Origin of the sequence: Ruegeria arenilitoris (assembly GCF_013035425.1) — a bacterium.
Taxonomy (GTDB): domain Bacteria; phylum Pseudomonadota; class Alphaproteobacteria; order Rhodobacterales; family Rhodobacteraceae; genus Ruegeria; species Ruegeria arenilitoris_A.
On the sequence record NZ_WQHX01000006.1, the window covers coordinates 1 to 57,671 of the forward strand.

General features: G+C 51.3%; 45 protein-coding genes and 1 tRNA gene (1 of these 46 running past the window's edge). 28 read left to right on the top strand and 18 right to left on the bottom strand.

The window, feature by feature from the left end; genetic code table 11:
• The 5 genes from GOV45_RS16170 to rfbA all read left to right on the top strand — a co-directional run.
• Window positions 1–3,119, top strand: a 3,119-nt coding sequence (locus GOV45_RS16170; RefSeq protein ID WP_170479707.1) for a G8 domain-containing protein, incomplete at its 5' end; no start/stop codon positions are given.
• Between the two features lie 720 nt (window positions 3,120–3,839).
• Window positions 3,840–4,400 (top strand): dTDP-4-dehydrorhamnose 3,5-epimerase, encoded by a 561-nt coding sequence (rfbC, locus tag GOV45_RS16175; RefSeq protein WP_170479709.1) that lies wholly within the window; start codon window positions 3,840–3,842, stop codon window positions 4,398–4,400.
• Between the two features lie 3 nt (window positions 4,401–4,403).
• Window positions 4,404–5,447, top strand: coding sequence for a dTDP-glucose 4,6-dehydratase (rfbB, locus tag GOV45_RS16180; RefSeq protein ID WP_170479711.1), 1,044 nt, complete (start codon window positions 4,404–4,406; stop codon window positions 5,445–5,447).
• Complete coding sequence (gene rfbD, locus GOV45_RS16185) at window positions 5,444–6,295, top strand: dTDP-4-dehydrorhamnose reductase (protein WP_170479712.1); 852 nt, start codon at window positions 5,444–5,446, stop codon at window positions 6,293–6,295. The genes rfbB and rfbD overlap by 4 nt, the downstream gene beginning before the upstream one ends.
• Complete coding sequence (rfbA, locus tag GOV45_RS16190; RefSeq protein WP_170479714.1) at window positions 6,292–7,167, top strand: glucose-1-phosphate thymidylyltransferase RfbA; 876 nt, start codon at window positions 6,292–6,294, stop codon at window positions 7,165–7,167. The genes rfbD and rfbA overlap by 4 nt, the downstream gene beginning before the upstream one ends.
• 14 nt (window positions 7,168–7,181) lie before the next feature.
• Here the strand turns inward: rfbA and GOV45_RS16195 are convergent, their stop codons facing one another.
• The 11 genes from GOV45_RS16195 to GOV45_RS16245 form a co-directional block, all read right to left on the bottom strand.
• A complete protein-coding gene (locus GOV45_RS16195; RefSeq protein ID WP_170479715.1) occupies window positions 7,182–8,144 on the bottom strand; it encodes a hypothetical protein in 963 nt (320 codons plus the stop codon).
• Between the two features lie 197 nt (window positions 8,145–8,341).
• Window positions 8,342–9,034, bottom strand: coding sequence for a sugar transferase (locus GOV45_RS16200; RefSeq protein WP_170479717.1), 693 nt, complete (start codon window positions 9,032–9,034; stop codon window positions 8,342–8,344).
• A gap of 419 nt (window positions 9,035–9,453) precedes the next feature.
• Window positions 9,454–10,965 (bottom strand): hypothetical protein, encoded by a 1,512-nt coding sequence (locus tag GOV45_RS16205; protein ID WP_170479719.1) that lies wholly within the window; start codon window positions 10,963–10,965, stop codon window positions 9,454–9,456.
• 89 nt (window positions 10,966–11,054) lie between these two features.
• Window positions 11,055–11,792 (bottom strand): SDR family oxidoreductase, encoded by a 738-nt coding sequence (locus GOV45_RS16210; protein WP_170479721.1) that lies wholly within the window; start codon window positions 11,790–11,792, stop codon window positions 11,055–11,057.
• Window positions 11,789–13,114: an FAD-binding oxidoreductase gene (locus GOV45_RS16215; protein WP_170479723.1), complete on the bottom strand. Its 1,326-nt coding sequence runs from the start codon at window positions 13,112–13,114 to the stop codon at window positions 11,789–11,791. The genes GOV45_RS16210 and GOV45_RS16215 overlap by 4 nt, the downstream gene beginning before the upstream one ends.
• Window positions 13,111–13,536, bottom strand: coding sequence for a GtrA family protein (locus GOV45_RS16220; protein WP_170479724.1), 426 nt, complete (start codon window positions 13,534–13,536; stop codon window positions 13,111–13,113). The genes GOV45_RS16215 and GOV45_RS16220 overlap by 4 nt, the downstream gene beginning before the upstream one ends.
• Complete coding sequence (locus GOV45_RS16225) at window positions 13,533–14,996, bottom strand: UbiA family prenyltransferase (RefSeq protein ID WP_367648688.1); 1,464 nt, start codon at window positions 14,994–14,996, stop codon at window positions 13,533–13,535. Before GOV45_RS16225 ends, GOV45_RS16220 begins: the two co-directional genes overlap by 4 nt.
• A 3-nt stretch (window positions 14,997–14,999) precedes the next feature.
• Window positions 15,000–16,019, bottom strand: coding sequence for a UDP-glucose 4-epimerase GalE (gene galE / locus GOV45_RS16230; protein WP_170479726.1), 1,020 nt, complete (start codon window positions 16,017–16,019; stop codon window positions 15,000–15,002).
• Entirely contained in the window at window positions 16,016–16,900 is an 885-nt protein-coding gene (locus tag GOV45_RS16235; RefSeq protein ID WP_170479728.1) for a glycosyltransferase, read from the bottom strand. The genes galE and GOV45_RS16235 overlap by 4 nt, the downstream gene beginning before the upstream one ends.
• Window positions 16,901–16,902: 2 nt before the next feature.
• Complete coding sequence (locus GOV45_RS16240; protein WP_170479730.1) at window positions 16,903–17,709, bottom strand: WecB/TagA/CpsF family glycosyltransferase; 807 nt, start codon at window positions 17,707–17,709, stop codon at window positions 16,903–16,905.
• Window positions 17,710–18,189: 480 nt separating this feature from the next.
• Entirely contained in the window at window positions 18,190–18,402 is a 213-nt protein-coding gene (locus GOV45_RS16245; protein WP_170479732.1) for a hypothetical protein, read from the bottom strand.
• Between the two features lie 305 nt (window positions 18,403–18,707).
• On the opposite strand from GOV45_RS16245, the gene GOV45_RS16250 reads away from it, so the two are divergent.
• From GOV45_RS16250 to GOV45_RS16265, 4 genes are all read left to right on the top strand, one after another.
• Complete coding sequence (locus tag GOV45_RS16250; protein ID WP_170479734.1) at window positions 18,708–19,304, top strand: polysaccharide biosynthesis/export family protein; 597 nt, start codon at window positions 18,708–18,710, stop codon at window positions 19,302–19,304.
• A gap of 87 nt (window positions 19,305–19,391) precedes the next feature.
• Window positions 19,392–20,732: a hypothetical protein gene (locus tag GOV45_RS16255; protein ID WP_170479736.1), complete on the top strand. Its 1,341-nt coding sequence runs from the start codon at window positions 19,392–19,394 to the stop codon at window positions 20,730–20,732.
• Between the two features lie 128 nt (window positions 20,733–20,860).
• Entirely contained in the window at window positions 20,861–22,042 is a 1,182-nt protein-coding gene (gene rffA / locus GOV45_RS16260) for a dTDP-4-amino-4,6-dideoxygalactose transaminase (protein ID WP_170479738.1), read from the top strand.
• 263 nt (window positions 22,043–22,305) lie between these two features.
• Complete coding sequence (locus GOV45_RS16265; RefSeq protein WP_170479740.1) at window positions 22,306–23,427, top strand: glycosyltransferase; 1,122 nt, start codon at window positions 22,306–22,308, stop codon at window positions 23,425–23,427.
• Window positions 23,428–23,471: 44 nt separating this feature from the next.
• On the opposite strand, the gene GOV45_RS16270 is transcribed toward GOV45_RS16265, so the two are convergent.
• Window positions 23,472–23,556: transfer RNA gene (locus GOV45_RS16270), tRNA-Leu, on the bottom strand.
• Between the two features lie 706 nt (window positions 23,557–24,262).
• On the opposite strand from GOV45_RS16270, the gene GOV45_RS16275 reads away from it, so the two are divergent.
• From GOV45_RS16275 to GOV45_RS16330, 12 genes are all read left to right on the top strand, one after another.
• Window positions 24,263–24,679: a hypothetical protein gene (locus tag GOV45_RS16275; RefSeq protein ID WP_170479741.1), complete on the top strand. Its 417-nt coding sequence runs from the start codon at window positions 24,263–24,265 to the stop codon at window positions 24,677–24,679.
• Between the two features lie 2 nt (window positions 24,680–24,681).
• Window positions 24,682–26,694, top strand: coding sequence for a dynamin family protein (locus GOV45_RS16280; protein WP_170479743.1), 2,013 nt, complete (start codon window positions 24,682–24,684; stop codon window positions 26,692–26,694).
• A gap of 44 nt (window positions 26,695–26,738) precedes the next feature.
• Entirely contained in the window at window positions 26,739–28,334 is a 1,596-nt protein-coding gene (locus GOV45_RS16285) for a dynamin family protein (RefSeq protein WP_254448023.1), read from the top strand.
• Between the two features lie 54 nt (window positions 28,335–28,388).
• Entirely contained in the window at window positions 28,389–28,790 is a 402-nt protein-coding gene (locus GOV45_RS16290) for a hypothetical protein (protein ID WP_170479747.1), read from the top strand.
• A gap of 24 nt (window positions 28,791–28,814) precedes the next feature.
• Window positions 28,815–29,675, top strand: coding sequence for a hypothetical protein (locus GOV45_RS16295; RefSeq protein WP_170479749.1), 861 nt, complete (start codon window positions 28,815–28,817; stop codon window positions 29,673–29,675).
• A 68-nt stretch (window positions 29,676–29,743) separates the two neighbouring features.
• On the top strand, window positions 29,744–31,783 hold the full coding sequence (locus GOV45_RS16300) for a dynamin family protein (protein WP_170479750.1): 2,040 nt from the start codon (window positions 29,744–29,746) through the stop codon (window positions 31,781–31,783).
• The gene (locus tag GOV45_RS16305; protein ID WP_170479753.1) at window positions 31,780–33,075 is read left to right on the top strand and encodes a dynamin family protein; all 1,296 of its coding nucleotides are present in this window, start codon (window positions 31,780–31,782) and stop codon (window positions 33,073–33,075) included. The genes GOV45_RS16300 and GOV45_RS16305 overlap by 4 nt, the downstream gene beginning before the upstream one ends.
• Window positions 33,076–33,412: 337 nt before the next feature.
• Window positions 33,413–35,626: a serine/threonine protein kinase gene (locus tag GOV45_RS16310; protein WP_170479754.1), complete on the top strand. Its 2,214-nt coding sequence runs from the start codon at window positions 33,413–33,415 to the stop codon at window positions 35,624–35,626.
• Between the two features lie 196 nt (window positions 35,627–35,822).
• Window positions 35,823–36,866: an FHA domain-containing protein gene (locus tag GOV45_RS16315; RefSeq protein WP_170479756.1), complete on the top strand. Its 1,044-nt coding sequence runs from the start codon at window positions 35,823–35,825 to the stop codon at window positions 36,864–36,866.
• Window positions 36,866–37,645: a PP2C family protein-serine/threonine phosphatase gene (locus GOV45_RS16320; protein WP_170479758.1), complete on the top strand. Its 780-nt coding sequence runs from the start codon at window positions 36,866–36,868 to the stop codon at window positions 37,643–37,645. Before GOV45_RS16315 ends, GOV45_RS16320 begins: the two co-directional genes overlap by 1 nt.
• A gap of 19 nt (window positions 37,646–37,664) precedes the next feature.
• On the top strand, window positions 37,665–38,927 hold the full coding sequence (locus GOV45_RS16325) for a transporter substrate-binding domain-containing protein (protein WP_170479760.1): 1,263 nt from the start codon (window positions 37,665–37,667) through the stop codon (window positions 38,925–38,927).
• Between the two features lie 44 nt (window positions 38,928–38,971).
• Window positions 38,972–40,078 carry a transporter substrate-binding domain-containing protein gene (locus tag GOV45_RS16330; protein ID WP_170479762.1) on the top strand — a complete coding sequence of 369 codons (1,107 nt, stop codon included), beginning with the start codon at window positions 38,972–38,974 and terminating at the stop codon, window positions 40,076–40,078.
• A gap of 395 nt (window positions 40,079–40,473) precedes the next feature.
• Here the strand turns inward: GOV45_RS16330 and GOV45_RS16335 are convergent, their stop codons facing one another.
• On the bottom strand, window positions 40,474–42,687 hold the full coding sequence (locus GOV45_RS16335; protein WP_170479764.1) for an NADP-dependent isocitrate dehydrogenase: 2,214 nt from the start codon (window positions 42,685–42,687) through the stop codon (window positions 40,474–40,476).
• Window positions 42,688–42,914: 227 nt separating this feature from the next.
• Here GOV45_RS16335 and GOV45_RS16340 point away from each other — a divergent pair, with 227 nt between their 5' ends.
• Both GOV45_RS16340 and GOV45_RS16345 read left to right on the top strand, forming a co-directional pair.
• Window positions 42,915–43,100 carry a hypothetical protein gene (locus GOV45_RS16340; protein WP_170479766.1) on the top strand — a complete coding sequence of 62 codons (186 nt, stop codon included), beginning with the start codon at window positions 42,915–42,917 and terminating at the stop codon, window positions 43,098–43,100.
• A gap of 116 nt (window positions 43,101–43,216) precedes the next feature.
• A complete protein-coding gene (locus tag GOV45_RS16345; RefSeq protein WP_170479769.1) occupies window positions 43,217–45,529 on the top strand; it encodes a Tex family protein in 2,313 nt (770 codons plus the stop codon).
• Window positions 45,530–45,564: 35 nt separating this feature from the next.
• On the opposite strand, the gene GOV45_RS16350 is transcribed toward GOV45_RS16345, so the two are convergent.
• Window positions 45,565–46,515 carry a GlxA family transcriptional regulator gene (locus GOV45_RS16350; protein ID WP_170479771.1) on the bottom strand — a complete coding sequence of 317 codons (951 nt, stop codon included), beginning with the start codon at window positions 46,513–46,515 and terminating at the stop codon, window positions 45,565–45,567.
• A 171-nt stretch (window positions 46,516–46,686) separates the two neighbouring features.
• Here GOV45_RS16350 and GOV45_RS16355 point away from each other — a divergent pair, with 171 nt between their 5' ends.
• From GOV45_RS16355 to GOV45_RS16370, 4 genes are read left to right on the top strand one after another with little or no spacing between them, the layout of a single operon-like run.
• Window positions 46,687–47,397, top strand: a complete 711-nt coding sequence (locus tag GOV45_RS16355) for a GntR family transcriptional regulator (RefSeq protein ID WP_170479773.1) — start codon at window positions 46,687–46,689, stop codon at window positions 47,395–47,397.
• 8 nt (window positions 47,398–47,405) lie between these two features.
• Entirely contained in the window at window positions 47,406–48,323 is a 918-nt protein-coding gene (locus tag GOV45_RS16360; protein WP_170479774.1) for a dihydrodipicolinate synthase family protein, read from the top strand.
• Window positions 48,324–48,328: 5 nt separating this feature from the next.
• A complete protein-coding gene (locus GOV45_RS16365) occupies window positions 48,329–49,825 on the top strand; it encodes an aldehyde dehydrogenase (RefSeq protein ID WP_170479776.1) in 1,497 nt (498 codons plus the stop codon).
• Entirely contained in the window at window positions 49,822–51,165 is a 1,344-nt protein-coding gene (locus GOV45_RS16370) for an NAD(P)/FAD-dependent oxidoreductase (protein WP_170479778.1), read from the top strand. The genes GOV45_RS16365 and GOV45_RS16370 overlap by 4 nt, the downstream gene beginning before the upstream one ends.
• 59 nt (window positions 51,166–51,224) lie before the next feature.
• Here GOV45_RS16370 and GOV45_RS16375 read toward each other — a convergent pair whose 3' ends face one another.
• Together GOV45_RS16375 and GOV45_RS16380 are read right to left on the bottom strand one after the other, a co-directional pair.
• Complete coding sequence (locus GOV45_RS16375) at window positions 51,225–52,778, bottom strand: trimethylamine methyltransferase family protein (protein ID WP_170479780.1); 1,554 nt, start codon at window positions 52,776–52,778, stop codon at window positions 51,225–51,227.
• A 194-nt stretch (window positions 52,779–52,972) separates the two neighbouring features.
• Window positions 52,973–53,752, bottom strand: coding sequence for a DeoR/GlpR family DNA-binding transcription regulator (locus tag GOV45_RS16380; RefSeq protein ID WP_170479782.1), 780 nt, complete (start codon window positions 53,750–53,752; stop codon window positions 52,973–52,975).
• A 246-nt stretch (window positions 53,753–53,998) separates the two neighbouring features.
• On the opposite strand from GOV45_RS16380, the gene glpD reads away from it, so the two are divergent.
• Window positions 53,999–55,570 carry a glycerol-3-phosphate dehydrogenase gene (glpD, locus tag GOV45_RS16385; protein ID WP_170479784.1) on the top strand — a complete coding sequence of 524 codons (1,572 nt, stop codon included), beginning with the start codon at window positions 53,999–54,001 and terminating at the stop codon, window positions 55,568–55,570.
• A 77-nt stretch (window positions 55,571–55,647) separates the two neighbouring features.
• On the opposite strand, the gene gap is transcribed toward glpD, so the two are convergent.
• Window positions 55,648–56,649, bottom strand: a complete 1,002-nt coding sequence (gene gap, locus GOV45_RS16390) for a type I glyceraldehyde-3-phosphate dehydrogenase (protein ID WP_170479786.1) — start codon at window positions 56,647–56,649, stop codon at window positions 55,648–55,650.
• Window positions 56,650–56,863: 214 nt separating this feature from the next.
• Window positions 56,864–57,671, bottom strand: partial view of a glycerate kinase type-2 family protein gene (locus GOV45_RS16395; RefSeq protein WP_170479788.1) — the 3' portion only. Its footprint extends 449 nt past the window's final position; 808 of the gene's 1,257 nt are visible here — the last part of the coding sequence; the start codon falls outside the window, past its right edge; the stop codon is at window positions 56,864–56,866.

Below are 57,671 nucleotides of genomic sequence, written 5' to 3' on the forward strand. Positions count from 1 at the left end.
ATTTCGAAGCTTATGGTGACGCGACACTGGCCCTTGAATGGTCCGGTCCGGACAGCGAAGGCCGTCGTGAAGTAATTCAGGGCGACGCCCTGAATCACGTCATCTATGATGATACTGGCACTGGTTCAGGTGATCCTGATTACGGAGACGGAAAGGATCAAGGTTCCGGCGGTGACGATACGTCTGGCGGTGATACTGGCACGGGAGAACCCGACCACGGCGATGGAATGGACAATGGCTCAGGCGGTGATGATACGTCTGGCGGTGATACCGGGACGGGTGATCACGACCACGGTGACGGATCGGACCATGGCTCAGGCGGTGATGATACGTCTGGCGGTGATACTGGCACGGGAGAACCCGATCACGGTGACGGATCGGACCATGGCTCAGGTGGCGACGACACATCCGGTGGTGATACCGGAATGGGCGATCACGACCACGGTTCAGGCGGTGACGATACATCTGGAGGCGATACTGGCACGGGCGCACCCGACCACGGTGATGGCTCGGATCATGGCTCAGGTGATCACGATAGCCACAGCGGCGGCCATGTGCCTCCGCCGACAAGCCCAGCCGAAGTTGACGACTATGTTGCTGCTGTGATGGCACAGCCCGAATCGCACGCGCATGGCGACGATGCGAGTCTTGCGAACGAACACATGGCCGTTCTGGACCTTGTGCCTCGCTCAGAGGCGACGCATGTGGCAGTCCGCGATGGAGACTGGTTCGATCCAAACACCTGGCATGAAGGACGCATTCCCGATGCAGGTGCTCAGGTTGTCATCCCAGAGTCGATTTCAGTGCTGTATTCGGGGCAGAGCGATGCATCGCTGTTCACTGTTCGTGTGGATGGTGAATTGTCATTTGCCCACAACGCGAATTCAAAAATGCTGGTCGATACTATGGTAGTGTCCCCGACCGGCCGTTTGGAAATCGGTACCGAGGAAAACCCGATCGGTGCAAACTATGACGTAGAAATCGTCATAGCGAATAACGGCGACATTGATACAAGCTGGGACCCGATGCTTTTGTCTCGGGGCGTTATTTCGCACGGTGAAGTGGAAATTCACGGGGCGGAGAAAACGAGCTTTTTGGCGGTGTCCGATGCGCCGATGAGGGGCGACACTCAGATTAACCTGAGTGAGATTCCTGAAGGTTGGCAGGTTGGAGACACGATCGTTCTAACTGGTACCCATAAAGAAGGTTGGTACTGGGACAACGATGCCGGGGTAATGCGTCGCCACGACAGTCAGGATGAAGAGGTTGTAATTACCGCTATCAATGGCAACGTAATCACGCTGGATCGAGCCCTGGAATATGATCACGACACGCCACGGGACGATCTTGCCGCTTATGTGGCCAATACATCGCGTAACGTTACATTTTCAAGCGAGGACGGCGAAGACACTGCGGTTCATCACCGTGGGCATACGATGTTTATGCATTCGGACGACGTTGATGTTCGCTATGCTGCATTTGATGATCTAGGGCGGACTGACAAATCTGTACCTGCATTTTCTGTTACCTCGCTTGACAGCGTCCAGTCAGATTCAAATATCCAGTCGCGCTATCCGTTCCACTTCCACAGAACAGGAACAGAAGATCAGGAAAACCCTGCAATCGCAATTGGTAACTCTGTCACCGGCTCCCCGGGCTGGGGTTATGCCCATCATGACAGCCATGCGATATTCACTGATAACGTAGCGTTCGATATCTTTGGTGCAGCATTCGTTGCAGAGGATGGTAATGAAACAGGTGTTTGGTCGCATAACATCGCGATCGATGTCGTTGGTGTTGGCTATACAGATGCGGCAGTTAAGGACGGGCCTGCAGTAGAACGTCATGACAATGGGCGAACCGGTGAGGGGTTCTTCTTTGCAGGACGGTTGGTTGAAGCGTCAGACAATGTTGCTGCAAATACGACCCATGGCTACGTCTGGATGACTCGTCAGCATCCGCGAGATCCCCTAAGCGATAATCTGGACCAACCGGAAATTGCTTATGGCAGCGATAGCATCCGTCTGGATGTTCCTCCAATTCAAGGATTTCACAACAACGAAGCGTTCGGCACTGAGGTTGGCTTGATTGTTATCAAAGCCAACCCCAATCAGGATCACGATGTTCGATCGGTCATGGATGGTTTCCTGAATTGGGAAACCTGGGAGGGCGTGAACCTTTCCTACACCTCGCATTACACATTAATTGACTTCGATATTTTGGCCACACAAAACGAAGAACTGCTCTTTGGCAGCGTCGGTTTTAATCTTGGTGGCAATGCTTTTGATGTCGTAGTTAATGGTATGCGTGTGGAAGGTTTCCGCACAGGCGTCGATCTGGACCAGGAGTTCCACTTTGGCACAGATGGCGCCGATTATGACGACGTGTTCATCGATCTTGTACTTGTTGATAACGACAATAACTTTGTCGGTTTCAACTCATCTCGTCATTCTGTCATATCATCAGACGATCTTGTAGAAGGTCGCCTTGGCTTCGTGTTGGAGTCGGACACTGTACTGTCCGAAGGCGAGAGCCTTTTCCTTCGGGGACTAAAGACTGACTCGATCGGTAGTCGCGACCGCGAGTTTGCCGGTGATAGGCAAATTTTAGACTGGCACGAAGACATAGCGGCAATTATCGCGAACGACGGCTACTATAAAACCGAGTCGGGTCAGAATGTTGTTTTGATCGAAGATTTCGTCGCTGATCGTGCTACTGGGCAATTAATGAAGATGGCCCACGTTATCACGCTGGATATGACTGATGCGGAGATTGCCAATTCCTGGTCGATAAACCATTGGGGGGGCGCTCAGTACAACGGCATCATTTCTTTTGACAATGTGGCGCCGACAGCTCGCGACGATCTTGCATCTACAAGTGCCGGTAATGCGGTTCTTATCGATGTACTAAGCAACGACTCACACGTTGGCGGTGACGATATCCGCGTCGACGGATTGTCCACGACTCCCAACGGGAATGTGTATCTTCAGGACGACGGGCAGCTGCTTTATGTCCCCAACCCTGACTTCACAGGCATAGACAGCTTCGACTATTGGGCAGCTGATGAGGATGGCGACTTTTCGCAGGCAACTGTGACAGTAGAAGTCTTCGATCTCTAGGTCAGAAATCTAAGCGCCCGGGTAAGAAAAGGCTCGGGTGCATTCTATTTGTTTCAAACTAAAATCTGGGGAAGTGGAACTGATGTTCCTAGATCAGGATTTTTCCGAGCTGGAAAAAACATGCATCTGTTGAAGCGTACCAGCCTTTGCAAAAAATGGTCGTGCGGCCAGTAAGCCCAATAGTGCAACTATTCCGATACCAGAATAAGTAGATAGCGCGATCCAGCCCCCGAACCCAGCCAGCAATACTGAGCTACCCGCGAGAAGGCCGCAGAAAATAGCTATACACAAAGCGCCTAACACAGTCGAGTTCCCGCCTCAAAGATAGAGTAGTTTGATATTTATAAAAAAGCATGCATGGCTCGCTGGAACAGAGTCAAGTTGCCAGGTGTCAAAAACGAGCGGTGGGCTGCTGACGTCCGGCGAGTCTCCGCTTATGGCTTTCCCAAAAGCAGTACTTTTCAATTTCTACAGGCAAAGTGGTTTACCAATTGCGGCACTTCCCGCACCCTTAAGTTGAACCTTTTTTAAAACCCAAGGCGCCAAGTTAAATTGCTTTGTCATCCGTATTTAGCAATTTGGTCTCAATGCCTTGATGAATTTAATGGCGAAATTTGGTAAACTGACTTAGGTTGCAGAAATTCAAGATGTGAGTGGCAGGCTGCAGCGGACGCGTTTAGGTTTTTCTGCCAGAAATGGGTTAATGGAAGGATCCTAAAGATGAAGGTGGAAGCCGCGCCGCTGTCAGGGCTGCTGATCCTGACTCCGACGCGTTTTAGCGATGAACGTGGTTATTTTAGTGAAAGTTGGAACCTTAAACGTCTGAAACATCATGGAATAGAAATAGAGTTTGTTCAGGACAATCATTCGTTGTCCCGGCAGACCGGAACATTGCGCGGACTACATTTCCAGTCTCCGCCGCATGCACAGGACAAGCTTGTACGGTGTGCGCGCGGCGCTCTGTTCGATGTTGCAGTCGATATTCGCAAGGGCAGCCCAACATTCGGGAACTGGTTCGGTATCGAGTTGAGTGAGGAGAACGGTACGCAGCTTCTCGTTCCCAGAGGGTTTCTACATGGGTTTGTAACCCGCGCTCCGGATACTGAAATTTGTTATAAGTGCAGTGACTACTATGCGCCTGATTGCGACGGAGCGATCCGCTTCGATGACGGTGAGATCGGAATTGACTGGGGTCTGAACGGCTCTCCTGTCTTGTCTGGAAAAGATGCAGCGGCTCCAAGTCTCAGCGATTTTGACAGCCCGTTTGTTTGGGAGGGCTAGTCGATGAAACTTCTGGTTACCGGCGGTGCGGGCTTCATTGGATCCGCGGTTGTGCGTCTTGCTATAGCCCGTGGGCACGAAGTGGTGAATGTCGATGCCCTGACGTATGCGGCGTGTCTAGACAACGTGGCTAGCGTTTCCGACAGTCCCTGCTACAAATTTATTCATGCCGACATCTGCGACCGCGCGGCGATGAATGCGGCTATTTCGGACCATCGGCCTGATATCGTTATGCATCTGGCGGCAGAAAGCCATGTGGACAGGTCCATTGATGGCCCCGACGCGTTTATAGAAACAAATATTACTGGGACTTACAGTTTGCTCGAAGCTGCGCGAACCTATTGGGCTCGGGCAGGCAAACCTGAAACTTTTCGGTTTCATCACATCTCAACCGATGAAGTGTTTGGTAGTTTGGGCGAAACGGGCCTGTTCACCGAAGATAGCCCTTACGATCCGCGCAGCCCATATTCGGCGTCAAAAGCGGCATCTGATCACTTGGTGAGAGCTTGGCATGAAACTTACGGTCTACCTGTTGTATTGACAAATTGTAGTAACAACTACGGTCCCTATCATTTTCCAGAAAAATTAATCCCTGTTGTTATTTTGAATGCTCTGGCGGGTAAACCGCTACCGATCTACGGCACAGGTGCCAACGTACGCGATTGGCTTTTTGTCGAAGACCACGCGGATGCCTTGTTGCTTGTCGCTGAAAAGGGATTGCTCGGTCGCTGCTACAATATTGGGGGCAACAACGAACGCTCCAATCTGGAATTGGTCGAAAGCCTCTGCGCTATCTTGGATGACTTGCGACCTCTACCCCGCGGCAGTTACTCGGACCAGATCACATTTGTGCCTGATCGCCCGGGTCACGATGCGCGCTATGCTATTGATGCGTCTAGAATTCGCGACGAGCTGGGGTGGGTACCTTCAGTGACATTGGAACAGGGTCTTCGAATGACCGCCCAATGGTACTTGGATAATCCTGGTTGGTGGCAAGCTTTGCAGGGTCGGCACGGCGTCGGAGACAGGTTGGGAATGGCAAATTGATTCTTGTCTTTGGGTCTTCGGGTCAGTTGGGGCGCGAACTGGCGGCGCTTCCGGACACAGAATGTTTGTCGAGAGAGGCTGGGGATCTCTCCGACCCCGCAATGTGCGCTTCGGTAATTTTGAAAAGTCGACCCGCCGCTGTAATTAATGCAGCGGCCTATACAGCCGTGGACACCGCTGAGCGCGAAGTTGACTTGGCAACGACGATCAATTGCGACGCGCCGCAGGCTATGGCTATTGCATGCGCAAAACTGAAAGTGCCGTTTGTGAGTGTTTCAACAGACTACGTGTTTGATGGAAGCGGGCAGGCGGCATGGCGTGTCGAGGATAAAACGCACCCGTTGGGCGTTTATGGTCGGTCAAAACTGGCCGGTGAAAAAGCGGTTGCCGCAACTGATGCTCAATGGTTGATTTTGCGAACTTCGTGGGTTGTTTCGGCGCATGGTAGCAATTTTGTAAAGACAATGTTGCGCCTTGGATCGACCCTCGACGAACTGAATGTCGTGGCCGATCAGATCGGCGGCCCAACGCCGGCAAGGGATTTAGCCATTGCGTGTCATCGCATTGCGCATCTAATGCGCGAGGACCCTGACTTAAAAGGCATCTATCACTTTTCTGGTCGGCCATCGGTTAGTTGGGCGGATTTCGCACGCGAGATTTTCAGGCAGGCCAACTTGGACTGCCAGGTCAACGACATTCCGAGTTCAGACTATCCGACGCCCGCGACCCGACCCTTGAATTCGAGGCTGGACTGTGCGGATACTGAGCGGGATTTGTCGATTGCCCAACCAGATTGGAAATTGGGGTTGGCGGAAATTTTGATTGATCTAAAAGGATGTTATCAGTGACCAAGCGTAAGGGTATCATTTTGGCCGGAGGTTCCGGTACCCGCCTTTACCCAATTACCGAAGGTCTTTCCAAACAGCTTTTGCCGATTTACGACAAGCCGATGATCTATTATCCGCTGAGCGTCCTGATGTTGGGCGATATCCGCGAAATTTGCATCATTACGACACCGCAGGATCAGGCTCAGTTTCAACGCGCACTTGGGGATGGCAGCCAATGGGGAATTTCACTGAGTTATGTGGTTCAACCCACCCCCGACGGCTTGGCCCAGGCATATATATTGGCCGAGGAATTTTTGGACGGTGCGCCGAGCGCGATGGTCTTGGGCGACAACATATTTTTCGGCCACGGCTTGCCAGAGTTGCTAGCCAAGGCAGATAATTCGTCTTTGGCGGCGACTGTTTTTGGCTACCACGTGAATGATCCGCAACGGTATGGAGTTGTGGATTTTGATGATCAAGATCGCGTCAGGGCTATTGTCGAGAAACCGTCGGTTCCGCCGTCAAACTATGCGGTGACCGGTTTGTATTTTCTTGATGGAACTGCTCCGGAACGTGCGCGTCAGGTAATTCCCTCTGCACGGGGAGAGCTGGAGATCACTAGTCTGTTAGAGATGTATTTAGCGGAAGACCAATTGGATTTGCTGCGAATGGGACGCGGTTATGCCTGGCTGGATACTGGCACGCATGGCAGTCTGTTGGATGCAGGGAATTTTGTGCGAACCCTTCAGGATCGGCAAGGTCTGCAGACCGGATGCCCAGAGGAAATTGGTTACCTTAAAAGTTGGATTTCCCGAGAAGAACTCGCCAAACGGGCTCAAACTTTATCCAAGAATGGGTACGGCGAATACCTGTCCAACCTAATCGAACGGTGACAGTTGTAGTGAAGCTATTGGGGGGGTACCCCGGTTGGCGCATAATTGGTGACCACGTCCCAAACGATTTTTTGCATCACACGCGCCGCGTCTGGTCCAGGTGAGTCCGCGTCGGAACCGTCTGCGCGCTTTAACTCATATGGCAACCCGATGGGTGACTTCTGGTACAACACTGCGTAATGGGTAAGCGCCACCAAATATGCTCCCAAGTCGTTAAAGTGAATGTTGTCCTGTTCGCCATCTTCAGTTTTGGCAAACAGGTCCTCTTTCCCGTTCACCGGTCCAATACCGTTACTTTCATCCACTTCCCGTACGAACCTCGCAAAGACTTGGCCGGCGGGGATTACGTAAATCGGGTGTTGCATGTTCTCGTAGGCTAATGCGCGCCTCAAAATTTCAGTTTCCCAGTAGCGCTCCAGATCCAGGTCGAGGCGCTGCAACCACCCTTCTTCGTCCGTTAGTTCATGCCATGTTTCGTAAAGGTAAACTCGTAGTTCTGGGTTTGCCTCCCACCCTGCTTTTGCCCATCTGTGCAAGTAATCCGCGCTGTCCATGTACTTGATCGCGTCGCGAATTTCGACCATCTCGGTCACGACAAGAACGTTGTATTCTCCGGAGGACACAGCTTCGTGGGCGTCCCTATATTTTGGGTGATCGTTTTCTTTCTCAAAGCCGTAAATGGTTTCATCTTCTTCCCAATGGGCCTTTAGCGCGGTGCCCCATCCCTGCTGACTGTTGTAACCGTGACCTTCGCCGGCCAACTGAGCCAGCATTTCTGGCATATCACGTCCAACCAAACTATGGCCGATGTGAAAAACCCGCTGTACATCAGACGGAGCAGGGGCCGGTGTATTGTAAAGAGATTCGAACTCTGACTTGTCGATGGGTTTGGGGCCGCCGCATTTTGTCAATCCACTACAAGCAGCAAGCAGAAGTAATAGTAGTGGGGATCCAACGCGTTTTAGTTTTTTGAGCATGCCTAATCTCTTTCGGTCATGGGCCATTGTTCTAATAGAGGCGGAGGTCAAGCACCGCGATGTAGCGATGCTACATCTAACAAACAGAGATTTGCAGCAAGAGTATAGACCCGTTGCGAACGTTGGGGAAAAACACGCCAGAAATACCGCACCCCATTACAAGCTGACGGTGCGAACTGAAGTGTAACCCAAAATTGCTAGTATCCGGTCGCGCGTACGACCACGCCGACAGTGGCGTAAAGAATACCGAGGTCCGTTTTAAGCGTAAGGTGCTCGGCATAGGATGTGTCAAATTCAGCGCGGCTGGCGAATGTGCTCGCATTCCGTTCCGAAACTTGCCAAGAGCCGGTGAGACCAGGGCGCAACTGAAAGTACGCTTCGCCTGGGTATAGCTTGCGTTGCTCCGGCATCATCGGGCGTGGCCCGACCAAACTCATTTCGCCAACTAATACGTTCCACAATTGAGGCAGTTCATCCAACGAAGTTTTGCGAAGAACGCGACCGAATTGAGTAATTCGAGGGTCGTTCTTGAGCTTTTGAGTCGCATCCCATTCGAGACGGGCCAGTGTGTTTTTTGACAAATACTCTTCAAGCAACACGTCGGCATTCGTTACCATCGTGCGCAATTTCCACATCGTGAACTCGCGCCCATTGCGACCGATGCGGCGTTGTCCATAGAATGGATTCCCGCCGTCGCGCGCGATCAAAGCGGCCAAGATGATTATAAGGGGTAAAACAATCGGTGCCGCCAAAAGAATGAACGCGACATCAAGTAGTCTTTTGAAAATTCTACCATAAAGCCGGGTTGAATTGGCTTTATTTTCACTCACTCGGGCTACGGCTTGATGCTTCCGCGGCTCGCTTGGAAAACTCGTATCCTGAATCGTCATTTTTTTACTTTCAAACCAAAGCCAAAAAGGCTTGACCATTACGACACAAACTTCCGATGGTCCAAAAAACGACCCTCAGATCTACTCACAACAAGAAAGAGATAATAACTCTCGACAGCGTCGGCCCCCCTCTTTCACCCAATGACAGTACACCATTTACTCTAACACAACAAACCAACAGTGCCATCTTCTAATCAAATTTTCGCCTTATTCTATTTTAAGTTCTGTAATCTACATCTCATTGTTTCCAAATTTGGGCGCTGATCGTGTCTGAGTTGTGGTGGGGCTGGCATGGTCTATCTGCCAGCCGAACAATTTTTTGCACACTGTTACAGTCTGAGCACAGAGCGTAGAGAAAACTGTTCCAGCTATTTGGTCATTAGGGTTTGATGCCTTGGAAGAGTTGACCACCTTAATACTCAAGTACGAGGTTTCCGAACATTGATCGGGTTGGGTTGAGAAGATTTTATGGCTCTGTCCGTGATGAAACTTTCGGATTTTTTAATATCAGACGAAGTATTTACTTGGGCTCGCAGCACATAACCTGTAAGCGACCCGGCAATTAGCCAAGTCACAGGCGTTAGAGTCGCGTTGGGGATAAGATCAATAAGATTTGCAGCCGAGACCAACGTCAGACCAGCGGTTGCTAGCGGGATGTCTTGTATCTTTTTCCGTCTGTTCAGTGTTAGGAGCGGCAGAGTCAACAAACCAAAACGAGCGACGTAGCCAAACCAACCAAACATCCCTACAAATATCACCCACATCCCATCGGTGATAGCTGATGAATAGACACCGGTTTCCGGGTCGTAGCTTTCGTTACGACCCCAACCTCCCCATCCAAAGAAAGGTTTTTCCTCAGCGCGGGCAAGCAAAATGTCTTCGCTTGCAACTCTTACATCAAATGATTCGGCGCGTCGGGGACTTATCTGGGAGGCCAATTCTGAAACACTCTCCACGGGAACCCAGTCCAATCCACGTAGCATGGGATAGGTGAGAACGATTAGGGCCACGACTGATGCCGCACGCAACATCAAACGACTTGTTCCGAACATTATCAAAGGCATTAATAGTACCGTAATGACCAGTGCCCCCAGCGACTTGACCAGAACTATGGTGATAAGCATCCAGCCGAGGAACAGCATCCATCTAAAAGAGTCGGTTGCTGCAAGCGAGCTGCTGCGCAACAGAGCGACACCAGAAAGAGTGGCCATCGACAAAAAAATGCTGACCCAAAGACCGTGTTGTAAAAAGACGATGGGGCGAAAACCCCCACCACGGACATGCTGCAAGAAATCGTGAGGAAAATATCCATAGATCCACACGTTCAGCTGTGGGCTCATGCGTACTTCAAATAATGCCAGTAGGCTGTAAGCTAGTCCCGACATTGCCAAAACTACGAGCAGCACTTTGTGACCAGACTCGGTTGCTAGATACCTAGCTCCCAAAAAAAACGGGAGAATAGACACCAGTGCCTCCAGACCTATTGAAAACCCATCGTAAACTCGCATGCCCGGTAGAGACACGGGACCGAATTGCAGTGGTTCTCCGTTCGTCAGAACTGTTGCAAATCCTGATGCAAACAGTACAAACAACAGCAAAATCAAGACCAATCTTGCTCCTGCGGACTCTTGTTTGCTCTTGCGGCTACTAGCTGGTTTGTTCAGATGATCGGGCGAATTGTAGCTTCCCGAAGCCCATGTTGGTTTTGGTGGGCGTATCAGCAGACACATTATTGTCGCGCTGAGGGCCGGGATCAACGTCTTGTCCAATACAGGCAAAATTGGCAAATCGATCTGCGGTAGGCCAGGTAAAAGCAAGTAGCCCGCAATAATTGAAGCAGAAATCGCACTGGGCTTTTCAAGTACCTTAAACAGGACAACCACAACCAGTGGCCAAGAAAAAAGCACAATGTACGCGATTACGTTTGGCATTGAGAATTGGCCTCAGAAAAAGGCTGTGCGTGTGGGTTCAGGACCAACAATTCCCTGAAACTGTTGGCTCGCAGAAAGACATATGCAGATCAAATCCGCATCCTTTTGAATATGGCCTCGGGGATCGCCTTTATCACGAACATTACAATGGCCCAAATCGGCTTGACGTAAACAATATTCTTTTTTTTACGTACGGCCCGCTCGATCGCATCAGCTACTTCGGAAGGTTGCGCGGTCAGTTTTTCAGGTAAATCCAATTCTTGGGTCATCTTGGTGTCGACAAAACCTGGTAATACAGTAACAACGTGAACACCTTTCTTTGCCATCCGGTTACGCAACCCGGACAGAAATGCCGTGAACCCGGCTTTGGCTGATCCGTAGATATAGTTAGTGGCCCGACCCCTTTCTCCTGCGACCGAACTGATACCAACCAGAGTGCCGGAGCCACGTCGCTCAAATCGGTTCGCTAACGCGCCCAAAATGTTGGCGGGGCCTTCAAAGTTGGACCGCATAACCAGAACAGCCGCGTTCGCGTCTTGCTCATCGTTTTCTTGCTGCCCGAGCAGTCCAACGGCGCAAACTACGATTTCTGGCGATGCAGGCAACGTTTCCACGAAACCATCGTGACTATCCAGATCAACGACGTCGAATTCATGCAAAGTCACAGAAACTTGGTGCCGGATCTCCAGATCAGTTTTTGCTTTTTCAAGATCCTGAGCATTTCGCGCGGCCAACTGGATTGGATGTCCCAGCGCGGCATAAGTATGGGCAACCGCCATCCCAATATCTGATCGGGCACCGAGGATTAGCACTGGTCCTTCGCTCACAGCATCAGCCTTTCAGATTGCATCGAGGAAAACTGTTTGTTGACGCCGGTCCGTTCCCGCATGGCAGAAAAATTTGCGACCCGAACTTCGTCCATGTCCTTAAGATCCTGGGCTGCGAGACAGCTATCTTTCGCCAAATAAACCCGACCGGCATAGTCTGCTGTCATCTGACCAAGTTTACTTACTAACGCGATCGATTTTTCGGACACCGGGAAGTCCAACGCCAGAGTGTATCCTTCCATCGGAAAGGAGAATCGACTTTCCTGTACCCCGAACCGTTTCAGCACTGCAAGAAAGGAGCCTTGTCCAGCTTCGGAAATCTCAGTCAACATGTCGTTCAGACCTGTTCTGGCCTGATCCAAGGGTATGACACACTGGAATTGTGCCAAGCCTTTGCGCCCGTATATCCTGTTCCAGTTCTGAATTGAATCCAGCGGATAGAAGTAGCTGTTCCAATTGACGTAACTGGTCCTATCGCTTCGAGAGCCGTTCCAGTAGTAAAGTGCATTGAATGCTCGCACCGAATATCGGTTCAAACAGAATCCCGGAAGGTTAAAAGGAACGTTTAGCTTTTGCTTGGCAACAGTCGGGTAGGGCGTCGCGCGGCACTTTTCAGGAATTTCCGAGTGCGATGCATGCTCGCCCAGCATAACCAGCGAGCGGCCCATATTCTCGCCTTTGCTCAAGCAGTCTATCCACGCCACCGAATAAGTCGCGTCCAGAGCTTCTTCGAACAAGTCAATCGCGGCGTCCAGATTTGGCGCAGCATGCGTTGTTTGTCTTATCCATCCAGTTTCGACTGGGCGTAGCCGACAGGCGACCCTGATGATTACTCCCGTCAGACCCATCCCACCAATGGTCCACTCGAACAATTCAGAGTTTTCTGTGCGCGAGCACCTCGTTACTTCGCCATCAGTTCCGACGACATCCAGCCAATCGACAAAACTGCCAAATGAACCATCGATGTGGTGATTTTTTCCATGTACGTCGGCGGCTACCATACCGCCCAATGTTACAAAACGCGTGCCGGGGGTCACTGCAGGAAACCATCCCTGCGGCAGAAAGGCGGAAATTACGTCAGACAATAGCACGCCCGCTTCGGCAATGAGTTGGCCGGTTTCAGGATCAAACCCCAGCATGTGATTAAAGCTGCGCATGTCGATTGTATTGGTTCGGCTTAGCGCGCTGTCGCCATAAGCGCGACCGTTTCCGCGGGCAATTGCACTAGACGCAATTACCGCGTCTTTCAATGCTGCTTTGTCCCGTGGCTTTTGCACATTGCAATCTTCCACGGGGTGATTGCCCCAGCCAGAAAGTTTCATCTAGCTTCTCCGATTGTCAGTGCGGAATCCGTGAATACAAAGCGACGATCGAGGTTGAACTTCACGATGTAGCCGACTGTCAGTCCTAATACCGCACCCAACTCTCGCATGAGATCTGTACGCCAGATCAACCAGAACCCCGCTTCCGTACCCCAGAAGATTGCTGTCGTCAGAATTCCCATCGCTGTATAGGCTGAAAATTTGCGACTGTGGTCAATAACCCCTTGGCCAAGATCGTAGAATATCCAGCGTTTATCGAGGATGTATTTAAGGACGAGACCAACCCCAGTGCCAACCAACAGCGCAGGGATCAACGCGTCGTCACTGATTATGGCGAACACCACGCGCTGAGCTCCAAGATTTGCCACAGTCGCCAGTACTGCAAACAGCGAATAGCGCAGTAAGAGAGTTCGAAACGTCACAGCACGGTTCCCCCGAACGCGAGCACCGCGACAAAGACAAAGCAGAGTTGGCTTGTCCTGTCTCGCGCCGCAAACACGATGGGATCATCATGCATGTGGCCCCGGTGGGTAATCATGATGATGCGGCTGATCCAGTACAACAGGATCGGACAAATTCCCCACAAGACGATTGGTTGTGCGTAAAGCTCAACCACACTGGGTGAGTTCAGATAAAGGGCTAAAACCAGCACTGCAAGATAACCTGCCGCGATCGCCATCTGAGTCATCAACGGCAGATCGTCGACATGGTAGCCACGTCCAGTTGCCCCGAGCTTGCCGCGCGCGGCACTGTCAACAAGTTCCGCCTGCCTTTTGACTGCGGCAAGCGAGAAGAATAGAAAAATAGAGAACGCCAACAGCCAGACGGACAATACGATTTGTGTCGCGACGGCCCCGGCGATTATCCGTAGGGTATAAAGCCCTGCGAGTGTACAAACATCTACAATGAGTTTCCGTTTGAGCGAAATAGAATACGCTGTGGTAATGCTGAAATACACAAGCATGACAGCAAAAAAGGCCCATCCTGTAAACGCAGCGACCAAATATCCTCCAAACAGCAGCCCGATGGCCATCCAAATCCCGTGAGAAACGGGAATGCTGCCTGACGCAAAGGGTCTGTTACGTTTTCTTGGGTGCGCGCGATCAGCTTTCAGGTCCAGTAGATCGTTGACCACATAAACACTGGAGGCAATCAGGCAAAAAGAGATAAAGGCTAGAAGGCTGTGTACCAAAACGCCCGTCGCGAAATTATGCGCTGCGATCATAGGCAGGAACACCAGTATGTTTTTTAACCACTGATGAGGGCGCAGCGCCTTAAGATAGGAATTTGGCGAAACCCCCTTGGTGGTTAAATGTTCCGCTTCGCAATCCAATTTGTCGACGCCACGGCGCACGGATTGCGGCGCGTTGACTGTAACCGCTTTCTTGGCCTTTGCCCAGATTTTCAAATCTGCCCGGCTGTCTCCCAAATAAGTGTAGCTGTGATCGCCATATTGCTGTTCCAGAAATTGGGCCTTTTTATCGCCTTTCAGGTTTACATCCCCGTTCGATCCATGAACCTCGTCAAAAAGGCCCAAATGATCCGCGATCTGATCCGCGATCCTTTGATTCGAAGCGGTAACAAGTGCCGTCCGGCGTCCTGCATCTCGCCAAGACCTGATGTAGTCGACGACAGCCTGATTATAGGGCAACGCGTTTGCATCCACCTTAGCGGTTCTTTGTAGGCTTGCTTTCAATGCCGCTCGCCCTCGAACAAGCGCCGCTGGGGCTGTAAATATTGTGCGCCAGTCTTGAGCCAACGAGGACCAGAAGGTTTCATGCAGCATATCGGACGCAATAAGGGTCCCGTCCAGATCGACAACCAGGACTGGGTCGGCGACTTGCATCGCCTGTTCGTCTGTCAAGGTAGCTTGATCTGACACCTGCTAAGCCTCCTTAATAAACTGCCAATTGCCCGCGCACATGTCATCCAGGCCAAGCTGCGCTTCGAACCCCAGCAATTTTCTAGCCAAATCTGTCGCGGCGCAGGATACTGCCGGGTCGCCAGGGCGGCGGTTTGTTATTTCATAAGGAATATGTTGGCCAGACGCGCGTTCATAGGCTTTGACGACATCAAGAACACTGTAGCCTGTACCTGTCCCCAGATTGACACAGTGGTTGCCTCTACCTGCAAATAGCGCGTCTAGTGAAAGAACATGACCGTGCGCCAAATCCTGGACATGGATATAGTCACGAACACCGGTTCCATCTGCAGTTGGATAGTCACCACCATAAACAGTGAGCGATGGGATTAGTCCTAACGCTACTCGGGCGATGACTGGTACCAGGTTGGTCGGCGGTTGACTGGGGTCTTCGCCGATCAGTCCTGATGGATGCGCGCCTACGGGATTGAAATACCGAAGAATGCCGACCTGCAAAACTTGGTCTGCCGCAGACAGGCTGGTCAAAAACTCTTCACCGACCAGCTTTGTCTGCGCGTATACGCTTTGCGGGGAAGGACGCGAATCTTCGCGTATGGGCATTTCCGCAGGTTCGCCATAAATCGCAGCGCTGGAAGAAAACACCATTTTTTCAACGCCGGTCGCCTTCATGACTGAAGCGATGTTGAAAAGTCCTCGGCAGTTGGTTTCGTAATAACCCAGCGGATCAGCCTGACCTTCCGGTACGCTTTTCAGAGCTGCAAAGTGAACCACGGCATCAAAACGTTCTGAATCGAAGACCTGAGAGACGTCCTTTTCAGAACGAATATCGCAATCGTAAACTGTGGTAGGAGCGTTTACAATCTGAGCCAACCGATCCGGCACATCACGGCGCGCATTCGCAAAGTTGTCGAGAATGGCGACCGAATAACCGGCCCTAACCAGTGCGACATAGGTATGCGAACCAATAAAGCCGGCACCACCGGTCAACAATATTCGCCGAGTCTGTATTAGATGTTGTGTCATCTCCCACGAACCCATTCTGACGACCCTGGTCGCAGGCGGACCAGAGTTTGAATTGTCGCATAAACCAAAAATCCGATCGGGACCTGAACCATCAGGTGAAGCAAGTTGGATAGAGATATTTTTTGCGCGTTTTCATTTCTTATAAGTTCTGGGTAGAGACGACGGATTTCCGCAACGCCAGCATCCTGCCGACACCGAACCCTGACCAGATTACGCATCCCTTCGACCATGGGCCAGTGATATCGAGCAGCAACTTCAATGCGTTCTTCTGGAGCAAAGTTCAACCTTACGAAGGTGTCGTCTGATATGACAGCTGGGAATTGCCCCCACCTTTTACGTCCTGCGGCATTGGCCGAGAATAATCCAGCTCCTACGGCGCCGTTCTGCACGAATGGTAATCGCACCCAAAATTCGGCATAACGTTTCGTTATCCACGTGCTCGGTGGCACCACCTGTATTGTTCCCGTCGCGTATATAGGATGTTGTTGGCTTAACGCCGCACGCAATTGACCGAGCATTTCAGGGTCACATCGTACGTCTGCGTCCAAGTAAATACGGTTATTCCCAATTGCCGCGTCGTCGCCCTGATTAAAGGCATTTGGCTTTCCCGCGCGGGAGATTTTGAGCAGGACAAGACGCCAATTGCGTTCTTCAAATGCAGTTTTCATTGAAAAAACGACGTCTTCAGTGCGATCCGTACATGCATTTGCCGCAACTATGACCTCAACGAGCCCAGCTGAGTTATCCTGTTCCAATAACGCCTCCAAGCAATCCGCGATGTAGTCCTCTTCGTTATGGGCGGCGATTATGACGCTGAGAAAATCATGTTGGACAGTGTCAGTTTGAATATTTCCAGACAATATGTGGCATTCTGTCGTCATGATTAATTTCCGGAAAGCGGATCATGGTACAGTCCCATCTTTTGTTTAAGCAACGCCCATAGAACCGGCGGATCGTCCACAAGATAGCGCCGCCAGCGTTGACGTGGCTCTTTCATAAGACGGTAAAACCACTCCAAACCCATTTTTGTGACCCATGGGGCAGGCCGAGGAAGCGTTCCCGCCTCATAGTCAATTGTTCCGCCTAACGGCAGAAATAACCGAACGTTTGGCATCCGATCTCTGTAGTTGATAATGAACTTTTCCTGACGTCCACCACCTAATCCAACCAGCAAGACCGTCGCGCCCGATGCGTTGATGCAATCGATAATCCGGTCGACCTCCTCTGGGTCTTGCTCATAGTCGAAAGCCGGAGCATCGGTGCCCACAATGATTTTTCTTCCTGTCTTTGCGTTGATTTTATCAGCTGCGATTTCGGCAACGCCTGGTTTGCCGCCGCATAAAAAAACGGTGACGTCGGGATTGTCTTTATGGTGCATGTAAAACTTTGGGAAGTAGTCTGATCCGGACACCCGCTCGCGAACTGGTGTGCCCATAAGGCGCAAAGCGAAGTATAAAATCTGGCTGTCGCAAGTAACTACATCGAACTTTTTGAAAACGTGTAGAAAATCCGTATCTCGCTGCAGCTTCGCTACCATGTCGGTGTGAAGCGTAAGAATCGTGCCCTGTGTAAAGTTGGAAACCAAGTCGGTCATGTCCACGTCGTGGACGTAAATATTCAGCAGATCAACACGCGGAAGTGCGGGATTTTCAGCTGAGTTTGCAACGTTTGGTACACCGGAAATAATCATTTCGCATCTCCGGGCAGAGTTCCAAAGTTTACCTTGCAAGGGCGAGAGCGAGCCTGTGGGTCGTTCCATGGAAACGTCACCGCATGAATATTTGCGTCTGCCGGCAACTTAGTGGCAAAAATTCCGATAGTTTTGGTCTCCATCATCACAGGGTTCATATTACCATTTAACCTAAAACTACATCACTGGAGCACGGGCGTCTGCAAAGCGAAACACTCAGAGCGTCAAAACTGTCAAACTACTAGCTTGTCCCGTTAACTTGGAATCTGGAAAACCGATAATCCACCTTTTGTCTACACATCAAGGCATGGATGGCAAAAGCTAATTTGACACACAGCTTAACCCCAACTGTTCCTGCGATCGGAACGTGAACATTTTAGTTTAAGTGCCGGTATTGTCCGGGTTTCAGCAACAGTGGGGATTTTTACTATTACGGAGGAATTTCGCGTGTCCATGTGAAGGACCGCGACGCTGCCGGGATTAGGTGTCAGTTCTAGCCAGAGGAGCAGAAACGTCTGAGCAGGAATTCTTTGGCGAGCGATACGCGATGATCAAAGCACAAGCCAGCATGCCAGCAGCGCCTATCGCTGCATAAATTAAAAGGGCTATCCAAATTGACGTACCCATAATCAAACCAATCCCAGCCGCGAGTGCACCAATTAGCATACCTGAAAGAACCAGCCCAGCCATCATCGAAACAACTCCACATTGCCTGTTTTGCAAAGCCGACCGCATCTACGGCCAAAAAAATTGAAACCTGAAAACAAGGCAAAATTATGCCCTAAGGTATGAACAAATTCTTAATTGCAAACCAAGTGTTGCGTTTTAGAACGGGAATTGAGAGAAAATTTTGTCGAAGACAATCAAAATGTAGCCTTAGAAAGCGAATCATGCGCAAAGTGGTGGGGTCGAGCAGATCAAGGTCTTTTTGCCCGAGGGTCATGTGACCGCGGTAATAATAAGGGCCATAGTATTTTCTTGGTACGGGAGTTTGGAATATGAAAGCCGTTTATGCACTGCTCGTTACACTTGTGCTGAGCGTGGTACTAGCTGCGCCAGCTATGGCTCAAAGCAGTTATAGAATTCAGCCTGGGGATGTTCTTAACATTGAAGTTCTGGAAGATGAAAGCCTCGAGCAAGAGGTGCTTGTACGACCCGACGGGCGTATAACCATGCCTTTGGCCGGTACACTTTCGGTCAGCGGGCGCAGCGTTGAGCAGGTTCGTAATGACCTGACCAATCTGCTGGCTCCGAATTTTGCTGCGCCGCCAAATGTTTTTGTCGCTCTTGGATCCGTCGCCGAACCCACAGACCCAGATCCGATCTTGGTTTACGCAGTCGGAGAAGCGGGGGAACCTGGACGCTACGAAGTGCCACCGGGCACCACGCTGCTCCAGTTCTTTGCGGAAATGGGCGGGTTCTCACGCTTTGCGGCCACCAAACGCATTATTTTGCGTCGGGCCGACCGTTCAGGTAATGAGCGGGTATACAAGTTTAACTATGACGCCATTCTCGAAGGTGCTGGGCAAGGCGGCGCAACGAGACTGGTTGACGGAGACGTAATAGTAGTGCCTCAGCGCCGATTGTTTGAATGACCTGGAAGTGACCAACACGTGATACAGGCTCCCACCCATCGAACTATACGAATAGGTGCTGTTTTTGCCGCATCTACATTTGCAAGCATGAACTTCGCGCAGGAGGTGCCGCTAGAGCCAGGCGGACTGCAGATGCGTTTCGGAGTTGCCGAAAGACTGGAATATGGTCGAAACTTGGCCTTGGATGTTCCCGAAGAGGGGAATGGTTTTATAGCTTCGACAATTCTTTCCTTCGGTCTGTCAAGCGAGACCCGGACCCAAACTTTGGAATTGGACGTCGTAACAGGATTGCGCCTGCAAGACCTGCCAAACAACTCTGACACTTTTAATGTCGGGGATACTCGGCTGGACTTTGGTTATACACGCGATGCGGCTAATTCAGGTCTGGCACTTGATGCAGAATACTTGAGGTTTGATATAGGATTTCTTCGTTCACTTACGGATTTCGAAGATGAAGATGGGTTCATTACGCTGCCAGCAGACTTCTCAAGCCTAACCGGCGATGGGACACGTAGTGATTACGCGCTAGGTTTTGCCTTCGACGGAGGGCGCGAAAACCTAATCGGCTACAATTTGGGTTTGTTTGCTTCCGGAATCAATTATTCGGAATCCGGAGACGCCGAATTTGATGACAGCGATACAATCATTGGTGAAGCTGGCCTTACCTTTGCATTGTCTCCAGTGACCTCCACCAGTCTGACGTACACTAAAGAGAAATTCGAAGAAGACGACATCGATCAGACTGTTCGGGACACTGATACAATTGCATTTGGCGTATCCCACGAATCTTCTGACCGGACCCGTTTTGACGCAACGATCGGGTACACTGACGTAACCGAAAGGCGCGAAGTATCGGGGGACCGGGACGAATCCGGTGTCGTTGGAAATTTGGGTGTTTTTCATGACGTCGCAAACGGAACGGTTTTTGGTGAATATGACTCCAGTCTGAATGCCTCTGGTCGTTTGGATCGCCTGATCGTAGGACGCACGCTTCCCATTCCGGATGGCGATTTTGCCTTTAGTCTTGGCGCCGCACATCGACCAGATGGTTCAGTTGATCCGATAGGCGCGCTGTTGTTTGATCGCGATTTCGGTCCAAATTATTTGCGTATACGAATAAGCCGTGACATACTCGCGGATACTGATGACGAATACACGGTCTCGAACGTCGTTGACTTGGGGTATCTCTGGCGCCTGACGCCGGTTTCTCAATTTGGCCTCCGCGCGACCTATGCTATAACAGAAGAAACCGTGACTGAACCACGCACCGAATTGGGATTCTTCAGCGCTGTTTACAGTCATGAGCTTACGGATGATTGGCGTTTCAATGCTGGGTTCGATTACCGTGTGTCGGAAGACGATGCAGGACGCGCAACTAGTCCGCAAGTTTTCGCAGCCATTGGAAAGGAGTTTTTCTGGAGGCGATAGAGTGGAATGCCGAAATGTTGAGCCCATCTGGTTTTTGGTTGTGATGGGCTTCTAAGACCGCACCTACCAGCCGTGTGTTTTGATGGTGGGGGAATAAGTGAGTAACTAGTAAGTAAGTGAGTATTTGAATGCCGAAAGAAACTGAGGAAGTACTAAATCAAGTTTCTGGCTTGAAGCCTTTTGATATTCCTTTCAATCGGCCCAAGCTAATCGGCAATGAGCGAAGCTACATTCAACAGGGACTAGAGGAAGGTTTCTTCGCTGGAAACGGTCGTTTTACGGTGGCTTGTGAATCTCTACTGAAGGAAATGACCGGTTCTCCCAAGGTGCAGCTTGTTCATTCCTGTACCGCCGCGCTTGAAATGGCGGCCATCCTTTGCGATTTGGGTCCAGGCGATGAAGTTATCATGCCATCTTTCACCTTTGTGTCGACGGCAAATGCAGTCGTTATGCGCGGGGCCACTCCCGTTTTTGTAGATATTTTACCAAACACTCTGAACATTGATCCGGATGCGGTTGCCAAAGCGGTGACGCCCAAAACAAAGGCGATTTTTGCAGTTCACTATGCTGGTGTGCCGGCGGAAATGGACGCGTTGGCAGAAATTGCGAAAGCCCATAACATAATCCTTGTCGAAGATGCTGCTCAAGCGTTGGGATCAAAGTATAACGGACGACCTGCTGGAAGCCTTGGCGATCTTGCCGCATTCAGCTTTCACGCCACAAAAAACGTAACGTCCGGGGAAGGCGGAGCGCTTGCAATTAACCGGGCTGATCTCGTGGAGCGTGCAGACGTTATTCGCGACAAAGGGACAAATAGATCCCAGTTTTTTGATGGGCTTGCAGAGAAGTATACTTGGGTTGATATAGGTTCATCGTACTCACCGTCTGAACTAACTGCCGCCATGTTGTTGGCACAGCTCGAGCAGATGGAGGCTGTGATTTCCGACAGGCTATCATCTGCAGCCCGCTATCAATCTGCGTTCACGGACTTGGCCGAGATGGGGCGTATTGATCTGTTGGTCAGACCTGTTCACTGTCAAGGAAATGGCCATTTGTTCTGTCTTTTGCTTCGCGATGAAGCAGAGCGCCGCAAGTTCATCGCTGATATGGACAATTTTGGCATTGGCACGCCGTTTCACTATGTCCCTCTGCATTCTTCGCCTGCAGGACGAAAATATGGGAAATGCTCAGGATCATTGACTGTTACGGAGCAGTTGGCTGAAAGGTTGGTACGTTTACCCTTGTATTATAACATGGGGGAAACGGTCGACCGTGTGATTAAGACTGCGCGAAATGCATTGATGAACTAGCAACGCGATTTGCGCGATTCACATGTTAAATCGCGACAGATAATATCAGCTTCCTGACGTTTGTGCTCATGTGCGAAGAGCAATTTTCAGTGCGCTAATTCCGGGTCAGCGTTAGAGATTTTTAGTTGATTGGAATCTGGCAACGATACTTGAACCTTGCTACGAATAACGCGTCAGCAGAGTAATACACGATGTCAGAGTCCAATGAGCTTGTCCTTTTCCCTAGTCTGAAAGCGCAACGTTTGCCGAATGGCAAATTAGTGATGACCCAAAAGTACATGGAGGGAGCAGGGCGGTTTGTTGACAAATGGCCAGGTCCGGTGACCGTTATGGTCGAACTCGATGATCGTCCTACCGAAGATATGGACCGTGTAGAAGCAAGGCCAGAACTGTTCGGCTTCGAAATTGAAGAGCGCTCCAAATCCGAGGATGAGTTTGCCAATCGACTGAAACACTCGGCTATCGGCCTTGGCTTTCTTGCAGGCAACAACATCATGATAGCCAAGGCATGCAACAAGGTCGGAATGCCTCTTGTATGCACAAGCGAATATTCACCAAGGACAGAACGTCAGATTGTAGCGGCCGAATTGCCGCAAGACCATATTCGCCGTGCCCGTCGATTGCTTTGGCTACATGCCGAGGAAAAGCGGCGCCAAAAGCTATTGCCTATGCTGGCGGGACTGCAATGCAGCGGCACGCCCACATACGACTTGTATCGCCATCTTGTACCGAGTGCTCTCTTGTTCTTTGACAATAGAGTTTATGAGAAAGACATCCTTCCGACTGATCAGGTAAAAAGCCGGTTCGGCGACTTGTTGTCGGGGCGGCCTTTGAAGTTGGTTTTCGGAGGCCGGCTTTCCACAATGAAAGGCGTATCAGAGCTTCCCAAGATCGCCAGAGAGCTACGTGACCGACGCATTCCCTTCGAGATGACAATTGTCGGCACCGGGCCACTTGAATCCGCGCTAAAAGACGCAGCCTCGTTCTTTGGATTGAATAATTTCGTAAAATTGCTTCCGCCTATGGACTTTCGTAATGGTTGGATCCCTTTCCTGCGTGACAATGCCGACCTATTTGTGTGTCCGCACGTTCAGGGTGACCCGTCCAGTACTTACTCAGAAGTCATGTCATGCGGGGTTCCAATAGTCGGTTATGCCAACGAAGCTTTTGAAGGTGTGTTGAAAAACTCGGGCGGAGGTTGGGCATCACCGTTGCGACGTCCTGCTAAACTTGCCGAGTTGATTGGCGCCCTTGATAAAAATAGAGAAGAAATTCTGAAAAAAGCTCAGGCGGCAGTTTCGTTCGCATCTGAGCACGCATTTGAAAAGACATTTGAGCGACGGGCAGAACATCTTCGTTCACTGGGCCGGTTCAGAAGTTCATAGCCAGCAGCAACAAATACAAGTCTTTTGTTGACTTCGTTTGAGTATGGTGCGGGTGGAGGGACTTGAACCCCCACGCCTTGCGGCGCCAGAACCTAAATCTGGTGCGTCTACCAATTTCGCCACACCCGCTTTCTGATGCCCTGCACCAGCATAGCGCGGTGAATAGCAAAGCTTACAAGCGAGCGCGAGTGGTAAAATTGACGAACCCAAAAAATTTTTCACGATGGAGACAAAGATCGAAGTTCTTGCCGCCGCTAGGAAGTTAGCGTCCTTTGAAAACCTGATTGTCCAAAGTTTTGAGTCACCTTCAGAACACCTTGAGATTCCTATTTGGAAGTTCACTCCGCTTATGAAACGCTCGCGACGTAAACAAACTGTTTCCAAATTGGGAACTCCGATAGCTATTACTTGTACTACCCGTATAAATTGTTCTTGCTTAGTTAACCCAAGTCCCCGTTTTGATCGGATTGCACTGGCCCAGGCTGCCCAAGCAACCTTTCTGGACTACAAACGTCACATACGGTTTTTGTAAATTACTATAAAAAATAAATATTTATAACATGATCTTGCGAAAAGGGTTTCGACTCGTTCACGGGCCCCGTTGTACTTGTGAACGGTTTTGTACTGATGGTTTGCAAATCAAAACCCGCTTGGGTTGAAGCGCAAGTAAGAACCTCCTCCTCAATTGCGCCACAATTGAAACGTCAAAATATCCTAATCACGTCAAAATAACACCGTGGTAATCGTAGTTGATGAACGTCGGGATTTCATGAGTCCTTTTCGCCATCAGGCATCTTGTCAGTATCTGCTCATCTCCAGAACGAGGGCCTTAATAGTGACAGACCAGATAAATTCTGCTGCTTCCGAGCAAGACATCGTCGGGCTTGCCCGCAAAAGTTTCATTGGCGAGCTTAAAACCTTCAATTCCCAGCACCCAGGAACGGGGTTTGGAATCTCGCTTAAAACACATTCGGGTAACCGCTATCTTCTGGCTAACGCTAGAATGCCGCTGCCTGAACACAGATCTCAAGACTTTCCAACCGGTCGCCGGGTCGCGCGTCTGGAGAACAGTGAGCATTTCCGCTCAATTGAAGTCTTGGCTGACTCCTTTGCTTATGAATCGATCTCGCCACGTACCGAAGCGGCGATTTTGGGCAATGCTTTAGACCTAATCGCGCGGATCGATTCGTTGGCCAGTCGGTCGGCGAAAGGTTCGGGCAACCGCATAGCCGCAACTGGTACCGGAGGCTGATCATGGCGCGCAATGACCACCTTCTGTCTGTGGGAAACGAAGCCCTGTCACCGATGACAGATGCAATGTCCGCACTGACAACACAGATAGATCAACTGACTGAGGTGGCGGATGCGCGATCCTCCGCACGCTTGGCGACGCTTAAGACGAAAATGGAAAATTTTACTGCCAGCGTGACGTTGGTAGGTCAAGTCAAGGCTGGAAAATCTTCGATAATCAACATTCTGGCGGGACGGCCGAACCTTCTACCGTCAGATGTGAATCCGTGGACTTCTGTTGTGACAACCCTGAACATTAATACACGTACCGAGGGGGACACCCGTTCCAAGTTCACGTTCTTTGAACAGGAAGAATGGGACAACCTTATGGTCGGCGGAGGCCGGTTAGGAGAACTTGCCAATCGCGCTGGCGCCGATGACGAGATGGATGATATTCGTCGTCAAGTCAATGAAATGAAGGCCAAATCAGAAGAACGACTTGGCAAGCATTTTGACCTGATTCTTGGTCAAAGCCACCAATATGACTATTTTGATGACGAATTAATTCAGCGGTATGTTTGTTTAGGTGACGAGGATGATCCGGACATCAACCCCAAGACGGGACGGTTTGCCGATGTAACGAAATCGGCAGAGCTTTTCATGGATATCCCGCAATATCCAATTTCGCTAAAGCTTTGCGATACGCCGGGTGTAAATGACACATTTATGGTGCGCGAGCAGATTACGCTTCGTAGTCTGCGTGGTTCCGAAGTGTGCGTCGTCGTATTGGCAGCCAGCCAAGCGCTGACGACAATGGACATGGCGCTGATGAGGATCATTTCTCAGTTCGAAAACCGGCAGATAATCCTTTTTGTGAACCGTATTGACGAGTTGTCGGATCCCGTCACTCAGGTTCCTGAGATTCGCGACCGCATTCAGGACACTCTGAAACAGAATAATATCGACACTGAAACCAGCATTGTCTTTGGGAGCGCCCAGTGGGCCGAAGCTGCTTTGACGGGGAACCCCGACATTCTAACCGAAGAATCCCGTCAGGCTCTGAACACATTCTACCTCGCTGCAGGTTTTGGGGACCAGTCGGCGTCTTTGGACAAAATCTGGGCGCTCTCGGGCCTTCCGGACCTTTTGCTCGCAATGAATGAACGAATCGCCGAAGGAGCGGGGAGCCGACTATTGGATCGTGTGCGTCATCGGGCGCGTAACATTGCCAGCCAAATTCGGGCTACTACGGTGGCAAAGACGTTGTCGACCAACGACGGGGTGCTCCGAGATCTTGACGGCGTGTCCGCGGAAAAAGCAATTGTGACAGTTTCGGAAGAATATGAACGAAAGGTAAGCGAACTTACGACCAAGCTGCGGGACAAGGTCTTGGAGCGGCTGGCATCGGCCGAAGCGAATTTTGTCAAACGGGCAACAGACTCACTGATCGCTCATCTAGAGCAAAATGGTGAGGAGGGGACTTGGCAATACGATCCCGCGGGTCTTCGGACTTTGCAAAAAGCAGCATATTTTAGCTTTGGACGTTCCATGCGCAAGGAAGCGGGCGCTATTTATTCCTCGGCGGCTACAGACGTTGAATCTCTGTATCTCAAACTTTTGGGCAACCATCTGGGTGAATTCAACATCGAAGCCCCAATCGTCCCGCGTGTTCCGCCTCCCTTGGGCATTGGTCGAACCATCGCATTGGATTTGCAAAGTACGTGGTGGCGTCGGTGGTGGCAGAAACGTAAAGGCTTTGAAGCTTATGCCGCTGATTATACGCGTCTGATTTCGTCTGAGGCGAATTCCATCACAAAAGACATAGAGGAAAATCAGATAGCGGCGGTGCTAGAGAACGTTCGTGCGGGCATGGCGGATTTCTTGGCTGAACAAAAGGACACGCTTCTCAGTATTTCAAAGTCAGGTAATCGCGATCCTGCAGCCCAAGCAGCGTTGAACTCCGGAACGCAGCCACAAAAGTCGCGTGATGACATCCTCGGCGACATCCTCAAAGACCTCAGTAACGAAGCAGCATAAGAAGAGTTATGGTAAAAAACACAGATCCCCGCTTCGTCTCTCCCATGGCATGGAACCGCATTGAGCAGTGGTCCCGTCGAAAGCCAGCTTTTGCGCTTATGGGAGAGTTCAGTGCCGGAAAGTCGACACTGATGAACTTTCTTTTGCGTGAGCAAGCCCTGCCAACGCAGGTGACAGCAACACAGCTGCCACCCGTATGGTTCAGTTGGGGAAGCAGTCCGGCCTATGTCAAACGGCACGACGGCAGCAAACAAAGTATCACTTTGGATGAACTTGAAACGATCGCTGTCAATGATGCACAATTCGTCCGGATATTCCTCAAGGCTGACATTTTGGAAGCCGTTGATCTGATCGACACGCCCGGCATCTCGGACCCTAAGATTTCAACGGATGTCTGGCAGCGAGCTGTTGGTCAGGCAAATGGCGTACTGTGGTGTACGCATTCCACTCAGGCTTGGCGTGAAACCGAGCGTGCGACTTGGGTATCGTTGCCGGAACGATTGCAGAATAATTCGTTGCTGTTGATTACACGTGCCGATGCCCTGAGTGCGAAAGACAGGCAAAAAGTACTGCGTCGTGTGAACCGCGAGGCGGGTCACCTTTTCAATCGCACAATACTGTTTTCGGCTCGTGATGCTATAACTGCGCGCGATAAGACGGGTGATGCCGAGTTGTGGTCGCGCAGCGGCGGTGGAAAAATGGTCGACAGCTTTTTGGAGATTACAGAACAGATAATGGATGGCCGTGCTGATCAACTGGCCCGGTATCAAATCGATAAATCGCAGTCTGGTCAAACCTTGGTTCACCCTGCAGAGGAAGCGGATTCAATACCCGAAGACTCGCAAGTCAAACTAGTTGAACTCAGCGGAGGCTTCAAAAGCGAGGATCGCAATGTAATCACTAACTTTCCGGTAAGGCCGGCTCGGGTAGAACGCCGCACCGAAGAGCCAGAGCGTTCTCGCATTGACCCCAATGAGGCTGAACGCATGCGTGCTGAAATGGTCAATGATGTTGAAGCGACCTCGAAAGAAGAGTTGCGGTCATACTTTCGCGAGACTACGGAAGATTCTCCGCATCTAAGTGGACTGACAAACCCTGATCTAGATGTAGATGAGTTTGAGTTTTCCGAGGGCGACGAAGTAAATGAAGAACCCGAACTGATCATTGTAAGTCAGGAAGAAGAAGATAGCCTGACTTCGGAAGTTGAACCCAAACCTGGGCCAGACATAGGACAGTCCGTTTCTTCGATCACGGCCCTGCTTGCAGAACAAACGAAAGGCGACGGGGAAGATTATGAACCCGAACCCGAAGGCAATGTTCTGACCGCGGCTGAAGTTGTATCTATTGAACCCGACACGCCGATGTCACGTGAAGACATGTCAGACCAAACGGACCCAACTTCCGAACATTTGCTTGACGCTCGAGTTAGTGCGCCGCCTAGCGCCTTGTCGATGTGGCGCGAGATTGAGGAAAACGATCCTCTGCCTGACGACGCGAAAGGTCTGAAAAATGCCTTTACCGCGTTTCTGCGGGAATTCGATCAGATCGCATTGGAACACAACGCTCATGGGCAAAAAAATCCGCTACGATCTGTTCGGAAATCGAATGACAACGCTGGCGCGGAGTGGCATGTGTTGTAGCGAAAATTGCGATTAATGGGTTTGAAGTAACCGATCGCAGGAACAGGCTGAGATATGTCAATCGAAAAGGTTTTAGCAGCTGCAATCGAAGCTGTACCCGGCTGCTTGGCAGCCGGTTATATCGATATGGAAACGGGAATGCTGTTAGGTACAAGTGCTATCGATCAGGACAATGCCAGTAGCTTAAAAAGTTCGGCTTTGGCTGCCACTAACCTGTTTCAGGGGAGCGGCATCGCAGCCTTTGAAAAGCTGTTGCGTTCGGACGAGGCAGATCAGACGATTAGCTCGGTTTTTGGGGAAGTCGCGGTGTTCTCGGACGACCGGGTATTCATTTTTCTGCGAATGCAAGAGCTCTCGGACCATGTTATTTTTTTTATCTGTCAAGACCGCACCAATATCGAGCTGATGTTAGCCAAATCACATCTCAGCCTTGGACTAGTTGCCGCCGCAATTTAGGCGGGGCCCAAAGGGGATAATGACATGATGGACCCTGAAATTTTAGATCTACTAGAAGAGATTGGGCGAACCTCCACCGCTCGTCTGACCCCTGCAATCTGCCTTGCCGGCAAGAGGCCACAGGATAGGCGCTCCCAAGTTCTGAAGGCTATCAGGTGCACAATATTGCCTCGAAGACTGGATTTTGTTGCCGCAGATGGCACACGTTTGTCAATCGATGTCGGCAGTTCGCGCGTAACGAATATTCTTGAATGCGATACTGGCCCAAAGCCGGATTTTGAAATGGATACTCGGGCGTCATTGATTGAGCAATTGGCACGCCTGATATCTGATCTCGTATCTGCCCCTGGCCCACTGCAACTGGAGTCTCTGTGCCCTGATACTTCGCTCGCGGCAGATGATGTCGGTTTGACCTATTCTGAAGTTGCGACCGCTTGCGCCAACATAGACTTACCTGAAGAGCCACGCGTAACTCTGGTGCCAGATAACCCAATTGAAACAGAGTCCGTGCAAGACCCAAATTCTGACGATCTGCCTGCCGCGGCCAAGACGTTTTACGATGGTATGGACAGATTTGCGTTGGGGCGTTTTTTAATTTCAAGTGATGGCATTGAGGTTTCACAGTTCGAGGGCTTGTGCGCACAGGATCAGCCCGCGCACCCAGATAAGGATGTCCTATCTGAAATCATTCGCGACCTCGTCGGATGGCAAACCGACAGCAGCACAGACCTGCCGCAAATGGTTGTTATGCGTCCTTCCGGCGGCCAGGGAACAGGCGTGGCGTTTGTAAGTGACGGCAAGAATACGACTGGGGCCTTACACGATGCTCGTAAGCTTGAGGCTGTTGTATCGATGTGGAAATCATCAAAGAACGCCGCCGAATAACCCCGATCCTGCCCAATAGTGTCCACTTTTTTAATCTAGATTCGGAAGCGAGTTGTCAGGGTAAACTAATGAGTGAGCTGAGCCGCCGCGAACTAATTCGCATCGCCGAAGATATGAATGAAATAAGCAATGACGAGACCCGTCATTTCATTTCTCGTATTGTAGACGACCTTTCAAAGCTAAAGCCCTCAATTGCATTTGTCGGACAGATTAAGGCTGGCAAGTCGCGCCTAATTAACGGTTTTACCGGTCAAGCTGGATATCTTCCGTCTGATGTGAACCCTTGGACAACAGTGATCACCGATATGCATTTCGGCCACCCTTCTGGTCGCACTTCTGGGGCTGAGTTTCACTTCTTTGACAACCGTCAGTGGAAGGCTTTGATTGCCGAAGGTGAAGAACTGCGCAACATGTTCCCCGATGACGAGGACAGCTATAAGCGGGAGATGATCGAAGAACAGGTCGAGGCGATGAAAACACGCGCTCGGTTGCGCCTGGGCGAAAGCTATGAACAATTGCTGGGCCAACGTCACGACCTGGAGGAGCTGACATCAGAGGATTTGGCTCGTTACGTATGTGCGGGAGACGATCCAGAGGACGACGGAGAGCGCGACCCCGGATCGGATCGAGGCCTTTACAGCGACATAACCCGAAAAGCCGAAGTTTTTTTCGAAATTGGCCATTTCCCGTTTCCGGTCACAGTTACTGACACGCCGGGTGTAAATGACCCGCTATTAATCCGGGAAGAAATATCGCGCCAATATCTTAAAGAGTCTGATTTTTTTGTGGTGGTTCTGTCCGCCCATCAGGCCCTTTCGCGGGCAGACCTGAAGTTGTTTCGTCTCATGCAGGCGCTGGAGTTGGGGCAGATCGTTGTATTTATCAACCGGGTTGATGAACTAGGGGGCGGTGCCGAGGATGCTGACAAGGTCAAGGCTGATGTTGTGGAAGGTCTTGAAAATGCCCTTGGAAACTCTGAGATCGATGTGCTGGTGGGCAGTGCCCAATGGGCCCATTACGCTTTGACCGGTGATGAATCTGGCATTGACCATGACCAGGTTCTGGCTTGGCTGCGTGCCCATCCGGAACAGATGAACCAGTATCTGTCTGGTGTGCAGGAGATCAAACAAGGCCCCGGACCCATCAGTCGCGAGGCCATTTTGCGTTACGCCGCGATGATTGCGTCCGGCTTGCCAGACTTGCGCCATCATGTAACACAAGCATTGGCCAACGGCCCGCGTAATGAACAAATGCGAATGGCCTGGCAGCACCTTAATGGATTTGCACAGGGTGACTTGGAGCGTAGCACCGCAAGGTTACGGGCATTGGATGAGGAACGCGCGGATGATCCAAGCGCTATCGAAGGCAACAAGAAGCTAGCGGAATTGAAAACCCTCATTGCTGAAAAATCCGAATCCATAACCAAGGACATGGACAATGTTCTGGCCAATTTGCGTGGTGTAATGGACGACACCGTATCGGAGGCAGTGTCGACCGTTGTCCGTGGTTCTGATGGGAATTCCCCACTTCTAAGTCGCGATGGTGAAACCGAACTGAATTTTGGTCCGCTACGTGAAAGGATGCGGGAACTGGTGCAGGGTGCGACACAAGTCATACGCCAACGCATGCTGAGTGAGCTTTATGCCGTGGACATGCAAAGCAATTCAGCATTGCGTGCCCTTCCCGGGTGGAAGGAACCTGTGGACAATCGAATGAACACCAGCGCAGTAAGGTGGTTTCGCCCAGATACAACGGCTTTGACTCGTGGAATAACCGTTGAACTTCGAGTGACCTGGTTGTCGCGATTGATTTCAAGGCGCAGCGTTGTGAATAGGGCTGAACGAATGATCGTTCAGGAATTTGAGATGATCGGGGATGATCTGATCGATACTGCCCGCGGTGACCTGTTAGACCGTATGCAAACAGTAGTGGATCATTATTTGGCACTATTGGCTGGGCACTTGGAGCACCGCGCCGGACCGAATGGAGGCAATGCCCGTGCCGAAGCGCAACAAGCTGTTGACCGTGCTCGACGTATAGTGGACGAACTGAGCTCGGTCCTTGGGCCCGACCGGTTCGAGGCTTTACACGCTGAGGCAGCAGAATGATTGAATTTCCCGGAACCGAGCAGGTAGTAAAAAAACTCGAAAGCTTTCTGACGGCAACCGAAAACACTCCATCCTCAATTGAATTGGATGAGCTACGCGAACGGGCTATTATGCATGCGCAGCGGTTGTCCAACACCGTGGCTATCGGTTTTGCCGGAGAGTTTGGTGCCGGAAAATCCAGTTTAGCCAATATGCTGGCAGGAGCTGACATTTTGCCCACCGGTCCGCAGCAACAGAAACTGCCTCTTGTGATTGTTGCTTTTGCTGAGGAACCCGAAACTAGTGTTGGTTGGTGGGGCAAGGAACCTAAAGTTTATTCTGGCGTAACATTGGAAAAAGCGGCCGCTGACAATCCGGATTTTATTTCGGTCGGTCTTAACACCCCTGCTCTGCGGGATATTTCGCTTTTCGACCTGCCTGGTTCAGATGCTCTTGACGAGTCATATAAGCAAACTTTGGCTCTGCTGGATTATGTGGATTGCGCCATCTGGTGCACCAATGGCACGAGCGCGTGGCGGGAAACTGAACGCCACCTTTGGCGGCAAGTGCCGAAAAAGCTGCGCGAGAGCAGTTTGTTGGCCGTGACACATGCCGATCTTTTACCCGACGACGAAGCGCGTGATCGCGTTTTGCGGAGATTGGAAAAGGAAAATAGTGATATGTTCCAGACGGTTGTTCCAATTGGTACGCCGCTGGCTGTAAAAGCCATGTCCCAGGAACCTGAACCTGATTTCAGACTTTGGGAATCTTGTGGCGGCTCAAAACTCGCTGAAGTAATCTTGCGGGTGGCTTCCGAATATCGTCAGAGCGATCTGTTGTCCGCTCGTAACGATCTGAAAGACCACTTTGATCCCTTCCTTGCGAATATCGAGGCTCCAGTTACAGTTGAGCATGATACATCGGGAGCAGATGGACAAGATGTTCACACCAGTCTTAGCGTGTCGCTGCCTCCGCTGAACAACCCGATCCTAGAGGATTGGCTGGTCGCAATTGCCGGGATCTGCAACGAACTTCGTGAGAATGCGGACATTGAGCCCTCGAGTTTTCTACAAAGCTGTCAGGAAATTGTCGAAGATTTTGCTGATCGTTTGGATTCGGGCACGGAAATTGATGCTAGTGCGGACTGGGTTCCAGGTGAATTTGAAAAAGCGACGGACCTTTTGATGCTATTGCAATTTGAGAGCGGCGATGCACCGTTAAGAGATGCAGTCGGTATCCTTGCACAACTTAGCGATAATCTGGCTTGGGCTGGAAGTACGGTAGCTTCCGCGCCTACTAAAACCGGGACGTGATACGTTCACGCTTAAATTGAGTGTCTGGATCGCGGTTTGGAGTGTTCAGAATCACGCTGCAATTGTTTCGAATTTGTAGACCAATCGTCAAAATTCGCTGTATATGCTCGTATTTTTTTAAAGGAAAAACACTATATATAGAGTATTGTCTGCCCACAGACTATATATAGTATTTGATGAAATTTGATCCATAGTGAAGCCATCAGGCGGCCCCATTAAAGTCAAATTTGAAACGTCTAACCGTTCTCAAGTGTACTGCGGTTGTGTCTGGTTGTGAGTTTACGGGCGATAGGTCCGATTGTTTTTACCGCAAAGTGAATGGAATGGGCGGGAAGAAATGAGCCACAACCAGGCTGTTGGTGCGACGCACGACGAACCTCAGATAGAAGGCCTCCAACCAGGGGCAAAGTTGCTGCGCGGTCAGTATGAGATTCTTCGTTTTCTCAGCAATGGCGGTTTTGGTATCACCTATCTGGCCCGCGATAGCCTTGAGCGCGATGTGGTCATCAAAGAGTGTTACCCCAGCGCCCTGTGTCGTAGAAATGGAGATTTCGTCGAGGCGGTAAACCCGGGGCTCAACGAAGATCTTAGGGCAATCATCGACCTGTTTATTCTGGAAGCCAGGAACCATGCCCGTCTTGTACATCCAAATATCGTCGACGTTCATCAAGTGTTCGAGGACAACAATACCGCTTACATCGCGATGGATTTTGTCCGTGGTTGCGACCTTCTGGAATTTGTTGAGAACGCCGAAAACAGAGGTGATCCGGAGTTTATTGTTCAGGTCACAGAGAAGATGCTGTCCGCAGTGTCCTTCATACACCAAAGCGGAATGTTGCATCGCGACATTTCGCCAGACAATATTCTGATCAACGAGAATGGTGAACCTATTCTGATTGATTTTGGTGCGGCACGCGAGCAAGCAGCGCACAAATCGACTGCTTTGTTGACGTTGCGGGTAATAAAGGACGGCTACTCGCCGCACGAATTCTATGTTCGGGGCGCGGAACAAAGTCCCAGTAGTGATCTATATGTCTTGGCCGCAACCCTGTATCACGCCATAACCGGCGAACGTCCAATCGACGGGCAAACCCGCCTGAACGCGTTCAACAATGGTCAATCTGACCCTTATGTTCCGCTTTCCGGGCGCTATTCGGGATATCCGAGCAAATTCCTGAATGCGATTGACAAGGCGCTGGAGGTACACACCACCGATCGTCTTCAATCGGCTTTGGATTGGTTGCGAATGTTCCGCGGACCAGACGTGATCTTTGACACGTTTGCTTACCGTCCAGTGTCCGTGATCGTCGGCATGGACCACAAAGATCACGAGGCCGAGAAAGAACGCATAAAAGCCGAGACTGAAAATGCCGAGGCTGTTGTGACCGCCCTTCTTGCTGGCAATGCTGACCTTACGCTTGGGAACGAAGAAAAACCTGAACAAGAGCACGCGAATTTCGCAACTTCAGATAACGCACCGGTTACCGTTGACACAGTAGTCAAAAGCGGTTCGGGAAGCGGAAGCAGGTCAATTGTATTGGTCGTGATCGCGTTAGCGGCGGTCGTTACAGGAATGATAATTCTGATGTCGGGCGAAAACTCCACGCCCAAGGCAACCCCGGTCACAGTTGAGGCCCCAGCGCCGATTGATGCTGTACCGGAACCGGTCGAGCAGACCGTCGAAGTCCAAGCAGAGCCGGAATCGGCCGAACCCGCTTTGGCACCCGAGACCGAGGTGGCGCAAGAGCAACCTGTCGAGCAGACAGTGATCCAGGAACCAGATTCGAAAGAAACGTTAGAGCCGCCACTCGATGCCGTTCCCGCCTCAGAGATTCCGCCAGCGGAAATATCAATCCTGGAAGTTGGCGAAAAGCAGCCCGAACTGGAAGCCGAGGCAGCACTCTCTGAGTCTGAAATTGGTTTACCTTTGGAAGAACTCATCAATCTCTTGGACAACCAGGTGGCTTTCGCTCACTGGGACGTGGATGTACCGTTCACTGTTTCACGTCGTCGTGCATCGACGGGTAATGTGCTTGCTATTAGTGGTATTGATGCTGATCAGGATATGTCCGTTGTCGGCGATTGGGTTCAGCGTGGAACGACGATTTTTACTCTGAACGGTGAACCTATTCGCGCGGATCTCTCGTTTGAAGCACACATATTGAGCAATTTTGCAGTTGAACCTGATGGGTATGTACGGGTTACCGCCCGTTACCGCGCATTGGGTAAAACCCGTGCGCAGAATGCTGTTTTAGCATTGCCCGCATACCGCAGTCTGGGTCTTGAGAACGGGCTAACCTTCAGTATCCGCCACGTAGACGGGTACGGCTGGCAAACATCAGTACAGACAGTGCCGAACGACAGTGAAAGTGACCTTAGACGTGGCGACGTTCTGTTGCGCGAAGGTGAGGAAAGCGTTGCTTTCGATGGTCCAGAAAGTCTGGACGTGATCCTCGAAAATCTTGTTGCCGAAAGCCGCCCCACAGCCGAGCTGACCGTATTGCGCAACGGATCTGAAACCGCCGCTACCATGCGGCTTGCGCAGGAGTAGAGAAACCCGGATCGAGTGATATTCGCTGGCAAGTATGTGCTGAGGGTGGCCCCCAGTTAGCCACCCAACGGGGACCGGCCCGTTGCGGATCGTAAGAGTGATTTTTGGTTTTTAGTCTCACCGAACCTTATGCGCGGTGATCTGTAACAAACACGCGGGAAGTGCTCCGCATCAGATGGAAAAAGGTGTCGACACCATGTTTAAATACAAAAGCCCTCTGAGCCGGCTTCTAGAAGGTGCCGGCAAATCCAAAGAAGATACGGCCGAAACCGAAGTGATTGCCGAGAACGATCTTGAGCAGGCAGATCAACCTGAGCCAATCGCAGATTTCAATGCGCTGCGCGAGGCACTAGCCGGCGGCAACAATAGCTTCGAAAACTTTGAGGAGTCGGAAGATCTGATCCCAGAAGGCCAAATGCCTGAATTTTTCGAGACAGATGAAGAGTCCAAGGACGAAACTGTGGAAGAGGAGACGGCGGATGCGCCCGTCGACCCAGAAGTTTCAGAGGAAGATCAAGTTGTGACGTTGCACCCCGCATCAACTGATGCGGCGGAAGATGAAAAAACCATGCTCGCGGCAGTTGCCGAAGCGTCAACGGAAGAGCCCGAAGATGCTCTCGAAGTCCAACCAGAGCTTGAAGTCACAACTGAGCCAACTGTGGATCCTTCTCCCGATTTTGCAGCCGAAGAAGAAAGTGAACCATCTCAGCTGGAGGAGCCTTCACCAGAACCAATCCCAGTTGCTGAAAAGGAAATTGTGGCTCCAGCCCCAGCGGAGGATCGTCGGGCCCGCGTAAAAACTACTTTCCTCGGCTTTGATCGCGCGAACACGCATGCGCAGGAATTGATCGAAGCCGCAGAACCTGTCGCGAAGACGGAGAGTGCACAGCAGACATTCCCGGTTGGATGGTTGGTCGTGACTTCCGGCCCGGGTAGAGGCGCCTGCGTAACGGTTACCGAAGGTCTGATGCAAATAGGCCGAAATGACGATCAGGCTATTCAGTTGGACTTCGGAGACACAGGTATTTCGCGCAGCAATCATGCGGTAATCGCTTATGATCCCGAAGACCGAAAATGCTATTTAGGTCACGGCGGCAAGGCTAACCTTGTTCGTTTAAACGGCAAACCAGTCCTCAGCACAGTGCCTATTGCGTGTGGTGATATAATCCGCATCAGTGAAACCTCGATGCGGTTCAAGGCCTTCTGCGATGAAGGATTTGACTGGCGGGATGCCGATTAATGCTCGCAAGCCCTGCATATGATGTTGCGCTGATTCTTGACAAGGGTCAGCGCGACACGCAGGAGGATGCGATTTCCGCACGAGTGTTTGACTCGGCTAGTGCGGGTTACGTCGTCATTGCTGACGGTATGGGGGGGCATGATGCGGGTGAAATCGCATCGGAGCTGGTCATATCAGCATGGTGCGACATTATGGATGCCCAGCTTGACGGGCCCGAACCGGTCGAGGGCGATCTGCTCGACGCTCTGCCGATTGCCGCGATGCAAGCCAATACCGCAGTAGGTGATCATGGCGATGAACATCGCGTCAAATTGGGCTCTACATTGCTGGGCATTCTAATGCTTGGGCAGCGTGTCTTTTGGATTTCCATCGGCGACAGCCCTCTCTACCTTTTCCGAGATGACCGTCTGACTCAGATCAACGAAGACCATTCCATGGCTCCAGCGATCGACGCAAAGGTTGCGGAGGGCACACTTTCCTCCGAAGAGGCGCGCGCGCACCCGGACCGGAACCAACTAACCTCCGTTATTATGGGCGGGGAAATCCGCCAAGTGGATTGTCCTGAAAAGGCGTTAAATTTGGTCGCCTCGGACCTTCTCGTCCTAGGTAGTGATGGCTTGCAATTCCTCAGTGACCCCGAAATTGAGGGGCTCTTGCGCGTTCACGCGCAGTCACCTGCGCGCGATATCGCGGATACCTTGTTGCAGGCACTTAAATCCAAAAATGACCCTGGTCAGGACAATATCGCTATTGCCGTCGTTAAACCGGCAGGAACCTAATTAAGGCAGTTCAGCACTCATGAGAAATCATCTAATCATTTCCGGCTTGGCTTTTGCAGTCTTAGCAGGTTCCGCATCGGCGCAGGAAGCATGCGCGACCTACGAAATCCGACGTGGGGATAGCCTTCGGGAACTGGCGATACAGGTTTACGCCACCGAAGATTATAGTTTCATCTATGACGCGAATAGAAATGTTATCGGGTCCAACCCAAATATCATACGCGTCGGCGACAAACTGGTCATGCCTTGCCTAGACGATATTGGACGCGCCGTTACTCGGCCCGAAACCGAGGCAGAGCGCATGGCAGTCGAGATGGCCGCCGAACTGGTAGAAGCGGCGGAAGAGCGGGCTCAGAAAGCCGTTGCTGATGCTGAGGCCCAAGTTGCCGCAGCCAAATCCGAAGCTAAGAAGGCCAGCGAGCGAGCTGTTGTGGAGGCTCGAATTTCGGCGCGTGAGGAAATTGAGGAAGCGCGAACAGAAGCAGCCGCCCTGATCCGCAAATCTCAAGGCGAAGAGAAATCAGAAATTCGGGATCGACAACTGCTGCTGATCACCGGTGGTAACTATGCCCCGTTCACTGACGAAGCTTTGCCGCATCGCGGCCTTTATACGAACCTTGTTGAAACGGCCTTTTTGCGCGCTGCTCCGGAACAGGGCTACAAGATACAGTTTGTCAATGACTGGTCTTCGCACTTGGATTTGCTGATGCCGACATTGGCGTTTGACGCCACTTTCCCGTGGTCGCGACCAAATTGCGAAGAAGCTGAAGCTTTGTCAGAAAGCGATCGCAACCGTTGCGAAACCTACAACTTCTCGAATCCGTTTTATGAGGTAGTTGATACATTCTTCGCGCGCGAAGGCTCTGGTTTTGAACAAACTCTCACTTACGCTGATTTTGCAGGTGCAACTATCTGCCGCCCCGAGGGGTGGTCTTTGTCGCATATGGATGCCGTAAGCCTATATGAGCCGGTCATCACCCTTTTACGCCCGGTCTCACCCGATGATTGTTTTCATGCTGTCATGCAGGGCGAGGCAGATATTGTCGCTGTTGAGGCTCATTTGGCGGCCGAGGCCATCAGCCGTCTGGGTTATGAGCATCAGATTATCGAAAACCCAAATCTTGCTGCGATCAAGTCACTCAACGTCATGACACACAAAGACAATCCTGACGGGGAAGCAGTGCTTGAGACACTCAATCAAGGACTGGCGATTATGCAGCAATCGGGTGAGTGGCGCGACATCGTGTCGACCGCTCTGCGCTATCAAATGGAAAATGGCTAGGGCTCCAAACGGCCTAATAAAACCAAAGTCTGGAGGAAGTGGAAATGTTTAACGAGAACCTCAAGAAAGCAATGCGTTTGGCATCTGCGTTCACTGCGCTAGGCGCGGGTGCTGCCGCTGCTCAAGAGGCTTGTACGAATTATACTGTGACTGACGGCGATACGATGGCCACAATCGCGATTGCTGCATATGGCACATCGAATTATCAGCCAATCTTTAACGCGAACCGTAACGTAATCACCAATCCGGGTAACTTGGAGCCTGGTTTGGTTTTGGCACTGCCTTGTGAAGACGGAAGCCTGCCAAATGGACAAAGCGCTCAGGATTTGATTGCGGCAGAAGAACAGCGTGCAGCAAGTGTTAAGCGCTCGAATGTCTATGAACCGCCAATCAAAATGGTTACTGGCAACGGCTGGGCGCCATTTACAGACGAAACTTTGAATGGCGGTGGGTTCATGACCCGGCTTGCCACGACCAGCCTTCAGCGTGGCGGCAACAATCGTGAATTCTCGGTAAGCTTTGTGGATGATTGGAGCGCGCACCTTCAGACTTTGCTTCCTCTGAATGCGTTTGACATTTCGATCGCTTGGACAATCCCTGATTGCACAAATCGCTCGTATGAATGGTCTCAGGAAACTGAGGCACGGTGTACACAATTCGTTGCGTCGGTACCTGTGTATGATGTTGTTGGCGGCTTTTTCACTTTGCCTGAAAGCGCTTATGCTGGTGCGACAACCTTCGAAGAATTCAAAGGTGCCACGATCTGTCGTATGGAGGGGTGGAGCATGGTTGTTCTCGAAGAAGTTGGTCTAAATGATTCCAATGTCACTATGGTTAAACCAAAGACCGCGCGGGAATGCCTTGATGCAGTTTTGACTGGGACAGCGGATATAGCTGCGTTTGAAGTTGAACTGTTCGCGGCAACGATGAATGAAATGGGTTTGTCATCGGCGGATATAGCCGAAAACCCCTTTGTATCTACATTGTCTTCGATGAGCTTTCTTGCCCATCGCTCCAACCCCTACGCGCGTCAATATATTGCGATGATGAACAAGGGCTTGGTCGAAATGCGCGAGTCTGGAGAATGGTACGCCATCATCTCGGATACGTTGCGCGAACAGAACCAAAAATTGAATGCAGCATCGAACTGATCCCTCGGTTTACGGATGCTTTCTGGGCTGGTCTTAGGACCGGCCCCTTTTTTGAAGGGATCCAAAAAAGTTCCTAAACCCAGCAGTTTCAAAAAACTGAGAACGTTCGCGCTACAATTTGTTCCGTTTCCGATGGCTAGTTGCGAATATTATTGCTGAAGCGAGAGATTTATCTATGCAATAACCAGCTCACTTAGGGACAACCCAGTTCTAAGGTGTATTGTTTTTTATAAGGCTTGCTGGAAGATAACTGCGGGCAGTTGCTCCACCACGCACTCAAAAAAGGTGTTGCAATGGGAACAGGCTCTTTTCTCCAGCTTGAGTAAAAAAGCCGACCGTTAAGGGTCGGCTTTTGTCGCTCAGCGCGGGTGATCCAATTTTTCGAGTTTCAGGTTTCACCCAATAATTGCGTTCAAGGTTGCGCTCGGACGCATAACCGCTGCCGCCTTTGCTGGGTCAGTATGGTAGTAACCCCCCAAATCGGCGGCTACCCCTTGCGCGGCTGCAAGCTCTGAAAGGATTTGCTCTTCGCTGTCGGCTAGTTGTTGTGCAATCGGTGCGAACTCGGCGGCTAACTCGGCATCTTCTGTTTGTTTTGAAAGTGCCTCTGCCCAATAGCGGGCAAACCAATAGTGGCTGTCCCGATTATCGGGCTGACCCACCTTGCGACTGGGCGAATTGTTATTATCAAGAATACCCTGCGTTGCTGCTTCGGCTGCCGTGCCCAGAACACCTGCTTTGGCGTTACCTTTGCTGTCGGCCAGGAAGTTCAGCGACTCCCCCAACGCGCAGAACTCGCCCATCGAGTCCCAGCGAAGGTGGTTTTCCTCGACCAGCTGCTGCACGTGTTTTGGGGCCGAGCCCCCTGCCCCGGTTTCAAACAGGCCGCCACCGTTCATCAGTTTAACGATCGATAGCATTTTGGCAGAGGTTCCCAGTTCTAGAATTGGGAAAAGGTCAGTCAAATAATCACGCAGCACATTCCCGGTGATAGCAATCGAGTCCTTGCCAGCGGTTATAGTCTCCAGTGATTGTTTGGTCGCTTCGCGTGGGGCCATTATCTGAAATTTGTCTGCAACGCCCGCGGCATCAAGCGCCGGATTGACGTATTTGATAAGCTCAGCGTCATGGGCGCGATTAGCATCCAGCCAGAAGATCGCTTCGGATCCGGTAAGACGCTGCCGGTCCATCGCAAGCTGGATCCAGTTTTCGATCGGCGCTTTTTTCACTGTGCAGGAACGCCAGATGTCACCCTGTTCAACCTCATGCGAATGCAAAGTCTCTCCATTTTCCAAAACAATACGGATGGTGCCGTCGGCAGGAGCTTGGAATGTAGTCGGATGCGAGCCGTATTCTTCGGCTTTCTGCGCCATCAAGCCTACGTTGGCAACAGCCCCGGCAGTCGCGGGGTTTAGCGCGCCGTTGGCTTTAAAGAACTTAATGGTTTCGTCATAAACCGGCGCATAGCAGCGGTCAGGGATGACGCAGTTGGTGTCCCCTTTTGCGCCGCTTTCATCCCAACCTTTACCTCCGGCGCGGATAACCGCAGGCATTGAGGCGTCGATGATAACGTCAGACGGAACGTGCAGATTGGTAATACCGCGGTCTGAATCAACCATATACATCGAAGGACGATCCGCTTTAATCGCATCGATAGCCGCCAGAATATCGGCGTTGCCCTTTATGCGATCCAAAAGATCGCCAAGGCCCGAATTTGGGTTCACTCCAAGAGTTTCCAATTCGGCACCGAATTTCTCGAATACTGGGGCTAACCACGCTTTGACGGCATAGCCAAAGATAATTGGGTCACTGACCTTCATCATCGTGGCCTTCATATGCAGCGAGAACATAGTGCCGTCGCGCTTTGTGTCCTCGATTGCTTCCGCCAGGAATGCGGAAAGTGCCTTGACCGACATGAATGTGGCGTCAGCTACGGTGCCATCGGCCAAAGGCCAAGAGTCTTTCAATACGGTTACACTTCCATCTTTGCCGACAAACTCGATTTTTGCGTCGCCTGCATGGGCGGCGGAAATCGTTGCTGATTTCTCGTTTGCATAGAAATCATTGTTGGACATTGATGAGACCTTAGTCTTGCTGTCAGCGCTCCACTCTCCCATCGAATGAGGGTTTTTCTGAGCATAATTCTTCACCGCCCGAGCAGCGCGGCGATCGCTGTTGCCTTCACGAAGAACCGGGTTCACTGCCGAGCCCTTAATGGTGTCGTATCTTGTGCGGATCGCCTTTTCTTCATCCGTCGAAGGCTCTTCGGGATAGTTGGGGATGTTGTAGCCTTGCGATTGAAGCTCTTCGATAGCAGCGACCAATTGGGGGACAGAGGCAGAGATGTTCGGCAATTTGATCACATTGGCATCCGGCGTTTTTACCAGTTCGCCCAACGATGCCAAATCGTCGCTGACACGCTGTTCGTCTGTCAGGTTCTCTGGGAATGTCGCCAATATGCGCCCAGCTAACGAGATGTCCTTGGCGCCAACACTCACTCCAGCGGCCGAAGCAAACTTGCGGATGATGGGAAGAAACGATGCGCTTGCCAGTTCGGGCGCTTCGTCTACAATGGTATACAATATGTCGAAGTTCGATTTTTCTGCCATATTCCCTAACCTTTTTTCAGCCTTTCGGAGCGTGCTATCCAAGAGTTTGTGCCATCTTACACCCGGCACCGAGCCGTAACTGGACCATTGGCCCAACGGGAGACTCTGATTTGACAGGCATCCCATAAATGAGGATTGCCTCGGGATCAATCGGTTTGCGTTGCGCAAATTGACACGGGTTCAGGAAGCGCAACTAAGCTTAGTATGTATGCTTTCGTGCACTGAACATGTCCTTCGATGGAAAACGAAATTTCAAACCGCGCTCCAGCCCTGGACGACCCGAGGGCAACCTGGGCACCATGTGGCCCAAGAAATTGACGGCAATTGTCAAGCCGGTGCCGACCTTCAAGTCACCGCTGGCGGCAGTTTGGGAAGGGAAAAAAATTGTGGCGATTACCGCCATCCAGCGCTGAAAAGGACTTTGGGTTTCCGTTCTCATCAGACCCCTTCACCGCAAAAGCAATTTTTACTTCCCCTCATTCGTGAGGCTGGCTAAGACGGTTCTCCAACATCATCCTAGGAGAGTGTTTTGGATCTTATCGCCCAAACTATCGCTACTGAAATCAATGCGCGTCCGGAACAGGTGTTTGCCGCCGTTCGTCTTTTGGATGAAGGTTCCACGGTACCCTTTGTTGCCCGCTATCGCAAAGAGATTACAGGTGGTCTGAACGACATGCAGCTGCGCTTATTGGCGGAGCGTCTGGTCTATCTGCGAGAACTCGAGGCGCGCCGCGATACGATTCTGAGTGCGATCAAGGATCAAGGCAAGTTAACCGATTCATTGGCGCGTTCTATTGCCCAAGCAGAAACCAAGGCTCAGCTTGAAGATATATATCTGCCCTACAAACCCAAACGGCGCACCAAGGCAATGATTGCCCGCGAAAATGGATTGGAGCCGTTGGTAAATGCCATCCTGAATAATCGCGAGTTGGATCCGGAAATCATTGCGCAGAACTTTTTGTCGGATGTTGTTGAGTCGACCAAAGATGCGCTGAACGGGGCGCGGGATATTATCGCGGAACAACTGACGGAAAACGCTGACCTTCTGGGTGAACTGCGAAGCTTTATGCAGTATGAGGCCCGGTTGTGGGCCAAAGTGATCGAAGGCAAAGAACAAGAAGGTGCCAAGTTCAGCGATTACTTCAATCATTCCGAGATGTGGTCAAAGGTTCCTTCGCATCGTGCGTTGGCTATGCTGCGTGCTTCGAAAGAAGGGATTGTTTCGCTGGATATTGCCCCTGATCCGGAAACAGGAACGGCCCGCGCCGAAAACATAGTTGCCGCTCATCTGGATACTCGTGGAACCGGACCTGGCGATACTTGGTTACGTAAAGTGGCCGGATGGACCTGGCGGGTGAAACTGTCGCTGTCGATGATGGTCGAACTGATGGCGGAATTAAGAGGGCGGGCTCAGGAGGAGGCCATTCAGGTCTTTTCCCGAAATCTAAAAGATTTGTTGTTATCGCCCCCGGCCGGCGCCCGCACAACGCTTGGTTTGGATCCGGGTATTCGAACAGGTGTAAAGGCCGCAGTTGTGAACGCAACCGGTAAGTTGATGGCGACGGAAACGATCTACCCTTTTCAACCCAAAAACGATCTGCGTGGAGCGCAAGCCGCCCTGTTGAACCTGATCTCAAGTCATGAAGTAGAACTGATCGCCATTGGCAACGGCACTGCCAGTCGCGAGACAGAACGATTGGTTAGCGACACACTCGCGCAATTACCCAAATCTATGAAAAGCCCAACCAAGGTTGTAGTCTCAGAAGCCGGTGCGTCGGTCTATTCAGCATCAGAACTGGCTGCGCAGGAGTTCCCGGAGCTGGACGTTTCGCTGCGCGGCGCGGTCTCGATCGCGCGGCGTTTGCAAGACCCGCTGGCCGAACTTGTAAAGATTGAGCCCAAAAGCATAGGTGTGGGCCAATATCAGCATGACGTTGATCAGAACCGCCTATCCCGATCTCTAGAAGCAGTGATCGAGGATGTGGTCAACGCTGTCGGCGTGGACCTCAATACCGCCTCAGCACCATTGTTATCGCATGTCTCCGGGTTAGGTCCTGCTCTCGCTGAAGCCATCGTAGATCATCGTGACGTTAACGGTGCTTTCCGATCGCGAAACGAGTTGCTGCAAGTCGCGCGCCTAGGGCCGCATGCGTTTGAACAATGTGCGGGTTTTTTGCGCATCCGGGGTGGTTCCGAACCGCTTGACGCCTCTGCGGTGCATCCAGAGGCGTACGAAGTTGCCAGCAAAATCGTGGCGGAATGCGGCCGAGATATCCGGCAGATTATGGGCAAAGAAGGGTCGCTGCGCGGATTGCACGCAGAACAATTCGTTAATGAGTCATTTGGCCTGCCGACCATACGCGACATCTTTGCCGAGCTCGAAAAACCCGGAAGGGATCCTCGGCCTGACTTCGTGACCGCCAGTTTTACCGAAGGCATAGAACAGATATCGGACCTAAAGCCCGGAATGATGCTTGAAGGAACGGTAACGAACGTCGCTGCATTTGGTGCATTCGTAGACATTGGCGTACATCAGGACGGTTTGGTCCATGTCAGCCAACTGGCTGACCGGTTCGTAAAGGATCCGCATGAAATCGTGAAAACAGGTCAGGTCGTTAGAGTTCGTGTGCTTGAGGTCGACGCGCCGCGAAAAAGGATTGGGTTGAGTATGCGTAAAGGTAGTGGGTCCTTGACCCCACAAGGCCAGTCTAGGGGCAGTTCCGGAACTTCCAAAGATGGCGGGAAAAACCGCGGTGGAAAAGGCGGAAAGCCCCACGAAAATACTCGAAACAACGCGATAGGTGATGCTTTGACGAACGCATTAAAAGGAAATCAGCGTTAAGTATTTTATGTACAATGGGATTGAGGCGCGAAAAATCAGTCAATCTTGTTTTTTTGCATCTGAGGCGTGATCCCGAAATTGGCCCGGTAGACCCGAGAAAAATGGCCTGGGTTTTCAAACCCGCACGCAATGGCCACCTCGGTTACCGAAGCTTCGCTTTGCAGCAACAGGTTTCGGGCGCGTTCCAGCCTCATTTCCATAAAGTACCGTTTGGGCGATGCATTTAAGTATTTTCCGAATAAGCGTTCCAGCTGTCGGGTTGAGATACCAAGCTGATTGGCGATCTCCGAAGGGGAAACCGGCGCTTCAAGCCTTTGCTGCATAATTTGAATCGCCTTGGCGAGATGGGCATTTCGCATCCCATTTCTTGACTGCAGTGATACGCGTTGCTCTGCAGTTGCATTCCGCACAGCGTTATAGACCATTTGATCGGCCACCGCGATTGAAAGATCTGGCCCATGATCAATTTCAATTAGGTGTAGGATCAGATCAGCAGTCGCCGTTCCTCCGGATGCGGTGATATGTTTGCCGTCGGCCACAAAAACGCTGCGGACGAGGTTCACTTCGGGAAAGGCCTCCATAAAGCTATCGTGGTATTCCCAGTGAATGGCCGCTTGTTGACCATTGAGAAAGCCAGCTTCGGCCAACAGCCATGCACCGGAGCACAAGGCCCCGATGGATGTGCCGCGTGCACGCTCTCGTCGCAAAGCTGCCAACAGGGGGCGACTGGCGTAGTCACGCATATTTATCCCGGACAAAACAAATAGCCGGTCACATTTCGGAATACTGGATATTCCGCCATTCACCAAGGTTACCGTGCCGTTCGAACATGTAGCGGTCTCGCCGTTTTCAGACAGAAAAGACCAATTATACAGGGTCTCACCGCTGACTAGATTGGCAATGCGAAGGGGTTCTACGGCGCAGGAAAACGCAAGGTGCGAGAATTCTTCGATCAGTAGAAAGGTAAAATGCTGGGTGTCTCTCATGGTACCCTTACTAACAAAACTTAATTCATACTTTAGGTAGTTTTACTAATCTGCGCAGTTGTTCAGAAGCAGGATCACCTCTTTGCGTACAGTATAGATTCTTATTGTATACAAAATGCATTTTCAATATACAGCTTGAAGCTGAAAACATGGTTCAACATAGGTAAATCAATGAAAGATGCGTCCCGAAGCAAGAAGTCGGAACTTTACGAGCATTTGAAATCGGCTGTCCTGACGCTTGCCTTGAACCCGGGGGAAGATCTTGATGAGGTAAGCTTATCTGAAGAGTTCAACTTGTCGCGTACCCCATTGCGCGAAGTTTTTCGCCAGCTCGCGGGTGAAGGATTTGTTGAATTGCGCGAAAACCGAGGTGCTCGGGTATCCGCAATGACTTACACAACGTTGCGGGATTTTTTTCTGGCGGCGCCAATGATCTATGGTGCTGTTTTGCAGTTGGCAGCAACGAATGCCAAACCGGACCAAATTAAATCCCTCAAGTTGGCGCAAGACACGTTCAAGGCGACGCTAAGGTCAGGGTCAGCTGCCGATCGCGCCATGGCCAACAACAAGTTTCATGAAATCACCGGTGAGATGGCGGACAATGTGTATCTTCTGCCGTCTTTCAAGCGTCTTTTGATCGACCACGCCCGAATAGGCATGACCTTCTACCGTCCACAGGATCAGTTGATGGCCGATAAATTATCCGAGGCCAGCAGTCAGCATGACGCAATAATCGCCGCCATCGAAACGTGCGACGAAGCTGCTGCTGCGCAGTTGGCGACCGATCACTGGAACCTGTCTCGAGGCCAGATCGAACAGTACGTCACACCAGCAGCACTGGACGTACCAATGGGTTCGATGGCGCGAAAGACATCTGCTTGAGGATGCAAATGACCCCCTTATTCAAATTTGACGGGATCTATACTCCGGTCGTTACTCCCTATCACACAAATGGCAGCATCAATTGGGACGCACTATCCGACGTGATTGAGTTTCTGGTCGTAAACGGCGTTCACGGGCTTATCTCCGGCGGTTCGACCGGAGAGAACTACTCGCAGACGGTTTCTGAGCGTTTGGAACTGGCGGCCTTTACACAAGAACGCCTGAAGGGTCGATTGCCGTTGGTAATTGGCACCGGGGCGATGATGACCCCGGATTCAGTTGCGCTGGCCGCAGGCGCACGTGAAATTGGCGCTGATGCCATTCTTTTAGCTAGTCCGGCCTATTCGGTGCCTACCGACAGAGAAAATGCATTGAATGCCTTGGCAATAGACAAGGCCGCCGATCTTCCGGTGATGTTATACAACTATCCTCATCGGACAGGCACGATGATGGGTGAGGAGTTTCTGGACCGTGTTGGGCAAAGCCGAAATTTCTGCGGTATCAAGGAAAGTTCTGGTGATATCAATCGCGTGCATCTTTTGGCCCGGGACTACCCTCATATACAACTTGGTTGCGGTATGGACGATCAAGCGTTGGAGTTTTTCGCTTGGGGTGCGCCTTTTTGGGTATGCGGGGGGTCTAACTTCCTGCCAGCGGAGCACGTGGCGCTTTATCAGGCTTGCGTTGTTGAGGGTGACTTTGCAAAGGGTCGCAGGATCATGTCCGCAATGATGCCTTTGATGCGGGTACTCGAACAGGGTGGCAAATTTATTCAGACCATTAAGCATGGTGTTACAATGAACGGGATCGAAGCGGGCGCGATGCGACCCCCTCTCAAAGGTCTGAACAAAGATGACAAGCGGGCACTGGAACAGGTGACGCGAGTCCTAAAGAAAACAATCTCCAACATCGTGGCTGAGGGGTAAGAGATATGGATCTGTTGACGAAAGACGAATACAAGTCCATTGCTGCAAACTTGACCCTGCCAACGGGTGCCTTCATCGACGGTGCCTTCCGCCCCGCGATCTCAGGAGAGACTTTCACAACAATCAATCCAGCGACGGGCGAAAAGCTGACCGAAATAGCCGCCTGCAGAGCGGCAGACGTTGACTTTGCCGTCGAAAAAGCCCGAGAGGCATTTGACGACGGCCGCTGGTCTAAATTGCACTCATCGGACCGCAAGGACGTGTTGATCCGGTTAACCAAGCTTATGACGCGCAACGCACGCGAACTGGCGGTGATGGAAAGCATCGACAGCGGCAAGACGATCTACGATTGCGAAACCGTTGATGTTCCTGAAACGATCCAATGTCTTAAATGGCATGCCGAGTTGATCGACAAAATCTATGATCAAGTCTCACCTGCCAGCGATGACCACATTGCTATGGTCATACGCGAACCGATTGGCGTTGTTGGCCTGGTTTTACCCTGGAACTTTCCACTGCTGATGTTGGCCTGGAAGATTGGGCCAGCGTTGGCCGCTGGTTGTTCGGTCGTGGTTAAACCAGCCGCAGAAACCACCTTAACCGCGTTACGTATGGCAGAACTGGCAATGGAGGCGGGACTGCCGCGGGGGGTTCTCAACATTGTGCCCGGCGGTGGGGCAGAGGTGGGAGAACCCATTGGGCGGCATATGGACATCGACATGGTTTCCTTTACCGGCTCGACTGTCACCGGCAAGCGGTTTTTGACCTATTCCGCAGAAAGCAACGCCAAAGAAGTTGTGTTGGAAATGGGGGGCAAGAACCCTGCTATTGTCATGGATGATGCCGAAAACCTCGACCGCGTCGCCGCCCATGTAGTCAATGGGGCGTTCTGGAATATGGGCGAAAACTGCTCTGCCTCTTCAAGGCTAATAGTGCACAAGGATGTTAAGGCTGAATTGCTGGAACGCATAGCCCATCATGTCAAACATTGGAATGTCGGCGACCCATTGAACCCTGAAACGCGCTTGGGTGCATTGGTCAGTGACGGTCACTACAAAAAGGTGTGCGGTTATTTGGACCAAGCCGAAAATGTTCTAATAGGTGGCAAGGCGGACAACGGATTTGTCGAAGCCACAGTAGTTGAGGTCCGTGGCAACGACGTAGCACTTGCACGCGAAGAGATTTTTGGACCTGTACTTTCAGTGATTCAGGTTAGTGGCTTTGATGAGGCTATAAACATTGCGAATGACACGGAATACGGTCTCTGCGCCTCGATCTTCACTTCGAATACCAAACGAGCCATTCGGGGGGCGCGCGCGATCCGGGCAGGAACTGTCACGGTCAATAGTTTTGGCGAAGGGGATATCTCGACCCCGTTCGGAGGCTTCAAACAATCTGGATTCGGGGGGCGCGACAACTCTATTCATGCCCATGATCAATATACCCAATTGAAAACCATCTGGATTGATTTGGCCGATGACACGGATGAGGCCGTGGATTGACCGAGTACACGGCACGGCGTCTTCCAAGGCAGACCGGCCCAGCAGGATGGAATGCCATCCTGCAGCCGCGAAATATACTGCCGCAATTGCAAAACAACATCTCAGCAGACATCACGATTGTGGGCGGCGGGTTTGCGGGGCTAAGCGCTGCTCGCAGATTGCACCAACTCGATCCATCTTTGAAAATTGTTCTTTTGGAAGCTGGACGTTTTGCAGACGGTTCGGCGGGGCGAAATTCGGGATTTATGATCGATTTGCCGCATGATCTGGCTTCCGAAAACTATGCGGGCCATGGTGGTCTTGAGGCGGATCGGGCAACAATCGCTCTGAACCGCAAAGCGATCGGGTTCGCGACCGACTTTGCGCAGGATTACGGTCTGCCGGACGAGATGTTTGATCCATGTGGAAAGTTCAACGCTGCGGCGACCCGTGCCGGGGATAAGCACAATCGAGAATTCGCTACGCATCTTGAAAGGCTGGGGGAGCCATTCAAGTTGTTGGACCAAGGAGAGATGCGGGAAATCACTGGAAGCCCACATTATACCTCGGGCCTTTACGCACCAGGCACAGTGATGATCCAGCCTGCGGGTTATGTCCGAGCATTGGCTTCGCATATGGCAACACTGACAAATCTGTTTGAACAGTCGCCGGTGACCGGATTCCAAAAACAAGGCGTGGGGTGGCTGGTCAAAACACCGGCTGCTCAGGTTGCGACTGGACGCATCATCCTAGCTAATAATGGTCACTTGGAGAGTTTTGGATTCTTTCAACGCAGGTTGATGCACATCTGTCTCTATGCGTCGATGACTGAACCGCTTACACCCGAGCAGATTAGCACTTTGGGCGGGCAAAGCCGATGGTCCGTGACACCGGCAGATCCAATGGGTACCTCTGTTCGACGAATATCTGGTAGCTATGGTGATCGAGTTCTGATCCGTACCTGCTCCAGCTTTCAGCCGACAATGGAGGCCAGCTCGAAGAGACTGCAAAGTGCCGGACGTGTGCATGACCTAAAGTTCCTAGAACGGTTTCCAAATCTGCCAGACGTGCGCATGGAACATCGCTGGGGAGGTATGTTGTGCCTAAGCCGCAACGGCTCCGCCGCATTCGGCGAGCTGGCACAAGGTGTATTTTCGGCCTGTTGCCAAAACGGATTGGGCATTGCACGCGGAACGTTGCAAGGCATGGGCGTTGCCGAGCTGTTGGTGAATGGGGGGTCAGAAATAGCCGATCATTTTCTGGAACAACCAATGCCGCCACGCCTCCCGCCGGAACCGCTCGCATCGCTTGGTGCCAACAGCTATCTGGCGTGGAAAGAATGGCGTTCGGGTAAGGAATGACGGGACAGGAAATATGAAACAGTCGACGTCGATCGATGGATCTCGTCGGCTCGACGCACTCAAAAACTTTGATTTAGTTCGTCCGCTGCTGGAATCTCCCGTTCACGGCGCGCAATAAAGTCCAACAACGCCTCGTTCTTGGCAATATCCAGTTTCGGTTCCTCGTAATCAGTTAACAATTTACGCGCATGTTTCAGGGCACGCTCGGTTATCTCGACCTCTCCTTCGGCAACCCACTGCTCGATAGAATTATTGTCGAACAATTCCGGCATGAAAAACGCGGTTTGGAAATTTTCTTGAGTATGCGGATGACCAAGATAGTGCCCGCCTGGGCCAACATCCGGAACAGCCGCCAAAGCCTGATCAAAGTCACCCCATTTTGGTCCTTCGGCCATTCGATAGGCCATAGCACATTGTTCAGCGTCAACGATGAATTTGGCGACAGAGCAGTGCATTCCGGCTTCGTTCCAACCGGCACTGTGCCAAATATAATTGGCGCCCGAATGGATGACGGCACTAAGTGTGGTCGCGGATTCATAACCGGCTTGGGCATCAAATGTTTTTGCCCCGCCCAAAGTGTTCGACGTGCGCCAGGGGACGTCATAGTACCGCGCCATTTGACCGATCATGAAATTCATCAGGCTGATTTCAGGTGTTCCAGCCATTGGTGCGCCGGATTTCATCGAAACGGTTGAAAGGTAATGGCCGTAGATTGCAGGTGCGCCCTTGCGGATTACCTGCGTGTAGGCCAAAGCACTCAGCGCTTCGGCGTTTAGCTGTGCGACTGTCGCGGGAACGCTGGCGGGCGTGTTTGCGCCTCCCAAGACAAATGGAGAACACAAGACAGGCTGATTGCGGCGGCAAAACGCGCGCATTGCACCCAGCATGGTTTCATCCCAGACAAGAGGGGAGTTGCCGTTGCAGTTGCCAGTTGTAACAGGATGATCTTCAAGAAACTGTTCGCCGAATAGTATTGCGCACATTTCCATGACGTCCTCAGCGTTCTTTGGGGACGTTGTCATTCCCATAAAAGTTTTGTCGGAATATTTCATCGACGAATATGTAATCTGCAGATGACGCTGACTAATTGGGTGGTCGTAAGGTTCGACGATGTGGTGTGCGCTGGAGTGCAGAGCTGGCAACATATGACTAAGTTTGTGAAACATTGCCAGATCGTCCAGCGTTGGATTTCGGCGAACATCGTCCAAATCCCGCAAGAATGGCGCGCCCGTCATCGGTACAAAGATCGAATGTTTTCCGCCAAGGCGGACATTTTTTTCCGGATCACGAGCATGATAAGTAAATTCGGACGGTATCGTCGCAATCAATTCGCGTATTAGACCTCGATCCAGATAAACAAGCTCACCTTTTACCTTTGCACCCGCTGTTTTCCAGTCTTCCAATGCAATTGGATCGCGAAACTGAACGCCGACGTTTTCAAGTATGTCCATTGAGGCGTTGTCGATGCGTTCCACTTGGGCTCCATCCATTACTTCGCACAACGGAATGCTGCGCGTTAGACCAGGCAACATATCGAACTTGGGCATAGTGCGTAGTGCGCGACGGGCAGAACGCCCACCCGACCGAGACCGGGATTGGATTTGCGTGGTCATCATTGCCTCCATTTTTCCTGTCTATTTTACAGAAGCAGGAGCTAGGCGTTTGACGATTCACGAATTCCATTTGCAAGAAGCGACATGACTAATTTACTTCAGTGCAGGAAACGCCGTTCCATCCATATGCTTTTAACTTGAATTCTACTTACTGGTTCTAAGCTGCAGACGCCTTTAGCGAGGCTTGGATACTGTCAACTGCGGTTACTCTCTGGAACAGCGACGGAAATTCTGGTTCCGGCCTCCTCGCACAGCTTTGCACAGCGCTTCGGAACAACTTGATCGGTAAAGAATGTATCTATATCGGACAGGGAGGCGATGCGCGCGGGCGCTTTACGATCAAACTTTGATGAGTCGGCCACAAGAAATACCTTGTCGCTTCGATCGATGATCGTCTGGCTGACTCCAACCTCTCGCATATCAAAATCCAAAATATCTCCGTCTTCGTGCAGAGCTGAGCAACCAATTACGGCCAAATCAAACCGGAATTGTGAAACCACCTGACGTGTAAGATCTCCGACCAAGCCCCCGTCGGAGTTTCGCAAGTGCCCCCCTGCAACAACCACCTCAATCGTAGGATGGCCGGATAATATTACTGCAATGTTGAGGTTGTTCGTCACCACAAGCAATCCGGTGTGATTGAACAGTTCGGCAGCGATTGCTTCTGTTGTTGTCCCTATATTCAAGAACAGCGAGCAGTCATTGGGAATATGCTTTACGCAGTTACGCGCAATATCAACTTTGGACGCTTGGTTTAATTTTCTACGCTCGGCGTATCCAATGTTCACGGTGTTTGAAGGCAATACTGCACCGCCGTGCACACGTTCCAATTCCCCTGACTCTGCCAACTCTGTCAAATCGCGGCGAATTGTCTGCGGAGTTACGCCAAAATATGAAACCAGGCCTTCAACGGTTACCTTGCCTTCACGACGGGCAATATTGATGATTTCGGGTTTTCTAAGTGTTTGCACCATCGCTCGCGCCTGAAAAGCCAGTTGCAAGAAGATAGTGTCAAATGGAATGGAATCGCAAACGATGATGTTCGTTTAACGTTATAAATTGCCAAAATGCTAAATATTCTCGAGTTCTCGTAGATGATTTCCTCTTTTATTTCCAATGTTTCTACAAAAAGAGCATAAACGAAAATATTTTTCTTCTATTTGGGCGCGTTTTTTGACATTTACGAGTGGCCCGCTAGTGCAAAGCGTAGGAGCCACAAGATGTCACAAACCTATGACCTTCTCGTAATCGGTGGTGGAATCAATGGCTGCGGCATTGCCCGAGACGCCGCAGGGCGCGGGCTAAGTGTCTGCCTGGTCGAAATGAACGATATTGGCTCTGCGACCTCGGCTTCTTCGACCAAGCTGTTTCACGGTGGACTGAGATATCTTGAGTATTTTGAGTTTCGTCTAGTCCGCGAATCTTTGATTGAGCGAGAAACCCTTTTGCAGGCGATGCCCCATATCTCGTGGCCGATGCGCTTTGTTTTGCCCTACCATCACAGTATGCGCTTTGACTCAACCACGCCTACATCGCGGCTGCTGAGTTTTGTCATGCCGTGGATGAAAGGTCGCCGCCCTGCATGGCTAATTCGACTAGGTTTGTTTATGTATGACCATTTGGGCGGTCGAAAAATACTTCCGGGTACAACCAGTCTTGATTTGACTTCCGGCCCGGAAGGAAAACCCCTTAAGCCGCATTTTGAACAAGCGTTTGAATATTCAGATTGTTGGGTAGAAGATTCTCGGTTGGTGGTCCTGAACGCGCGGGATGCGGAACAACGCGGAGCGGAAATACTGCTGAGGGAAAAATGTATCTCTGCCGACGTTGTTGATGGAGTTTGGCATGTGCAAACCGAAAATAAGGAGACCGGAGAGGTCACCGAACGATCCGCAAGAATGGTTGTAAACGCGGCAGGGCCCTGGGTTGGGGACGTGTTACGCGGGACATTAAAAACCAATACTCAAGATGGCGTTCGCCTGGTTCGCGGTAGCCACATAGTAACGAGGCGCTTGTTCGACCATGATAAGTGTTACTTCTTTCAAGGAACCGACGGCCGAATAATTTTCGCAATTCCATACGAAACTGACTTCACCCTGATTGGAACAACTGACGCGGATCACAATGACGCTTCGATCAAACCGGAATGCACTCCGGAAGAGCGTAACTATCTGATTGGCTTTATAAACCAGTATCTTGCCGATCCAATCAAAGTTGATGACGTGGTTTGGACATATTCGGGAGTTCGCCCGCTCTTCGATGACGGTGCACGCAGCGCGACGGCAGCTACCCGGGATTACGTGCTAAAGGTCGACCTTAGTCGGGGTGCACCTGCGCTGAACGTTTTTGGCGGTAAGATCACGACCTATCGGCGTCTTGCAGAAAGCGCGATGGAAGAGATTGCATCTCAGATACCAGATATTCCCGGACCATGGACGGCAGGTGTTCCATTGCCGGGAGGAGATTTCCCCGTCGACGACGTGTCTAAGTTGATAACGCAGCTTCGCGAAAAATTCTCATTTCTCGATGAGCGATGGGCCACTCGCATGGTTAAAGCCTACGGAACCGAAGCTATGGAGATACTTGAAGATAGCTCAGACATAGTGGACCTAGGCCGGAACTTTGGGGCAACGCTGACCGAACGGGAAGTCAACTGGTTGATTACTAATGAGTATGTTCGAGAAGTCGACGATATTTTATGGCGGCGCAGTAAGTTGGGCCTTCGCATGTCTAAATCGCAAATTGCAGATTTGGAGTCGTGGTTGAAGACGACATTGAACGCAACGGCCTGACTGAAAGTTTCAGTGTTTCGGCGGACAGAGCACCTTGTTTGATCTGTCCGCACTTCCCGAAAACTGGTTTTGATCAATCAGCGTGCAGAATCCATTGCACAAGCCGTATCCAGCATACGGTTTGAAAATCCCCACTCGTTGTCATACCAGCTGAGAACACGCATCATCCCGCCATCGGTCAATCGAGTTTGGTCGATCGCAAAGATCGACGAATGCGAGTCGTGATTGAAATCGCTGGACACCAAAGGTTCATCGGTTACCGCTAGGACGTCCGCCATCTCTCCACCCGCAGCATTTCGAATGGCATCATTTACTTCGTCAACCGTCGCGCTGCGTTTGGGCATAAAACACAAATCTACTGCTGATACATTCGGTGTTGGAACCCTAATGGCGGAACCATCCAACCGCCCTTTTAGCTGCGGTAGAACTTCCCCGACAGCTCGGGCAGCTCCAGTCGAAGTGGGGATCATAGACATCGCAGCTGCGCGAGCGCGGTACAGGTCTTTGTGAATGGTGTCCAAGGTCGGCTGATCACCAGTGTAGGAATGGATCGTCGTCATATATCCGGTTTCAATTCCGAACACGTCGTCCAACACTTTGGCGACCGGAGACAAACAATTGGTCGTGCAGCTTGCATTCGACACGACGACATCGTCACCAGTCAGGCTTTTGTGATTTACGCCAAACACTATGGTCTTGTCTGCACCACTGGCTGGCGCGGAAACCAGAACCTTTTTTGAACCGTTCTCCAGATGTTTGGCGGCGGCTTCTCTTTTAGTGAATATGCCGGTGCATTCCAGCGCCACGTCGACATCGTCCCATTCAAGCTTTGCAGGGTCGCGTTCCGCGCTTACACGAATCTCACGCCCGCCAACCAGCATGGTGTTTCCGTCTACCCGAATGTCTGCATTTAGACGGCCATGAACACTATCGTATTTCAACAAGTGTGCGTTCGTTTCAACTGGCCCAAGATCGTTAACGGCGACGACCGCAACATCGTTGCGCCCAGCCTCTACCAGAGCCCGCAATACACATCGGCCAATACGTCCAAATCCATTAATGGCAACCTTTACGGTCATTTTTGCCTCCTTGGCGAAATTCCCAGCAGAATACAGTTGGAATCGTCGCTGCAGCATAGAGTGCCTGCGATACCCAAATTTTGTTATCGCTAACAACCACGAATCCAACTGGATTGTCAACAAAACCGAACTGTAAAAATTCTGAAGGTGGCACCAAGCGATCGATATTTGCGTTTGGCTGTGAAGGTTTTGAAAAATCTCCTACGATCGTTCTTCAGCGAATGAGAATGGCGCGAAAGTCGTTAACATTTGTTCCAGTTGGTCCCGGCGAAAACAAATCTCCGATAGCCTCAAACGCAGAGAACGCGTCATTTGCCGCCAGATCCGCGGCGGGGTTTCGCCCTGCAGCGCGCATTCGGGCACAGCTGGTCCCGTCAACGAATGCTCCGGCGTTATCCTCTGAACCGTCGATGCCATCTGTGTCCGCGGCCAAGGCGGAAATTCCTTCAATTCCGTCTAACTCCTGCGCAAGCGCCAACAGAAATTCTGTGTTGCGTCCACCCCTGCCCTTGCCGCGCAAAGTGACAGTAGTCTCGCCACCTGACAAAATAACCACGGGTTTTTGGAACGGCCTGTTCTTTTTGGCAACCTCGCGCGCAATTGCTGCGTGAACACGTGCGACATCCCGCGCTTCGCCCTCGATCGCGTCCGAAAGGATTACGGCGGGAATACCTTGGTTTTCTGCCTCTTGAGCCGCAGCATCCAAAGACAATCCTGCGGATGCAATTACTTGGACAACGTTTTGATCAAAACGAGGATCATCCGGAGCAGGTGCATCGGCTTTAACAGATTGAAGATGTGCCAGTAACCTGTCCGGAAGGCTTATGTGGTGATCAGCGATTAGACACAGTGCATCCTTGCGACCGATGGAATCCGGAACTGTTGGGCCCGATGCAACCTGCGCTGGATCGTCGCCAGGAACGTCCGAAACAATCAGTGATACAACACGAGCGGGATGCGCCATTTTAGCCAGACGGCCCCCTTTGATACCGCTGACGTGTTTGCGAATGGCATTCATCACC

Excerpts from the sequence above, each read along its gene's own strand:
- rfbC (WP_170479709.1), top strand. The coding sequence starts at position 3,840 with ATGAAGGTGGAAGCCGCGCCGCTGTCAGGGCTGCTGATCCTGACTCCG.
- GOV45_RS16305 (WP_170479753.1), top strand. The coding sequence starts at position 31,780 with ATGATTGAATTTCCCGGAACCGAGCAGGTAGTAAAAAAACTCGAAAGC.
- GOV45_RS16335 (WP_170479764.1), bottom strand. The coding sequence starts at position 42,687 with ATGGCAGAAAAATCGAACTTCGACATATTGTATACCATTGTAGACGAA.
- GOV45_RS16205 (WP_170479719.1), bottom strand. The coding sequence starts at position 10,965 with ATGCCAAACGTAATCGCGTACATTGTGCTTTTTTCTTGGCCACTGGTT.
- GOV45_RS16280 (WP_170479743.1), top strand. The coding sequence starts at position 24,682 with ATGGCGCGCAATGACCACCTTCTGTCTGTGGGAAACGAAGCCCTGTCA.
- GOV45_RS16365 (WP_170479776.1), top strand. The coding sequence starts at position 48,329 with ATGGATCTGTTGACGAAAGACGAATACAAGTCCATTGCTGCAAACTTG.
- GOV45_RS16200 (WP_170479717.1), bottom strand. The coding sequence starts at position 9,034 with ATGACGATTCAGGATACGAGTTTTCCAAGCGAGCCGCGGAAGCATCAA.
- gap (WP_170479786.1), bottom strand. The coding sequence starts at position 56,649 with ATGACCGTAAAGGTTGCCATTAATGGATTTGGACGTATTGGCCGATGT.
- GOV45_RS16195 (WP_170479715.1), bottom strand. The coding sequence starts at position 8,144 with ATGCTCAAAAAACTAAAACGCGTTGGATCCCCACTACTATTACTTCTG.
- GOV45_RS16265 (WP_170479740.1), top strand. The coding sequence starts at position 22,306 with ATGACCCAAAAGTACATGGAGGGAGCAGGGCGGTTTGTTGACAAATGG.
- GOV45_RS16250 (WP_170479734.1), top strand. The coding sequence starts at position 18,708 with ATGAAAGCCGTTTATGCACTGCTCGTTACACTTGTGCTGAGCGTGGTA.
- GOV45_RS16325 (WP_170479760.1), top strand. The coding sequence starts at position 37,665 with ATGAGAAATCATCTAATCATTTCCGGCTTGGCTTTTGCAGTCTTAGCA.
- GOV45_RS16235 (WP_170479728.1), bottom strand. The coding sequence starts at position 16,900 with ATGACGACAGAATGCCACATATTGTCTGGAAATATTCAAACTGACACT.
- glpD (WP_170479784.1), top strand. The coding sequence starts at position 53,999 with ATGTCACAAACCTATGACCTTCTCGTAATCGGTGGTGGAATCAATGGC.
- GOV45_RS16320 (WP_170479758.1), top strand. The coding sequence starts at position 36,866 with ATGCTCGCAAGCCCTGCATATGATGTTGCGCTGATTCTTGACAAGGGT.
- GOV45_RS16380 (WP_170479782.1), bottom strand. The coding sequence starts at position 53,752 with ATGGTGCAAACACTTAGAAAACCCGAAATCATCAATATTGCCCGTCGT.
- GOV45_RS16360 (WP_170479774.1), top strand. The coding sequence starts at position 47,406 with ATGACCCCCTTATTCAAATTTGACGGGATCTATACTCCGGTCGTTACT.
- GOV45_RS16255 (WP_170479736.1), top strand. The coding sequence starts at position 19,392 with ATGAACTTCGCGCAGGAGGTGCCGCTAGAGCCAGGCGGACTGCAGATG.
- GOV45_RS16350 (WP_170479771.1), bottom strand. The coding sequence starts at position 46,515 with ATGAGAGACACCCAGCATTTTACCTTTCTACTGATCGAAGAATTCTCG.
- GOV45_RS16295 (WP_170479749.1), top strand. The coding sequence starts at position 28,815 with ATGATGGACCCTGAAATTTTAGATCTACTAGAAGAGATTGGGCGAACC.
- rfbB (WP_170479711.1), top strand. The coding sequence starts at position 4,404 with ATGAAACTTCTGGTTACCGGCGGTGCGGGCTTCATTGGATCCGCGGTT.
- GOV45_RS16300 (WP_170479750.1), top strand. The coding sequence starts at position 29,744 with ATGAGTGAGCTGAGCCGCCGCGAACTAATTCGCATCGCCGAAGATATG.
- GOV45_RS16315 (WP_170479756.1), top strand. The coding sequence starts at position 35,823 with ATGTTTAAATACAAAAGCCCTCTGAGCCGGCTTCTAGAAGGTGCCGGC.
- GOV45_RS16310 (WP_170479754.1), top strand. The coding sequence starts at position 33,413 with ATGAGCCACAACCAGGCTGTTGGTGCGACGCACGACGAACCTCAGATA.
- GOV45_RS16375 (WP_170479780.1), bottom strand. The coding sequence starts at position 52,778 with ATGACCACGCAAATCCAATCCCGGTCTCGGTCGGGTGGGCGTTCTGCC.
- galE (WP_170479726.1), bottom strand. The coding sequence starts at position 16,019 with ATGACACAACATCTAATACAGACTCGGCGAATATTGTTGACCGGTGGT.
- GOV45_RS16290 (WP_170479747.1), top strand. The coding sequence starts at position 28,389 with ATGTCAATCGAAAAGGTTTTAGCAGCTGCAATCGAAGCTGTACCCGGC.
- GOV45_RS16245 (WP_170479732.1), bottom strand. The coding sequence starts at position 18,402 with ATGATGGCTGGGCTGGTTCTTTCAGGTATGCTAATTGGTGCACTCGCG.
- GOV45_RS16285 (WP_254448023.1), top strand. The coding sequence starts at position 26,739 with ATGGCATGGAACCGCATTGAGCAGTGGTCCCGTCGAAAGCCAGCTTTT.
- GOV45_RS16355 (WP_170479773.1), top strand. The coding sequence starts at position 46,687 with ATGAAAGATGCGTCCCGAAGCAAGAAGTCGGAACTTTACGAGCATTTG.
- GOV45_RS16215 (WP_170479723.1), bottom strand. The coding sequence starts at position 13,114 with ATGAAACTTTCTGGCTGGGGCAATCACCCCGTGGAAGATTGCAATGTG.
- GOV45_RS16340 (WP_170479766.1), top strand. The coding sequence starts at position 42,915 with ATGTCCTTCGATGGAAAACGAAATTTCAAACCGCGCTCCAGCCCTGGA.
- GOV45_RS16330 (WP_170479762.1), top strand. The coding sequence starts at position 38,972 with ATGTTTAACGAGAACCTCAAGAAAGCAATGCGTTTGGCATCTGCGTTC.
- rffA (WP_170479738.1), top strand. The coding sequence starts at position 20,861 with ATGCCGAAAGAAACTGAGGAAGTACTAAATCAAGTTTCTGGCTTGAAG.
- GOV45_RS16240 (WP_170479730.1), bottom strand. The coding sequence starts at position 17,709 with ATGATTATTTCCGGTGTACCAAACGTTGCAAACTCAGCTGAAAATCCC.